This window comes from Cryobacterium sp. Sr3 (assembly GCF_004402835.1).
Lineage (GTDB): Bacteria > Actinomycetota > Actinomycetes > Actinomycetales > Microbacteriaceae > Cryobacterium > Cryobacterium sandaracinum.
Map to the genome: position 1 here is coordinate 1 of NZ_SOFA01000037.1, position 47213 is coordinate 47213.

Consider the following 47213-nt stretch of genomic DNA (forward strand, 5'->3'; position numbering starts at 1 on the left):
ACGCCTCACCCTCGTCCCGACCGAGAAGGAGGAACCCGCAACCGAACTCGGCGCCCTCAGCGCCTAGAAATCCAAGAATCACGCGGCAAACGCGTTACACCACACATTTGGACTTGACCCGGATTTGTTTCCTCTGGGGTGGCTGTCGCGTTTCTGGTTGGCCTAGTCGTCGTGCCGCGCATGGGCGCTTGGGCCTGTCTGGAGTCCTATCCAGTGCAATGCAGGATCGTGGAGATTAAGTGCAGCGGACTCGCAATTACCGGTGTCGTGCTGATAATCAGCGTCGCTTCTATCTTTCTGGCCAGCATGGCTGGCCGGCCCAAGATGCGCGCGGCAAGTATCGTTGCTGGCGTTGTCGGCTTAGCCATCGTTATGGCCTTCGGCGCAGAGTTGTCTTGGGCGGACAGCATCGAGCTGCGCTACTGACCCTGGCTGTTCAGCAACTCTTGACCCGAGCTGTATATGTGTCCCCTCTGCCGTTCCCCTCGCAGGAATTTCGTGATTTGCGGGCGCCTTGTACTCGACTACGACTTGGCCTTGACCGGTACGTTGGAGATACGGCGAAAATCGAGGATGATGGACACCCAGCCGAGGAATCTATCAGCCCGGCACCTCAGGATCCACCCTTCCAGGCACTGTTTCCCAACCTGGATCGAGTCTCACGATCCGCATTCCGAAAAGGAACGGATAGCCGTCGTCGAATCAATCGAGCGCTGCTGCTGCTGCTGCTGGTCGCAGTGGCCGGCATTACCGCAGCGCTGAACTTTGCCAGCGTCGTCCTCTGACGACTCTCCGGCCGCTGTAACAGTCCACTTCGCATCGACAGCAAAATTTGCTTGCCCCGCAAGACGTTCGGTAAACGGGCGCTGGATGCTGTTGAAGGTCTGGCGAAGCCGGCCCAGGTTTCGTCGCCCTATGTCCACGCAGCGCGGTGTCTGTATTCCGCGAACGTTCGCTGTGAGCCGCGGTTACCATGACGGTATGCAACCGAAGCAGCCACAGTCGTTTGATTCCCGCCTCATCCCATGGGAGACGGTTTACGACGACGGCACGAAGTCCGCAACACTCGTCGGCTCTCGTGAGCCAGGCTACATGTTCACCTACGCGTTCTTTATCCCCGCGGGCGTATTCGACGCCCCGCACCACCACATCGCCGACGCGCACCTGCACGTGGCCTCCGGCGAACTCATGCTCGGATACGGCACCTCTTTCATCGAGGGTGACGCGGATCGATTCCCGGCGAGGTCGTTCTTGTTTGTGCCAGCTCACGCGATCCATTTCGACGGGGCCGAAGAGGACACTGTACTGATCGGAACAGCGACCGGGCCATGGAACACGCAGTACTGGTCCTGAGAGCAACGGTTGCGACCGTTGGGCACCTGCCGCATCAAGACCCTATCGTCGCATTTAGAGACGGGCAGAGTAGACAAATGCCGGTCGATGAGGCGATCCGTGCGACCGGCGGAACGGTCTGATCACCACTGTTGAAGGATCGGCTTACGTGCGTTGGGGTGACGTTCAGCGCTGCGAAAAGGCGGCCATTTAGCGCCGCGATTCACATTCGAGACCGTCCCATTCCTGGATGCCCCACCCGAGAAAATGCTCGGTAAAGGGGGGATAAACGGTACCCGACAGAAGCATGACCTGCATGCTTATCGGCTACGCACGCGTATCCACCAACGACCAAGACCTCACCGCCCAAAAGCACGCCCTCGCCACCCTCGGCGTCTCACTCCAAAAGACGTTTACCGATCAGGGCCTTACCGGAACTAACCGGGCCTGGCCAGGTCTTCGCGAAGCGTTAGCCGCCTGCCGAGCCGGCGATACCCTCGTCGTGACCAAGCTCGGCCGGCTGGCACGGTCGCTTCGCGACGCGAAAGACATCGTTGACGATCTCACCCAACGTGAAGTGAAGCTCAGTATCGGTGGTTCCGTTCATGAGCCCACCGATCCGGTCGGCAGGCTCCTCTTCAATGTGCTCGCGATGGTCGTTGAATTCGAGGCCGATCCAGATCTACGCGCAGCTGCTGGACGAGGGCGTCTATATAGCGTCGATCTCAACGATCTACCGGATCTTGGCCGAGAACAAACAGGTCAAGGAACGCCGCCGCTTGGCCCGCCACCCGCCGTGGGCGATCCCGGAACTGGTAGCCACCGTCCCCCGGCTCGTGTTCTCGTGGGATATTACAAAGCTGCCTGGCCCGATCAAGGGCAAGTACTACGACTGCTACGTCATGATCGATATCTACTCCCGCTACATCGTCGGCGCCGTGGTCCACGCGTCTGAGTCCGCGGTCCTGGCCGCGGAAATGATGACGGAAACCTTCGGCATCCACGGCACCCCGCAGGTCGTCCACGCGGCGTTGCGACCCGGCTGGAGGAACTAATCCAGGACGAAGCCAACGACCCCCTCACCCCCGAGCAGCTGTTCCTCACTGCCGTCGACGACGCGTTGGAGTCCCGCCGCATCAATAAGGTTGACAAACTCATCCGCCAGGCCGCGTTCCCGATCTCGGGAGCGACCGTCGCCGAAGTCGACTACCGCGACGGACGCAGGATCACCCCGGTCAGAATGCGACGCTATGCCGCCCACGACTGGCGCTCCGATGTGACAAACCTGCTCATCATCTCGCCCACCGGCGGCGGAAAAACCTACCTCGCCTGCGCGCTGGCCATCGGCGCCTGCCACAGTGAGCACTCGATCCTCTACTTCCGGATGGACGACCTCACCGAAGGCCCGTCATCGCCCGCGGCGACGGCATCGCCCACCAGAAGCTGTTGAACGAGCTCTCCAACATCGACCTGCTCAACATCGACGATTCCTCACCGTCGGCATCGACAGCGACGCCGCCAGCGACCTGTTCGCGATCCTCGCGAACCGCGAACACCGGCTCCCGACAATGATCGCCTCGCAGACCGGGCCCGCGCACTGGGTTGCCGAGCTGCCCGACCGGGTCGCGGCAGACTCGATCGTGAACCGCCTCGCCAACAACGCCCGGATCATCAACCTCGGCCAGATCGACATGCGGAGGCACCGCAACGACCAAGCCCGCGCCCACGAGACCTACTGGGAATGAGACCGGAGCGGCCCGGGCACACAGCGCCCGGGCCACTACCACCTCGTCAGAACCGCGCTACCAATTACGTGGACTGGCGCTACCATCAAGCGCTACTCGCCACGTATCGATCCGTCCAAGAGATCACGATGAGAAGGTGTACGGTCATTTGCTCAGGGTCAGGCGAAAAAACTACACCCGAGAAGTCTGCCGACGTGCCGCCACGGTTTTGATAAGTATTGGCACCACAGACACGACGACGATTCCGATCAGGACGAGATCGATGTAGCGCGCCGCGAATGCGGCAACACCCGGGATATGAGCGAGGCCGAAGCCCAGAAGCACGACCCCGGTCGTCCACAGCCCGGCGCCGAGAATGTTGAACATCGTGAAGACGCGTCGGGGCATTGTGCCGATGCCTGCGGCCACGGGGGCGAAGGTCCGTACGACGGGGACGAAACGCGCGATTGTGACGGCCGCCGGACCGGAGCGGTCAAAAAAAGTTTGGGTCCGAGTGACGCTCTCGGGGCTAAACAGGCCCGAATCGCGGCGGTCGAAGATTCGTGGGCCCGATGTGCGACCGATGAGATAGCCGAGTTGATCCCCGAGCACGGCCGACGCGGCAATCGCTGGAATGACCACCCACAGCGGCTGGCCGACAACACCGCTGAAGGCGAGCACGCCCGTAAAGAAAAGCAGCGTATCGCCGGGCAGGAAAAAGCCGACGAGCAGGCCGGTTTCCATGAACACGATGGCACAGACAACAGCGAGACCCCAGACGCCGGCGCCGGCGATCACCGATTGCGGATCGAGCATTCCGGAGGTGGACAGCGCGGAAATGGTCGTACCGGTCATGGTCGCGCACCCGTGCTCATCGTTCTGTGCCTTCCTAGTAATCGTTGGCGCGGCGCGCGATCACGCGGTTGGCTCAAGCTGGGCATCCGCTTTCTTGGCGCGGAGGGTGAGTACGATCACAAGAATTAGAATTACGGAAAGGAACAACACGCTGGTGCCTGTGGTTCCGAGGCCGAGTCCGCCGTCGGCAAAGGGCTGGGAGAGCAGGTCGCCGGTCGATGCGCCCAGTGGGCGGGTCAGGATGTAGGCGATCCAGAAGGCGAGCACGGCGTTGAGTTTGAAGACGAAGTACGCCACGCTGACCACGGCGATGGCCGCGGCAAAGACGATCAGGGCCACGAAGAACCCGAGCTGGAACCCCTCGGCGACGAGGTCTCCGGCCGCTGTTCCGAGCGCGAACGTGAAGAGAACCGCGAGCCAGTAGAACATTTCGCGGCGGGTTGTGAAGATGGAGTGGATGGAGAGCGTCTTCTCCAAGCGCGCCCACACGGTGAAGGTCGCAGCCAATGCCACGGCGAAGACAAGGGTCGTGATCCACAGAGGCACACCGAGGTTGTCGGTGAGGTTGTCGGTGATGAGGGTGCCCACGACGCTGATCAATACCACCGCCAGCCAGTAGACGGCCGGAGTGTATTTGCGCAGTCGGAACTGCACAACGAGTGCGATGGAGAGCAAAACGGCCATGATGACCGACGTGATAGTCAGGCCGAGTCCGAGGTCAACGTTCAGGAAATCTGCGGCGGTCTCACCCACGGTGGTCGCGAGTACTTTGATCACCCAGAAGATGAGGGTCACCTCGGGGACCTTGTTTAGCATGCCCCGTGATCGTGAAAGGGTGTCGGGCAGTGTTGACGTCATGGTCGGGGCTCCTCTATTGGGTTGATTGACCAGTGAACCCAATGGTCTCTAAGACTTCTCTCAGAAAAGAATTCGGGGTCAACGTCATGTCGACGAGCCCTGACAATGGCGAGGGTTTAGGGCCGTCGCTTCGCGCGGGGTACTGCAAGCATGATTGCTGTGCCCTGTTCGGAACTGTTGACCACCCTTACTGATCCGCCGTAGCGCACCGCGATGTCCCGCACCAGGGAAAGGCCGATGCCAAAGCCCGTCCGGCTTTCGCCCCCGCTTGCGTTGACGGCCGCGTCGGAGTGCGCAAACCGATCAAAAATGCGCGCGGGGTTGATGCCCTGTATGCCTGGGCCGTGGTCCCGCACGGTGATTATCACCGACTTTTTGGTCACGTCTACGGCGACCGTGACAGCAGAACCTTCCGGCGCGAAGCGGAGCGCGTTATCCAGCAGGGCCACGACGCATCGGGTGACGCTCGGTGCTGGAGCGTATGCGATGGCGGGGCCTCGGGCCGTGTGCGCGATGGTGACTTTGTTTCCCACTGCGATGAGTTCCATGGATTTCACGGCAGCAGTGACCGCCGCGTTTACATCCGTGAGAATGTTCTGTTTCACCGCCGCATCGCTGATTTCCGCCGATTTGAGAAGGTCATTCACGATGTGAATGAGGTCCTTCGTGTCGCTCCGTAGTTTCGCGACTATGGGAGTGGATGCGTCGTTCTCGGTCAGGGAGCGCTGCAGGATTTGAAGGCGGGCATCGAGTACCGCCAGCGGTGTGCGCAGCTCGTGGCTTGCGTCGGCCACGAAAGCCCGCTGAATGCGCAAAGCCTCGCCCAAGGGTTGTACCGCCTGCCGAGTGACGAGCCAGCTCAGCACCCCGGCAAGAAAAATCAGCGTGATACCCAAGACTGTTGCAGCACGCAGTAGCCCCACCGCGCTGACCTGCAGATTGTCTGTGTCCGGCATCGGTTCGAACAGCTCGGCGGCCGAGATTTCGGACAGGATGTAAAGAAACACTGCGAGAAGGGCGAGGGCGACAACAGCCGTGCACACGAGTGCTAGCCGAGTCCCGACGATGCGTGAAGCGCGACGAATCGCGAGGATATCGCTGTCGATGATGGACACGTCCCGGCGGGTCACAGTTGCCCCAAACGGTAGCCCTGTCCGCGAACGGTGATCACGATGTCATTGTCAGTTTTGCGTCGGAGATAGTGGACATAGGTGTCTACCGTTCCGGCGGTGTCGGCGACGCTGAAGACGGCATCTAGGATTTGTTTTCGTGAGAACGTGCGGTTGGGGGCTTCCGCCAAAAGCTTCAGCAGTTCGTTCTCCTTAGGAGTCAGCAGGATGCGCCCGTCGTAGGGCGAATAGATCGTACGGCTGTCCGGGTAGTACTCCCATCCGCCCACCTGCACTGGTCGGCCCTCACCGGTGAACACGCGACAAATGGCGCGCAATCGGGCGAGTAGCTCGTCGAACTCAAACGGCTTCACCAGGTAGTCGTTCGCCCCGCTATCGAGCCCGTTGACTTTATCGCGGGTAGTGCCCAACGCCGTCAGGACCAGAATCGGGGTCGTGACGAGTTTGCGCCGGAGGGCCTCAACAACGGCCAGTCCGTCGAGGCCCGGCAGGCGCCGATCAATAACCATCACCTCAAACTCACACGAGAGGCCCGCGGCGAGCCCTTCCACACCGTCGGCGACCAGGGTGACGTCATAGGTCTCCGTCAGGACATCTGCAATCATTGGCCCGAGTTCGGGGTCATCTTCGATAAGCAGCAGCCGGTCGCGCACGCCGATCTTAGGGGGCATCCAATGCTCCTCTGTTGGCGGCAGCATCGCGGGTGCTGACATGCCGTTTGGACCAGTGTGACATCACCAGCGGCCCCGCGGCGTCGACCAGCGCAACAGGGGAGATCGAGTACATGACAGCCGCCACGACGTCCGACGGATATTGCACCCCAAGTACACCCGGGAGCACCACGACTGCCGCTGTCCCTACCAGGAATGGGCGCCACCAGTGCCCGGCAGCGGGGACGATGAAGCCGAGCATGAAGCAAGTGGCAAAACTGGTGTGCCCGCTAGGTGTTCTTCCTATCCCCAAAGGGTGGCGTGGATACGGAGCGGGATGGTGAGTCTTTTATTGCCAGGGAACGAGTTGCGAGCCCGAACGCCGGACCCGTACTGGGACATCGGCAGCCCCATCCCGGACCGTTGCACCGGGGTCCGGTCGAGGAGGGACGCGTCGGAGAGGATGACGCTACACAGGTGAACACTGATGTGCCGGGGGAGCCGGTCGAGCTTCGTGGTGAGGTCCACGAGTCGGTCCAGCTGCTGCGACTCGTGCACCTGCGCGGCGAGTTCGGCGAGCTCTGGTTTCTCCTCAAGGGTCCTGCGGAAGTCGCGGGCGTTGAACCGCCACATGTGCTTGGCGATCGACGCGACCTGGTCCTCGGGCACGCCGAGTGCGAACCCGGCGACTCGGACGACGACCCGCCCCGGTGACTAGCCGGTTAGACCATGCTGTCCCTGACAATGCAACAGCTTTTTCTGTGAGAACCCACATAGAGCCTGTGTGCGACGTCTGGAAGCGTAGAGTCTGTCCTAATTCTTTCTGGCCTTCCACAAGGGAAATATGTCCACCATTACGCAGAAAACAAACACCGAAACTGTGGCTGATAACAGCCGCTTAATCGTCGTGACTCGGCGTATCGTGGTCGGACTTGCCCTTGCCTGCCTTGCAGCAATCCACATCCTTGACATCCCTGGCAAGTTCGCCGAAACTCCCTACATCGCTGGGATGTATTTGGCGCTAATCGTGGCAGCTTTTGTGTTGATGGAACGCCTCTTTGCAACAGGGACTCGGCGCGACTTCCTCGCTGCCGCGGCGCTATCGACGTCCGTTATCCTCGGCTTCGTCATCAACCGCACGGTTGGGATGCCGGGTGCGATGGACGACATTGGCAACTGGCTCGAGCCGCTCGGGCTTTTGTCGCTCGTGGTCGAGACCTTCATTGTCTGGCAATCCATCGCCGCGGTCGTGGGAATGACGCGTACGTCCCGTTAGGAGCGCGCGTCAGAAACGCCTATTCGACGTTGATCCGACAAAGTCCGGGCCAACGCTGGATGTGCGCGCCGAAGCGCTGCTTTGATGATCGCCGCGGATTCGACGTCGGTCGTTCTGGCGCCGATCGAAAGTGCCGCGAGATGGGCGCTCGTCCCCGTCAAGAGCGACAAATCAAGCCGAAAGGGACTCGGCGCCGTCGCAGCACGCCTCGACGCCGTCCTCGGAGTGAACCCCACCCTCGACCTCCTCGGCGTCGTCCTGGTCGACGTAGGCGCATCCGCCCACGTCGTCCAACGAGAGGCACGCGAACACATCGCCGAGCTCTTCAACGCCGACAACAACGTCGTTTTCACCGCTACCGTCCGCCACAGTGAAGCGACGGCCCAAGCCACGCGAGAACGAGGGCTTCTGGTGCATGAACTCGACGCACAAGTCCGGAAAGGACCGATGTGGTACGAGATCCGGCGTGGTGACGCTCAAGCACAGACACTGGCACCACGCACGGCATCCTCAGTCGCCGACGACCTGCAGGCGATCACCCAAGAAGTCATGGCCAGGATCACGGCCGCAGAGAATCAGGAGGCCCTCGCATGAGTGACGACACACTCAACAGGCAGATCGGTGGCCTAACGCCGCGCGCAGGGACCCAAGACTTGAGCCGGCTCCAAGCCAGAAACTGCCCCGGACCCAAACCAAAAACTGCACAACAGGCCGAAGCCGCCAAGGTGGTCAAACCATTTCTGGAGGTGCTTCAGCTCCAATCGCGGGCCCTGATTCCTCGCGGCGGGTGCTCCAGCATCCTGCGGAATGGTGATGCTCGCTGGGGTCTGGGGTTTCACTCGCTTCCCGTTGGCGCGGTAAATGGCCATGTAGGTGCCGGGTGTGGGATAGATGAAGCGCTGGAATCCGTCCTTGTCTGGTCGGCCTTTCGGCTTCATCGCCTCCGGACTCGTCTTTCGGGCGACTTCCGACGAGGGTGAGAGCACCCCTCGCCGGCGTTCCGGAAGGATTCCACCAGCCTTCGGGCGAGTATTAGGGGGCTGGCGCACAATTCCTCGGCATGCGCTTGCACTATTGCAAGCGCTTGCAGTAGCGTAACTCGAGGGTCCAGTACCTCGTTTACCGGGTTCCGCTTCCGCGGCCCGCTCGCAATCGCCCGTTCCCAATGAAGCGCGTCGGCGTGGTCCGCTGGCGCGCGCGACAAGGAGTTTCATCGTGCGCAGATCAATCCGTCCGTTGTTTGCAGCGGTGGCCGGCCTGGCCCTCGTCCTGACCCTGAGCCTCGATGTAGGAGTGACAACGCCCCGGGCGGATGCGAGTCCGCCGGGTGCCAAGGATGTCACGGCGACGCTCTTCGAGTGGTCCTTCGCATCGGTCGCCCGGGCCTGCACGGATACCCTCGGTCCCAAGGGGTATGGATTCGTTGAGGTCTCGCCGGCCCAGGAGCATATCCAGGGCTCGCAGTGGTGGACCTCCTACCAGCCGGTCAGCTACAAGATCGCCGGGCGACTCGGCAACGAGGCCGCCTTTTCGAGCATGGTCAGCACCTGCCACACCGCCGGTGTCAAGGTCGTGGCCGACGCGGTGATCAACCATATGAGTGCGGGTTCCGGCACGGGCACGGGGGGCACTGTCTACAGCAAGTACGACTACCCGGGCTACTACCAGAACCAGGACTTCCACTCCTGCCGGACCCCGATCACCAACTACAGCGACCGCTCCAACGTACAGAACTGCGAGCTCGTCGGCCTCGCCGATCTCAACACGGCGAGCACCTACGTGCAGTCCACCATCGCGGCGTACCTCAACCACCTCAGCGCCCTCGGCGTCGACGGTTTCCGGATCGACGGCGCCAAGCACATGGCCGCGGCCGACCTCTCCGCCATCAAGGCAAAACTGACCAACTCGAGCGTCTACTGGGCGCAGGAGGTCATCGCCGGCGGGAACGAGGCGGTCCAGCCGGGCGAATACACCTCGACCGGCGATGTCGACGAATTCCGTGGGGCCTTCGACCTCAAACGCATGTTCACCAGCGACAAGATCGCCTACCTGAACACATGGGGCGAGTCCTGGGGCTACCTCGCGAGCAACAAGGCGCGGGTCTTCGTGGACAACTGGGACACCGAGCGCAACGGCTCGACCCTCAGCTACAAGGACGGCAACACTTACACGCTCGCAAACATCTTCATGCTCGCCTGGCCCTACGGCTCGCCGAACGTGTACTCGGGCTATGAATTCACCAACACGGATGCCGGCCCGCCGACTGGCGGCACGGTCAACGCCTGCTACAGCGACGGCTGGAAGTGCCAGCACGCCTGGCGGCAGATCGCGAACATGGTCGCCTTCCGCAATACCGTGACGGGCACCTCGGTGACGAACTGGTGGTCTAACGGCAACAACGCGATCGCCTTCGGTCGGGGGAGTGGGGGCTTCGTCGTGATCAACCACGAGGGTGGCGCGATCAGCCAGACGTTCAAGACCTCCCTGCCCGCAGGAAGCTACTGCGACGTCCAGCACGGCGACCCCGGCGCGGGCGGCTCCTGCTCGGGCCCAAGCTACTTCGTCGCCGCTGACGGAACCTTCACCGCGACCGTGGGCGCCGGCGACTCGATCGCCCTGCACGCCGGAGCCCGCACGTAAGGGGATAGCCGACGCCATAACTAGGGCTTCCGCGGCCTCGATGACTGGCCAACACCGACGTGCATTCCGTCTCCACGTGGCGATCGCGATGTGCGTTGAGGGCCGCCCCGACCAGTTCGTCGCGATCGTACGCGCCAAACACGCGAAAGCGCCGGTTCCAGAGGTCTCGAGTGGCATCGACATCCAACAGCTCGTGCGGGGTGGCTGGCGTGAATGGGTACTCGGTGTTGTTTGTCTTTTCCAGCTCATACAGATCGGCCGAGGAGGTCACAGTCAATTAGGAAATGCTGAGTCCGGCAGCCTGAACTCGCGAGAGCGCCAGGCGGAAGTTCGACAGATTTGGCGGATCCGCCAGTTCAAGCCGGGCACTCCAAGATCGGCCGCCGACAGTGAACCCTCGTGCCTCCAAGCCCTCTCACTGTGGATCAACGTCTCGCAACACCAACGATCACCGCAACGACGAGTGCCGAAGGTGCCACGTGGAAGGAAGGCGTCGTGGCTCTGGCGGCTCGTTTGCGTACTCCAGCGGGTGGGAGTAGCTCGTCGTGTGCTGCTGTCTCCCCAGCGGCCCTGTCGCTGCGACCTCCCGACCGCACCGCTGGCAGCATCTGGCGAGGCGTACGCCGTGCAGGCGGGGGTCTCGGCGTCCGGTCAGGACGTGAGCACCGTCCAGTCAAGCGCGGGCGTAGCGCAGCGCAAGTTGGCGCAGGGTGGCTTCGATGCCGGCGGCGTTCTTCCGAGGAAAGCCGAGCAACTCGAAGACTTTGCCCTGCATGGCTGGGACGGTGCTGTAGTCGAACGTCTCAGTGACGCGCGTCGACGTGGGCGTGAGTGGTGTGAGTTCCCAGCGCCACCGGTGGCCCGCTGGGTGACGCCATTCCAGAAGCCGACCGTCCTCGAAGCGCGTCACCGTGCTGGTGATGCGATACGGGATGCCGAACTGCTTCATCGCTACCGAGAATTGTGCGCCCTGGCTGAGCCGCTCCGGACCCGACACCGTTCCGCGGACGGTGCCCGAGCCGTCCAGCTCACCGTGACGGTGCGGATCAGCCACCAACGCGAAGACGTCGTCGGCCGAAGCCGGCACCTCGACAGTGCGCGCGACTTGGCGCGGTCCTTGCTCAACCTGTTCGACCGTCATGCTCGCTAGCCTAGGTCGTTCCCAACCGCCACTCCCCCGAAACTTCAGGACCTCGGTGACTTGGCGCCGAATCTGCGTCCGTCGAGGTCCGGCCTGCGGACAGCCCGCAGCTCAGTGTCGCCGAGATTGGGAACAATGGTCTTGATGACGAATTTAGATTTAGCGCCAGATGTTCGCCTTGCATTCTCACCTCTGACTCCTGACGATCTCGAATCAGTTTTTGGCGTCTTCAGCGATCCCGACACGTGGCGGCACTTGCCCGTGGGTCGTCACAACACTCGAGAGCAGTCCAGAAGGATCGTCGACGACGCCATCAAGAGCCGGCGAGAACATGGCATTGGTCAATGGGCGGTTCGTGTGGGCGACCGGGGATCGGATGATGCGCTGAGAGCTGGCACGTTCGTCGGTACGGGTGGAGTGAACATGACTCCAGCGCCCGTCTGGAACCTCGGGTACCGTCTCTCCCCGGCGACGTGGGGGCGAGGTTTCGCGACGGAAATCGCCATTGCTGCGGTCGTTGCCGTCCGAGCACAAAGTGACTCGGTTGCGATCACGGAATTTGTCAAGGTGAGTGAGGCCAGCGTGAGTTTAGGCGGCTAGTTTCGGCTCTTCTTCCTGAGCGGCGGGTTTGTTGATCCAGGCCGCGTCGGAGGTGGCGAGGATCTTCGGCTCGCAGCTGGTGCTGAAGCGCTCGGGTTCCCGCCTCGTAGGCGGCGAGGTGGTCAAGTTTCTGCTTCGGCGTGAACGACCGCCGGGGCGTGGGGCCGCCCGCGCGCGGGTCGGGACTGCTGTTGTTCAAGGAACTATCGTCGCGCACGGCGATCAACGATGGGCTGGACATAGTGGGACTTCCTGATCGCCCTACGTCAAACGGCGGACTTGCCCTGAGCTACTGGCCTCAACTCACCCTGATACCTAGGGAGATCCCGTCAATCTGGTGCTGGCATTGTAGCGGTTGCTAAGCTCACGAAATGACGTCCGGACTGGAAGATCAGAATGTTCCCGCCCCCGATCGTGGGCCCGGGGGGATGCGAAGCTTCCGTTCGGAGCTTGACAGCACGCACTACACCGCGGTCGACGAACACTGGGCAGGCGGTCTCCCAGCCCAGTACGGTGTCGCTCCGCGGGTGCGCATTGGTAAGAGCAAGTGGTTCAACCTGTTGTGGTTGATTCCGATCGGCTTGGTGCTCCTGGTCATCGGCATCGCGGTAGCGAAGGGGATACGCGAGCTCCCTGCCGTGCAGGATTTCATTCAGCAGTATCCTGGCGAGTCTGAGCTTCCGGAGAACGCGCCGGTGGGTTTCCCTGCATGGCTGGGCTGGCAGCATTTCCTGAATGCTTTTCTGATGATCTTCATCATCCGCTCCGGCGTCACAATCATCGCCGATCACCCGCGTTTGTACTGGTCCAGACACTCCACACCGGGTAAAGACTGGCTGCGTATGCAGAAGCCGGTGCCGAGTGATCCGCTGTATACGGCGAAGCAGGATTCGATCACCTTGCCGGACGGCGTCGGCTTGCCAGGGCGTCGTCACTCCATCGGGCTCGCCCGCTGGTGGCACCTCGGCGTTGACACGTTGTGGTTACTCAACGGAATCGTGTTCTACGTTCTGATCTTCGTCACCGGCCAGTGGATGCGCTTGGTCCCCATGAGTTGGGACGTCATCCCGCATTCCATTTCGGTCGCAATCCAATATCTGTCGCTGGACTGGCCCACGGAAAACGGCTGGGTCAACTACAACGGACTGCAACTGATCGCCTACTTCATCACCGTGTTCATCGCCGCTCCGGCCGCTCTAATCACCGGGCTCGGGATGTCACCGGCGTTGTCGACCAAATTCCGGACCATCAGTTCGGTCTTCAGTATCCAGGTCGCACGATCACTCCATTTCTTTGTGCTCGCCTGGTTCGTCATGTTCATCATCATCCACGTGACCCTCGTGCTGACCACCGGCGCCCTCCGCAACCTCAACCACATGTACGCGTCACGGGACGACAGCTCCTGGGTCGGATTTTTGATCTTCGCCGCCTCGATGGTGGTCATCATCGTCGGCTGGGTGGCGGCGACACCGTTTACGTACCGGCATCCGCGTGTGGTGCAGAAGGTGGGGTATGCGCTGATCGGTCCCGCGCAGCGGTTGTTCGAGCACATCGATTCGAAGCCGGGTCAGTACACGGAGAAAGATATCTCTCCCTATTTCTGGCATAACGGTAAGTCCCCGGAATCGGAGGAGTACAAGAAGCTCCAAGCTGGCACCTTCACGGATTACAAGCTGCAAATCGGTGGGCTCGTTGATAATCCGGTGGAGTTGGACCTTGAGCAATTACGGGCGCTGTCACACCACGAGCAAATCACGCAGCACTTTTGCATTCAGGGCTGGTCGGGTGTCGCGAAGTGGGGCGGCGTCTCAATGCAGACCATTCTTGACATCGCGAAGCCGAAGCCGGAAGCGAAGTGGGTGATTTTTTACTCCTTTGCGGTCGGTCCTGATGGTGGGATTTACTACGACGCTCAACCGATCGAGCAGATGAGTTACAAGCTGACCATGCTGGCCTATGACATGAATGATGAAACGCTGTCGTTCGGTCACGGTGCTCCGCTGCGGTTACGCAACGAGGTGCAGCTCGGCTTCAAGCTGGTCAAGTGGATTAAGGGCATCGAATTCGTCGAAGACTTCTCCGAGGTCGGCGGTGGTCTGGGTGGGTACAACAACGACCATGAGTTCTTCGGCTATCGGCAATCCATCTGACATCCCACGCACTGACCGACAGGTTGGAACAACTTACGATCGGAAGTCGGCTAGCCACAGGTCGGGGCCGAAGACTTCGTATTGGATGTCTTTTGCGGGTATGCCGCGGGCGATTAGCGCGCTGCGGACGGATTGCATGAAGACCACGGCCCGCACAGGTAGTATTCGGCGTCCGTGGGCAGTTCGATGGTGCTGACGTCCGTGAATCCGGCGAGTTCGCCGTCGATAGTCTGCGTGGATTTCGTGGGTTCCACATACCAGGTGATCAGGGATGCGTCGGGAAATTTGCCAAGTCTGCCCTGATTTGGTTACGCAAGGCAAAGGTGTTTGCTGAGTTGCCAGCGTGGAGAAAAGCCACCTTTCGTTGGCTGCCGGTCATCACAAGGTGGGAGAGCATGCCCGCCATGGGCGTGACGCCGATTCCAGCGCTGGCGAGAACCACCGGCCGGCCGGTGAACTCCGGGACCACATCGCCGAACCGAGCACTCAGCACCACCTCATCACCGATTTGGAGGCTGCTGTGTAGCAGGTTGGACACCTCCTCCTCGGGGGTCTTCAGACCATGAACCCGCTTGACGGAGAACTGCCGGTGCAGATCGTCGTCAGCGCGGGTGAGGCTGGTGCGCCGCATCGCAGCGGCACTGGGCCGGGCGCCGTCAACGATCAGCCGGGAAGTGGCCAGAAACCAGGTCGCCGGCCGCTACGTGCCCTCGCTCGCGCAGGAGCAGACCTGGGCACGGGCTCGGCGGCCAAGAGCCCGGAAGCTGGACGGATTAGCGTTACGGGAACAAGTCGCCACGATGCTCACCGATCGGTTCAGCCCGGAACAGGTTGCGGGTCGACTGAAAGTCAAGCATCCGGAGAATCTGGAGATGCAGGTGTCACACGAGACGATCTACCGGGCCCTCTACGTGCAGGGCCGCGGATCGTTGCGCTTGGAAGTTGCCACCGCGTTGCGGTCGGGGCGTGTCACACGGCGCCCGCAGCGGCCGGAGGGTCCGCGGCCGCAGAGGTTCCGGGAGATGGTGATGATCTCTGACCGGCCGCCGGAGATCGAGGACCGCGCCGTTCCCGGGCATTGGGAGGGCGACCTGATCATCGGCTCGACCTCGTCGAAGTCCGCGATCGGAACCCTTCTCGAACGGACTACGGGATACGTGATGCTGCTGCATTTGCCCGGGGATCACACCGCTCGCACCGTGGCCGACGCGATGATTGTGGCAATGAATACCCTCGTGGAACAGCTGCGCCGTTCGACCACCTGGGATCAGGGAGCAGAGATGTCTCGACACCAGGAAATCACGATGGCGACCGGGATGCCGATCTGCTTTTGCGCTCCGCACTCGCCCTGGCAGCGTGGCAGCAACGAGAACACCAACGGGCTCTTGCGCGAGTACTTTCCAAAAGGCACAGANGCCCGCAGAGGTCCTCGCCACGCTAACCTCGAACCCAACCAATCAAACCGGTGTTGCAGACACCACTTGAATCCGCCCGATATGAGGCGCCTAGGTTAAGTGACACACTAGATCGCGCAGGAGTGGTTCACTCCTAAGTGAAAATATCCAGCGATCAGAGCGACCTTGGATGCGAACCGCTTCAAGACCGCCCGCTTAGTGTTCCGGCCTCATATCCTGCGGTGCATGGGATCTCCGTAACGCTCGGTCGTCTCGTTGTTGCACTGGTGTCCACTTGCACGGATCACGTGGAGGGTTACATCTGGTCCGGCCTGTGCCAGCACCTGGGCACGTCGACGGGCCCGCCGAGGTCGAGCTGGCCGTGGAGCAAGACGCCGGGGATTCCGGCGAGGCGGTCATCATTACGCAGCAGTTGGTCTTCCTCGAGCCGGGCCCGGTGCGTGAAGTAGTGCGTCACGATGCGGGCGAGCTGTAGCTGGAATGTGGGTCGGTGAAGCGAGGGCTGGGTGCCGAGCCGGGTTCGAGCGAGACGGCGGCGTCTCCCCAGTCGCACCAGCGCTGCGCTGCGTATCACTGTGGCGTCGTCGCTGTGGTTGAGTAGGCGGTTGTAGGCGGCGACGCGGTCACCGTCGCGCTCGGAGGCGGGGACTCCCTCGTGGAAGCGCTGTCATTTCTCGGGCAGGTAGCGGCCGGTCTCGTGGCGGAGCCAGCGCACGCCGCTGCGCTGGGTCATGGTGACGGAGGCCAGGACTAGGGTGCGCACGTGCTGCGGGTAGCACTCGGCATAGGTGAGGGCCAGTGTGCAGCCCCAGGATCCGCCCCAGAGTCACAGCTCGGAACGGTGGAGAACCGAGGGTGGCTTGTGGCCTATTCAAATACCCGACGCTAAGTGTTTGTGGCGTTCGGCAGCGATCGTTCGCACGACATGCCCAGAAGTGGAGGAGCGCGTGTCACTTACCGTGTAAGCACCAAGGTAATGAATGCGACTCTGAGCGATACGTCATCCCGAGGCACCCATCGAGTCCACCTCGCCAAATCGATCTCGGTCGTGCTTGCGGCACTGACCTAGGGTGGACGCATGGACGCTGACATCAACTTCTACTTCGACCCGGTCTGCCCCTTCGCCTGGATGACGAGCAAGTGGGTGCGGCAGGTGCAGGAGCAACGCAACTACACCGTGGACTGGCGGTTCATCTCGTTACGCCTGATCAATGCCCAGGCCGACTACGACACGCACTTCCCTCCCGAGTACGAAGCTGGACACACCGCCGGACTCAGGCTCCTGCGGGTAGCCGCCCGCGCGCGAGCGGAGCACGGCCGCGAGGCGATGGCGCCGCTATACGCCGCCTTCGGGACCCACATCTTCGACACCGCCCCCGGCCCGGACAACCATCGGACCGAGGGTGAGGTGCGTGAGCTCCGCGGGACGCGTGAGTTTGCGGAGCCGATCCTCGCCGAGGCGGGCCTACCGCCCGAGCTGGCGGAAGCTCTCGACGACGAGTCATGGGACATCGAGATCCAGCAGGAGACGGACGAGGCACTCTCGCTGACGGGAAAAGACGTGGGCACGCCCATCATCCACTTCGAGCCGCCCGCCGGTGCGGCCTTCTTCGGGCCGGTGATCAGCCGGCTGCCACACGAGGACTCGGCGGTCGAGTTGTGGGACCACGTGGTCGGGCTGGCCCGCTTCCCGGGTTTTGCCGAACTCAAGCGCAGCCTGCGCGAGCAGCCACAGCTGGCCGCGTTCGGAGTCGACGCGGACACGGTCGGAAAGCAAGAAGACTGGCACGGCGGCAGCCGGCGGCAGCAGAAATGACCCCCTCCATTAGGGTAAATGCATGAATGAGACGAGCACCCTCAGCCACCAGGAGTCCATCATCGTCGAGGCGTCGGCCGCGTTTCTCTATGACCTACTCTCCGACATCACCCGCACCGGAGAGTGGAGCCCGGTCTGTACGTCATGCTGGTGGGATGACGAGGCCGAGGCCGGTCGGGTCGGTGCCTGGTTCACCGGGCACAACGAGCTCCCACACCGGACCTGGCAGACCCGGTCCGAGGTGGTGACGGCAGAGCACGGACGTGAGTTCGCCTGGGTGGTGGGCGGCAGCTTCGTGCGCTGGGGCTTCAGCTTCACCGCCGCGGAGACCGGGACGATGCTCACCGAGTCCTGGGAGTTCCTGCCGGACGGGATCGCCATGTTCGAGGAGAAGTTCGGCGAAAAGGCGCACGCTCAGATCACCGACCGCACCCAGCAGGCCCTCGGTGGCATACCGAAAACCCTCGCAGCGATCAAGCGGATCGCCGAGGTCTCCATCGACGTAGGGGCGAAAGCCCAGTCTTGACCGGGCCGCTCTCGGAGCGCATCGTGTCGTTGTAGAGCTGCCAATGACCGCGACCGGATCGCTTGGCGTGGAACAGGTCGGAATCGGTGTCGCGCACCAGGCTGGCTATTGTCGAGTGTTCCGTAAACAATGCGATGCCAATCGATACCGTGGGCAGAGTGTGGCGCCCATGGATGCTCAGTTCGGTGCCGACAGCAGCGGCGATGCGCGCGGTCAGGTACTGGTGTGGCTCGGCCGTCCCCATGCGGTCTTGCCTTCAACGCTCACGTTTCGTCCCTGGCAATCCTGCAACTCGGGACAGGAGCAGATGCCCCACCGGGCGGGCCGGCCCAGCGCACACTTCCGCTAGTCATTCGTGCTTCGATCCGTCACGGAGGATCGGTAGGTACTTCCACAAATCCCGCTGCGCCAGGTGGGCGCGTGCCCTGAGGCACGTCGTCCTGCGGTCATCCGCCGATGAGGGTTCGAAGGAGCGGCAGTCTTTGCGGGAATTGGAATCAGTGGCCGCATAGGTGACAGATTCGGTTCTTTTGTGTGAATGGCAGCGCTAGATGGCGGTGAATTCGCATCGCTTCATGGCATGGGTGAACGTTGCGCGCTACTGGTGAGCGTGGGTGATGACGTGGCAGACACCGCCCGCTTCGCAATCGCCTGGGTCGAGATGCTGGCTCGCGTCGATGATGTGTTGCAGCTCTGTTTCAAGGAGTACGAGTTCTTGTTGGCGGCGGTGCACATCCGCAAGTCTTTTCAAGAGGAGGTTGGAGACGTGTTCGCACGGCACCTCGCCAGCTTTTCTAACAGTGATGATGCCGCCAATTTCGGCCAATGTCAGACCAGCCGTCTGGGCAGACCGAATGAACCGCAGGCGCGATAGGGCCGCTTCGTTGTAGTGGCGGTAACCGTTCCCCCCACGTTCGGCGTGATCCAACAGGCTGCGCCGCTCATAAAACCGGATCGTCTGTGCGGTTACGCCGCTCGCGATGGCCAGGTCTCTAATCTGCATATTCCCATTTCACCACTTGACCTTGCACTGCGGTGCAACGTTTACGGTGAAGGCATGGATATTACGTTGCAGTACTTCGATGGGTGCCCGAACTGGAAAATCGCTGCTGAGCGGCTGGCGTTGATCGCGGCTGCATGCCCCGGCATCGTTGTGACCCGGCGGTTGGTCGAGAATGTGGAAGACGCAGAGACAATCGGTTTTCGGGGATCTCCGAGCATGCTGATGGACGGAACAGACCTTTTTCCCGACCTATCGGCGTCGGTCGGGCTGGCCTGCCGCATCTACAAGACCCCCACGGGACTAGCCGGCGCCCCAACACTGGAGCAACTGCGCGATGCGATCACTACAGCATGAGCGGCATAAGTAAGGAATACGACCTGTTCGTGATCGGTGCCGAAATGGCCGGCACCACAGCAGCCAACAGGTGCGCTGCACAGGGATGGCGCGACACTAACCTTCAGCGGGCGGCTTTCGCCATGCTGCACTTGCCGATGGCGCACCTTCCGGGTGGGACTTATCGCTCGCCGCTGGCGGATCGTGACTCGGCCCATTCCGGCTGGTCCGCTCCCCACTGGCTGCCGATCCACCTGTAGCGATTCGGACCGCCGCTAATGCTGATCGCGGGTGCGGCACAGGTGACGGTCCCTTCTAACGTTTCCGCGTTCACGGTTTGGATCTCATATGGGCCGGCTTCGGTCTGCGGGGAATGAGGCTGGGCGAGTAGCTCGTGAGCGACCCGGGCCAGTGAAATGTCGACGGTCCACCCGTGCCCGTCGAGGTGGCGACGTCGAAGTGCTGACATGATCCCGGCGGCAAGTAGGTACCCGGCGGAGTGATCCAGTGCTTGGGCCGGCAAAGCTCCTGGCCTGCCGGTGCCGTCTGCGTGAATCTGGGCGATGCCGCTGGCTGCTTGGACGATGCTGTCGAATCCTCGGCGCTCGGCCCAAGGTCCGCTTTGCCCCCACGCGCTCACCCGGCCGATAACGAGCCCTGGATGGCGGTTGTGGAGTTCGACCGGCGAGAGGCCGAATTGGTTGAGGCTGTTCGGTCTGTATCCCGAGACAACAACGTCGGCTTCCGTCAGTAGCTGTTCGAGGCGGTCTCGATCCGGTTTGTAGCCGAGATCAAGGAGCGCGGAACGCTTCCCTTGCCCGGTGTCGAGGTACTGCCAGGGGAGTTCCGGCATGCCAGGATTGTCGATGCGAAGGACATCTGCCCCGAAGAACGCGAGGCTGCGAGTGGCCACCGGCCCGGCTATGACGCGGGTCAAGTCGAGCACCCGAACGCCCTCCAGGGGCGCGTGTCTGTCGGCCGACCCCAGGCTATGGAGGCCCGAGTCTCCTGCCTGCTGCACCAGGCTGATGAAGGGAGCTGCTTTCAGGGATTGGGCTTGAGGATGTCCTCTCCAACTGCTCGGGCTGCGAACCGCGCTGATCACCGCACCAGAATCTGATGCTTCATCCTCCAGATCGAGGGCGCTGCGGCGCGAAATTGCGCGAGCGACAGCCTCGGTGGTGGCGGAGCCATCCAATCTCAGTAGTGAGCGCAAAGCCGCTTCGTGATGGGGATAGTTGGCGTGAGTGCGAACCCAACCGTCGCTCGAGGCGAAGAATCCGGACAGGGGCGCCCACGCTGGCGCGGGGTCCCCGTTCCACCGAAATAGTTGGTCACTCCGGAAGGCGCCGGCGACCAGTTGCGGCGCAGAGCCCACCCGCGGAACTTCATCCGCCTTCGGATCCCGCACTTCCGAACGGACAAGGTGCAGTAACGAGGCCATCAGCTTGGTCGCCGCGATGCTGTCCGCGGCAAGATCCCCGACAGGCAAAGGCGACGAAAGCGGCACCGGCCCGGACAAACGAACACGATCGGCTAGCTCCGGAAGTTCCGCGGAATCGGAGAGAAACGTGCTGAGGAAGGTGCCCATCGGTTGCCTCCCACGCCCTCGACCGTGCACACGTGGGCGTGAAACCAGGCGACCATCGGTGATTCCCATTTTATCCCCATGTCACGGAGTGCAATTGATGTCATGAGGGGCCGAGCAATCACGGGACGGAATCAAAACGGGGGGAGAGCCGGCGATAGGCCAGCCAAGGAACCCCTTCCGCAAAGGGAAATGAAGGTCGAGGTCTATCGAACCTGGCGTGTGAGTCGAAGGCCGAATGGGTGTGGCCCGGCTAAATACCAAACGAGCGCGCCGAGTAGAGGCGCGAATACGACGGCGATCATCCAGAGGACTTTCTCCACCTCGGACTGGTCGCGGGTTCGCGCAAGGCGGTTTACGCGGTCACTCGTTCCGGCCGGCCTGCTCCACGGGCAAGGTACGTTTGATGGGCGGAGTCAATTAGTTGCTAGTTTGATTCGCACCTGAGAAAGAGACCCCATTTATGCGCTCTCGCGCCCATACAACATCCTGGCTGCGCGCCGCAGCTGCCATTATCGCCACCGTCGCTCTGGTTACGGGGTGCAGTGCCACCGCCCAGAACACCGCGGCCGACTCCACTACCCTGACCTACGCCATCAACGGTGGCACGCTCAGCGGCGGCAAGATGGACATTCACTCATCGGCCTTCCAAGCCACCGCCCTCGTGATGCGCAATTCCTTCGATTCGCTCGTCTATCAGAAGGCCGACGGCTCCTTCGTGCCGTGGCTCGCCACGTCGTGGCAGATCTCCGACGACGGCCTGCAGTACACCTTCGACCTGCGCGATGACGTCACCTTCCACGATGGCGAGCCTTTCAACGCCGAGGCCGTCAAGGCCAACTTCGAGCACGTGGTCGCTCCCGAAACGGCGTCAGCGGATGCCGCCAGCCTCATCGGGTACGCCGAAACCGGTGGCTTCTACGCGGGCACCGAGGTCGTTGACGAGTACACCGTGCGGGTCGACTTCAGCCAGCCCTACGCCCCGTTCTTGCAGGCCGTGAGCACCGCCAAGCTCGGCTTCTACTCGCCCGCGGCGCTGCGTGAGAACGCAGCCCAGCTGCCCGCCGGCGGCCCCGGCATCTCGGTGGGCACCGGCCCGTACGTGTTGAGCGAGTACACGCCAGACCAGAGCATCGTCTTCACCGCGAACGAAAACTATAACTGGGCACCGGATGGCAGCACCCACCGGGGCGCGCCGGCCATCGACACGCTCGAGTTCCGCATCCTGCCCGAATCGTCGGTTCGCACCGGCGCACTCACGAGCGGTGAAGCACAGATCGCCAGCGACATCACCCCGAACGCCGTGGGACAGATCGGTGACGAGTTCACTATCGAAAACGTGACCATGCCGGGCCTGCCGTACACCCTGTTCCTCAACGAGGCGCACGGCGTCTTCGCCGACGAGAATGTGCGCCGCGCCTTTGCCCTCGGAGTCGACATCGGTCCGGCCGTGGAGAGCATCTACCAGGGGCAGGCGGAACGCGCGTGGAGTATCCTTTCCCCGGCCACCCCGAACTCCTACGATCCGAGCCTCGAAGACAGCTGGGCCTTCGACCCCGATCAGGCTAATGCCCTGCTCAACGCGGCCGGCTGGACCGAGCGCGACTCCGAGGGCTACCGCATGAAAGACGGAGCCCGACTCAGCGCGCAGTGGCTCGCCTATAACCCTGTCTCCGATGCCAACGCGAGCTTCGGAGACGTCGTGCAGTCGGACCTGCGCGAAATCGGCTTTGAAATTGTGCGCGACAACCGTGAAATCGCCCAGTACTACGAAGCATTCGACCAGCGTAATTACGACCTATCAGACTGGAGTTTTCCCAGTGTCGACGCCGACGTGTTGCGCGCCCACCTGCACAGCGGCGGCTACAAGAACGGCTCATCCACCGCCGATCCGGTCGTTGACACGCTTCTCGACAACGCCATCGCCACAAGCGACCCGGCCGAACGCGAGTCCCGCTACCAGCAGCTACAGCAGTGGAACGCTACCCACGTCGCCATGGTTCCGATCACCGTGCCCACCGCGATCACCGCATACAGCAAGACCATCGAGAACCTGAGCTTCGACCTGTACGGGCAGCCGCTCTTTTACGAGGCGTCCCTCACGACCGCTCCGTGATCGAACGCCACGGGCACGCACGCGGCGCTGCCCGACCGGGCGCTCGCCTGCTCGGTCGGCTCGGCGGCATGGTGCTCGTGGTGTGGGGCGCCGCCACGCTGGGATTCTTCGCATTGCGGCTGATCCCGGGCGACCCGGTGAACGTGCTCATCGGGCTCGGCAACGTCTCGACACAGGTACGCGACCAGATCCGCGAAGACTGGGGCCTCGCCGACCCGCTTCTCGTGCAATACCTCGGCTACCTCGGCCGCCTCGTGCAGGGCGACCTCGGAACGTCGTACCGCAGGCAGCAACCCGTCGCCGACGTGATCGGCCAGCAACTCGTGCCCACCGTGCAGCTGATGGCCCTCGCCGTTGTGTTCGCGCTCCTGCTCGCGCTCGGGTCGGCATTGCTCGGGCGCGGCCGGCGCACAGCACCGCTGGCCGGCCTGCTCGAACTCGTTGCCGTGTCGTCGCCCACGTTTTGGATCGGTCTCGTGCTGATTAGCGTCTTCGGCTTCGGGCTTGGCTGGTTTCCGGTCGTCTCCACGGTGGGGTTCGGCGCTCTCCTCCTGCCAGCAGCGACCCTCGCCATCCCGGTGGCCGGCATCATCAGCCAGGTGCTGCGGCAGGGCCTCGATGACGCAGCAGCGCTGCCCTTCGTCGACACCGTGCGTGCCCGTGGTGCCAGCCACACCCGGCTCGTCGTGCGCCACACCCTGCGCCACGCCGCCGCCAGCAGCATCACGCTCACTGGGTATATGGTCGGCTCGCTGCTCGGCGGGTCGGTGCTGGTCGAGACCGTCTTTGCCCGCCCAGGGCTTGGCCGCGTAGCCCTCAACGCCATCGTTGACCGGGACGTACCCGTGGTGCTCGGCATTATCGTGCTCGCCGCGGTGGCCTTCTCCGTGATCAACCTGCTCGTCGACCTTGTCGCCGACCGCATCGACCCGCGCCTGGAGACTAAGCAGGCCTACGCATGAGCGTCCTCGTCGCCGTCCGGTCACGTCGAGTCAAGCGGATGCCCGCCCCGGCACTCTGGGCCGCCGCCGGGTTCCTCGTGCTCCTCGTGGTGTCGGCCCTTCTGCCCGGGGTGTTCACCGCCGCTGACCCCCTGCGCACCGACATCGGTGAGGCGCTGCTGGCGCCCGGCCCCGGGCATCCGTTTGGAACGGACCAGACTGGCCGCGACGTGTTCGCACGGGTGATCTACGGTTCGCGGTACTCGCTCGCCATTGGCTTCGGTGCCACGCTGATCGCTCTGGTCGTGGGGCTCGTGATCGGCTCATTCGCTGGGCTTATGCGCAGCCTCGGCGACGGTGTGCTGAGCCGCGCCATCGAGATCGTGATGGCCTTCCCGGAGTTTCTGCTGGCCCTGATCGTGATCGCAATCATCGGCCCGGGGGAGGCGAGCCTGCTCGTGGCCGTGGCCCTCGCGGTGATCCCCTCATACGCGCGCGTCGCCCGGGTGCAAACCCTCGTGGTCAAGCGCGCCGGCTACGTGGAGGCCGCGCGCACGCTTGGTGTGTCGCCCGCGGTGACCGTGCTGCGCCACGTGCTACCCAACACCCTCGGCCCGCTGCTGGTCATGGCCACCATGGGAGTCGGCACCGCTATCACTGCCGCAGCCGGCCTGAGCTTCCTCGGCCTCGGGCCGAAGCCGCCAACGCCGGAGTGGGGACTCATCCTCTCGGAAGGCCGCAATTTTCTCGCCAGCGCCTGGTGGATCGCCGTGTTCCCCGGGCTCGTGATCACCGCCACCGTGGTGTCGACAAGCATTCTAGGCCGACACCTGCAGGCCCGAAGCGCGCGGCGGCAGCGATGAGCGTCATCACGGTGCGCAACCTGCGCGTGGTTCTGCCGGGCTCGGCGACCGCCGTGGTCGACGGCGTCTCGTTCAGCATTGCCGCCGGGCAATGCCTCGGCATAGTGGGGGAGTCCGGTGCCGGTAAGACGGTGACCGGCCGCAGCCTGATCGGACTCACCCCGGAGGGCGCACGGGTCACCGCCGAGGAACTGACCGTGGCCGGAGTTGACGCTCGAGACCTGACCGAGCCGGCTTGGCGACGCCTGCGCGGTGCCCGCGTTGGCCTCGTGAGCCAGGACGCCCTCGTCTCCCTTGACCCGCTGCGCCGGGTGGGCGCCGAGGTGGCCGAACCCCTCGAGGTGCACGAACCCACACTCGGCCGCGCCGACCGTGCCGGCCGGGTGCTGCAGCTGCTCGATCAGGTGGCCATGCCAGAGCCCGCCATGCGCGTGCGTCACTACCCGCACGAACTTTCCGGTGGCCTGCGCCAGCGCGCACTCATCGCCTCGGCCCTCGCGGCTTCGCCGGCCGTGCTGATCGCTGACGAACCCACTACGGCCCTCGACGTGACCGTTCAGGCCCAGATTGTGATCCTGCTGCGCCAGCTGAAGGAGTCGGGCCTCGCGCTGCTGCTGATCAGCCACGACCTTACGATTATCCGCCAGCTCGCCGACGACATCGCCGTGATGAAAGACGGGCGGTTCGTCGAGTTGCAGCCTGCGGCCGACCTGTTCGCCGCGCCGCAGCATCCGTATACTCGCGAGCTTCTGGCGGCGGCGTCGCAGAGCCGACCGCCGGCCCCGCCGAACACCGGCCCCGTGGTGCTCGCCGCGCGGGACCTCGCCAAGACCTACGGCCAGGCGGCCGCGCAGCTACACGCTGTGAACGGGGTCTCGTTCGAGCTGCGTGCCGGCCACACCGTGGGCATCGTGGGCGAGTCGGGGTCGGGCAAGAGCACGGTGGCACGGATGCTGCTGGGCACGGAAACCCCGGACCGCGGCGATGTTCTGTTGCACGGTGAGCCCTGGAGCCGAGTGCCGGAATCGACGCGGCGGGCCCGACGCGGCGGCATCCAGATCATCCACCAGGACTCCCTGAGTGCCTTCGACCCGCGGGCGACAGTACTGCAGATCCTGTCGGAGGCAATCGCTCTGGATGGCACCCGGCTCGGGCGGCGTCGACGGCGCGAACGCCGGGCGCGGGCGATCGAGCTACTCGAGCTGGTGGCACTGAACGATTCCCTGCTGGGGCGGCGGGCGCACCAGCTCTCCGGCGGGCAGCGCCAGCGCGTGGCGATCGCCAGGGCGCTGGCCCGGCAGCCGAGTATCTTGGTCTGCGACGAGCCGGTGTCGGCGCTGGACGCGTCTATTCAGGCCCAGGTGCTCAAGCTGCTGGCATCCTTGCAGGAGACGACGGGGCTGGCGATGGTGTTCATCTCGCACGACCTCGCAGTGGTACGCGCGCTCAGCCACGACATCCTCGTGATGAAGGATGGCGTTGTCGTGGAGCAGGGACCGGCTGCGGCGCTATTTCTTGCGCCGCAGCATCCGTTCACCCGGGAACTGCTCGCCGCGCACGCCACGGCTTAGTCGGATCAGCCAACGGCCGGGTCGAATCCATGAACACCAAGATCCGACTCATCACCCGCATCGCTTTCGGCTTCACATCCCCGACGCCCTGATCGCCCTCACCATGCTCAGCCTCGGCGGCCATAAACCGGTACTCCCGAGCAGGGTTTAACCCACGGTTACGACAGGACAGCCTTCACGACGACCAGTTAATTGGGATCATCCTCCGCCTCGGACATCGTCGGGAGATAGACGAATCCCGATAAGTGAACGCCCATCGGCGCACACGAAAGGAACAACATGACGGCTCTGGCCGCGCTGAGCTATGCGAGGACCTTTGAGTCCTTCGTTCGGTTGCACCGCCAGCAGAGCGTCTGGAGATTTTCGGGCGTGCTGAGACCGCCTTTGGACACCGGCATGATGTGGTCGACCTCGAGCAAAAGGTGCGGCTCGGCAGCCACCGAGACGCTGCATTGCAAGCAGACGTAGCGGTCGCGCTGCTTGATCTCGCCTCGGAGTCGCACCGTCATCAGCGTGCGCTGCCCAGCGGCCGACTTCGTCCAGCGGATCTTCTGGACGAGCGTCGCGGACAGTGCATCAAGGGTGGGAGTGTCGAGTGCGATGGTCGATGCCTGACCGCTGTTGCCTCCTGCGGAGGTGTACTGGAATTTGTAAACCGGGTACGGCACCTCGATGGGCGACAGGTGGGCACCGATCTGGTTCCAGAACTCGTCGGTGTGACGCTTGAGGATGAACTTCGGCGGATTGATTCTCGCGGTGATCTCTGCCTCGCGACCCTTGACGTTGGAGACCGCCTCCTCCAGCCGCGAGATGTCCTCGGCGACACGCTGAACGTCAGCCAGGGTCTCCTGGTCGGCCTTGATGGAGAAGTACTTCATGACGTACTTGATCGGCTCGACGCTGGCATTGCGGACGACCTGGAGAGATGTGTTGTGCACTTGCGGCGCGTAGTCGGAGACGTTGCGGTCGCGCCGATTGTTCCACGCCGAGTTGTTCTCAAATGTGGCCAGGTGCGCATACTGACCCGCTGAGGACGCTCCCAGCTCAAATGAGCCCTGTGAGCGGATCTCGGCCACGTAGTTCACGACCTCGTTGTGCTCGGCGACAACGACGGCGATCTCGGATCGCAATGTTTGGAACTGGTCGGAACTGAAATAGCGATCCTTGCGGACCTTCCAGATGATCGGGCTGGCGATCAGAACCAGTGCAAGCGCGGCCAAGGCGGCAACTCCGCTTCCGGTGGTTCCGCCAAGGACGAGGGGCGCCGCAATGAGCAGCATGATTTAAAGCGGTTTGGGCATGATGCCATCTTTCCGTGATGTGACGTAGACAAGCTCATTCTGGCGGGCACTTCTGACACAAATGTCTCTTATCCAGCAAAAACGGGTCAACACTTCCAGTGGAAGCGAGGCAGAGGGCAGAGGAAACTCATGCGGGCTGGCGGCTGCGGATTAAATGACGATGCACGGCCAGGGATGCTCGAACGGCCGCTTTTCGGCGCTGCGAATTGTCCTGCTCGTGCGATGGAGTGATGAGTGACGAGTGGGTGCGCGCGGTTATGTTCGGAGCGGCGGGTCGAGTTCTGCGCCGTCTGCGGCGCCGGGTAGCACCTTGAGTGGCCAGTTGGCCTTGTAGTTGGAGTGGACATCGCGGTCCCGACGTCGAGTCGTTGAACATACCGGCCCCATGCCCGTTTGGGCAGTCGGGTTGCCTTGCGTTGCCTGCGTGGCACGGTCCGCAAGGAACTTAGACCAACCACTAATGCGTTGCCACTCGCGTTCACGGAGTTCTCCCGCCCGTGAACAGATACGCAATCATGGGTACGCTCGAGCCCGGTGCTACCGGCAGCATCGACTGGGACGACTACGGCAGCTTCCCGATCGAAATCACCGAGGTGGTGCCCGACGGCTCGTTCGGCTTCCGTTGGTCGGGAATCCCCGCAGAAGAGCTCGACGAGTACTCGACGCACGTGCGCTTTACCATCGCCGATGCTGGTAACGGGACGGATGTCACGGTGATCGAATCGGGCTTCGACACACTCCCCGGCGGCACCCGCTACCGTCGCGAACGTTTTGAGCAGAACCGAGAGGGCTGGGACGTCGTACTCGACGAGCTCGCGATTTTACTCGAGGGTGTCACCCAGTAGTTCACGATTACGGGGGAGTCGCTCGACGAGTTGGCCACGTTGCTCGGCCGGTAGAGGATTATTTGACAGAGCGCAGAGGATGTTCGCGAAAGTACCAAAAAATTGCCCACTGATTCAGTGGCCTGTGAGTTATAGGAACAGCACGCCACAGGGTCGTGCTCAGAACTGGTTGATTCTGGTCTTAGAACAAGTCTTAAAACGAATGGCCTCCGAGATTTCGGAGGCCATTCGTCGTTACCGGGGTGGATTGTCCTCGTGGGGAGGCGTTTCCTGACGAGGATCCCCTGGAGGCAACGAGGGCCCCGGTCAAGTCACGTGAACGCCGACTGAAGCAACCTGCTTCGGCGTCGACTTGGTTCAGGCGCGCGCTACCGTGCGTGAGTGCGGGCGAAGGCGGATGCCGCGGCGACCTGCTCCGGCCCCGGCCGCACCCCGGTGTAGCGCTCGAACTGCTCCGCTGCCTGCAGAGCGATGACCTCGGCCCCCGTGATCACGGTCTTACCTGCCGCGCGCGCGGCCAGGATGAGCGGAGTCTCCGCGGGCAACGCCACCACGTCGAACACGCAGGTCGCGTCGGCGATCACCTCGGCGGAATAGGACAGGTCGTTCGCCTCGGCACCGCCGGTCATGCCGATCGGGGTGACGTTCACGAGCAGAGGTGCGGTGAGACCGGTCGGCTCGGCCGCCCAGCGGTAGCCGAGCTCGGTGGCGAGAGTCCGGCCTCGGGCCTCGTTCCGGGCGATCAAGGTGCCATGCTCGAACCCGGAATCGCGGAAGGCCGCGGCGACGGCCTTCGCCATTCCGCCGCTGCCGCGGAGCAGGAACGGAGTGGTCGGGTCGAGGGCGCGCGCGCGGATCAGATCGGCGGCGGCGATGTAATCCGTGTTCGAGGCCCGCAGGCAACCGTTGTCGTTGACGATCGTATTGATCGACGCGATGGCGCTCGCCGAGTCATCCAACTCGTCGACCAGGGCGATGACATCTTCCTTGAAGGGCATCGACACGGAGCAGCCACGGATGCCCAACGCACGCACGCCGCCGATCGCGGCGGCAAGATTCGTCGTGGTGAACGCCTTGTAGATGAAATCGAGCCCCAGCTCGGCGTACAGGTAATTGTGGAAACGCGTGCCGAAATTGCTGGGCCGGGCGGCCAGGGAGATGCACAGGCGGGTGTCTTTGTTGAGCAGGGGCTGCAGTGTCATGCGGTCAAGTTTAGGAGCGGAATCGCCAGCGGATGCCCGGGCGGAAGGAGCGGGACCCAGTCAGCCGGCGGTGGACTCCCGCACGATCAGCTCCGGTTGGAACTCGATCTGCTCGTGCACGAAATCGTCGCCGCCGGCGGCTTCGCGCAGCAGCAGGTCGACGGCCGTGTGGCCGATCAGGGCGCTCGGCTGGTGGATCGAGGAGAGCGGCACGATGGCTGCCGCCGCGAAAGCGATGTCGTCGTAGCCGATGAGCGCCACGTCTTCGGGGACCCGCACATCGCCCAGCATGCTCAGGGCCTGCAGCACGCCGATGGCGAGCAGGTCGTTCGCCGCGAACACGGCGTCCGGCCGGTCGACCGGGTCGCGGGCGCGCAACTGCTCGCCCACGAAACGCCCCTGCAGCACCGAGAGGGACTCCGTGCTGATCACCTCGAGCGACACGTTCGGATGCTCCCGCACGGCCTGCCGCGCGCCCTCCAGCCGGTCGGCAACCTGACGGATGCTCTGCAGCCCACCCACGAACGCGATCCGGGTGCGCCCAATCGAGGCCAGGTGCTCCGCGGCGAGGTGCCCGCCGGCCACGTCGTCGACGGCCATGGAGGAGAAGCTGTGGACGGCCGTCTGCCGGTCGACGGGAACGGTGGGGGTGCCGCGGGCGCGCAGCCGCATGAGCCGGTCCCCGACCTCGCCGAGCGGGGAGATCAAGACGCCGTGCACACGCTGCTCTTCGAACAGGTCGAGGTAGGCACTCTCTCGGTCGATGTTCTCGTCGCTGTTGCCGAGGAGCAGGGTGAGACCCTCTTCGGCGGCCCGGTCCTCGGCGCCGCACGCGACATCCGTGAAGAACGGGTTGGCGACGTCGAGCACGACGAGCCCGATGCTGCGGCTGCGGCCGGCCCGCAGTCGCCGGGCAGCGTCGTTGCGCACGAAGCCGAGGGCGGAGATTGCCGTCTGCACCCGCTCCACGGTTGCCGGGGAAACCTTGCCCGGCCGGTTGAGCACATTGGAGACGGTGCCGACCGACACCCCGGCGCGAGCCGCGACTTCGCGCACACTCACCGTTGCCATCGTCACCCTTTCGCCTTGCGCTTTGCTGCCTCTAGGTGACGTGTAGAGCACCGCGCCGCAGATTGAAACGACTCAATACACGAGACCCATTCGAAGTCTCGGTTGAATCTCTTTTGGGGGATTGCACTTTTTCTGCTGTTGACGGGTGCCCCAACCAATCCTTATATTCGCTGAATACACGTTCTCTGAAACGATTCACCCTTGTCGGTGCCGTTGAGCCATTCGGACCGGTCGTCGCCCTCGCAGACGGGAACATCGAAATCCTCCCCGGTGAGATCCATGCCCTGGTCGGCGAGAATGGGTCCGGCAAGTCCACCCTCGCGAAAATCCTGGCCGGGCTCTACCGCCTCGACGCCGGCGAGTTCCAGGTCGACGGGCAGCCGGTGTCGTTCCGCACCGTGGCCGACAGCAAGGCCCCGGGCATCTCCGCGATCTGTCAGGAACCCACCCTGTTCCCCGACCTCACAGTGGCCGAGAACATCTTCATTGGGCGCCAGCCGAAAGGCCGGCTGGGCCTGATCAGCCGGGCCGCCCTGAGCACGGCCGCCGCGACCTGTTCGACCAGCTCGGCGTGCGCATCGATCCCAACCGAGCGGCCGAGGGACTGTCAATCGCCGACCAGCGGGTCATCGAGATCGCCAAGGCCATCTCCCAGGGCGCCGCGGTGCTCGTCATGGATGAGCCGACCGCCGCGCTGTCGGACATCGAGGTGGAGCGCCTGTTCCAGGTTGCCCGCAACCTGCGGGCCCAGGGCGCGAGCATCCTCTTCATCTCGCACCACTTCGACGAGGTGTTCGCCCTCTGCGACCGCATCACCGTGATGCGGGAGGTCGCCCCGGTGGGCGACACCGTGCTTTCCGTGAAGGGGCTCGGCCGCGCCGGCCTCTTCGCAGACGTGACCTTCGCCGTGGACGACCCCCGTTTTCTGGCACCCGGCGACATGCCGGCGCGCATCCGTTCCTACTGCGCCGAGCACGGCTTGCCGGTGCCGGGCACCCCGGTCGAACTCATGCGCAGCATCGTCGAGAGCCTGGCGGCTGCCTATGCCGAGACCCTCCGGGTCGTGAGCGAGCTGTCGGGAAGGAGCATCCGCGCGGTGCATATCGTCGGCGGTTGGTCGCAGAACGACCTTCTCTGCCAGCTCACCGCGAACCGAACGGGGCTGACCGTGCTGGCCGGCCCCGTCGAGGCCACCGCGATCGAAAACGTGCTCGTGCAGGCCCGTGCCCAAGGTCTTGTGACCGGAAGCCTCGACAGCCTGCGCGCCCTGGTCGCCCAGGCCTCCGCCCCACGGCGCTACCGGCCCACGGCCTGACGTGCGCCGGTGCTACCTGCCTCGGGGCAGAGCCGCCCCGACTGGCTGCCGTGCGCCCCCAACCAATTCGACGGAGATTCTGCCAAAATCCGGCCATTCCCACCGAGAACGGGCGGTCTAGAGCAAAATCTCCGTCGAATTCGTTCGGCGTCGGACTGGACTGTCGCCCTCGGTCCGCGGTCGAGAAGGGGCCAGGGTGGATGGCGCACAGGGGCGCCTACGTCCCGGTGGGGTCCGGGCGGTGATGCGTGATCAGGATCGGGTCGATCGCGCGAGGCGGCCGCTCAGGCCCAGAGGCCGATGCTGAGCTGGAGGCGCGCGTGGCTGCCGAGCACCGCCTGCCCCATCGGGACGATGGGAACCGGCAGCTGCCATTGCCCGTCGCTGGACTTGCCCGGTGCCCAGTCGAGCTGGTTGGGCAGCTCTGCTTGTTCGGCGATTCGAACGGCGAGGGTGCTGTTCCACTCCCAGATCACGCTTCTGGCCGCGCCCTTGTCGTTCACCTCGACGTCGACGATGAGCGTGTCCTGCCAGTCCGCGATCTGCTCGAGGTGTCCCCCGAAACCGAGGATGCCGCCCGTCTCCTTGAGTGAGATGATCTTGAGGTCGAGGGCGTAGCGGCACTTACGCACGTTCTTCGGCTGCAGGAAGATTGTCATCGACGGGACCGGTGACAGGGGCCCGGCGATGCCCTTCTCCGTGGCGTTCAGATCGATCGGGCAATAATGATCGGCCGTCTGCTCATGAATAAGCGCAGGCACGCCACGGATGGCCAGCCTCGCCTCGCCCTGCCAGATGCGGTCGTTGCGATCGAGCTCCACCCCGTGCGGGGCGACCTCCACCCTCAACCCGCCGAACAGGAAGCGGGAAAGGTTCTGGTACGTTTCCTCGGAGTTGACCAAGCCGTATCGACCCGAGTGGAAGCGATGGATGTAGGCCCGCGCGCCCCCGTAAACGTAAGCGTTGCGGATCGCGACGAGACCATCGCTCTGCACGCCCATGACCGCGGATGACAGCCCGGCGGCCACGGAATAATCGCGTGAATTCGTGCCGACGATGCTGAGGATGCGGGAGGGAGGGAAGGAGCCCACCATGCGCCGGGGGTCCCACCGGCCCGTTTTCGGGTCGGTTTCCCGGGCAGGGTCGTGGGTGGCCGACAGCATGTACTCCTGCATGTGCCGGGGGAGAAGCTATCGCTGCCCAGCGGCCCGAACCGGTCCATGAGCCAGCCCCCGATCGGCCCGCCGAGCTCGGGGGAGATTCCTCCATGCGGGGTCCCGATCGTGCAGAGTTTCGACACCGCTTCGGCGGGGTCGGCCAGTTCGCGCTGCAGGACGGTGCGGCAGATCAGCCCGCCCATGGAGTGGGCCACGAGGTAGACGGGTGGTCCGCCGCGAGTCTTGGCATGCACCAGATCGATGAAATCGACGAGACCCCGGGCCGCGCGGCCGATGTCGTACGATTGCGGCTTGACCCCGAATGTGCCCACGCGGCGTCGTGGAACTGGTGGATCCAAACGGAGTCCGGTTCCAGCGTTCCGGGATAGGCATTGATCAGGACGTTCTGCTGTCTGCAAAGCCTCGCACATAAATGACGGGGTAGCGCTCGCTCATCGCGTCTTCATTCGCGCGTCACGTGTCACGACAGGAAGTCTTGGTGGCACGATTGGAGGCGTTCGACAAGCGGATGACGGTCCTGAACCGATTTCCGCGCTTACCCCACGCCGAAACCCGTCGATAAAGAGTTGAGAGGTGCAAGACGATGGACACAGAGCCGCGCGAGACCGCAAACACAACCATTAGCCTACTCCTGCGCCACGTGCGTGAGCGCGGTGGGGAGGGAGCCGTCATCGAGGTGCTCGCCCGGGCGGGCGTACAGCAGGATGCAAAGACTCTCCAGAACACGTCCGCGTGGGTCAGCTACGCCACCCGAATCCGGCTGTTCGAGGCCGCAACCGCAGTGCTCGGTGACCCGAACACCATGTTCACCGTGGGCACCGGTGCGGTCCGCGGTGACGTCCAGCCCGTGCTGGTGCAGCTCCTGAGTGTGTTCGCCTCACCTGGAGCAATTTTTCGCCAGCTGCCGCGCATGGTGCCGAAGTTCACCACAACGTCGACGATGGATGCAGTCCGGGTCGGACAGACCAGCGCGACCGTGCGCTACCGCCTCCACGACGGCTATCGTCCGTCCCGACTCGACTGCCAATACGCCCAAGGACTGTTTTCGTCCGTGCCGGCCATTTTCGGACTCGCCCTTGCCCACATCAGCCACCCGCAGTGCCAATCGGACGGCTACCCGGCGTGCGAATACGTGCTGACCTGGTCAACGCGGGTGCGTTGGTGGTCCTGGCGCACGCGGAGTCGCTGGGTCGACGCATCCCTCGGCGTACTGCGCGACAAGGTGCGGGAGGTGCAACTGGCCGCGGCTGACCTCGTTAGCAGCGACGATGTCGACGAGGTGCTCGCCCGAATCGTCGATCGCGCCGCCTCCGCCGTGCTCGCGCCGTCGTACCTCCTCATCGTCGAACCTGCCGGGGGCGGCGCGCCGTTGGTCCGCCACCGAGGGCTTGGCGACGAACGTGGCGCCGATCTCGTGGCACGGATGCTGCGCGGCGAGCAACTGGGCGAGCGCGCGCTGGTCGTCGACATCGCCTCCAATCGCAGGGTCCACGGGCATCTGGCCGCCGTGTTCACGGAGGGACACACCGCGATGCTAGGAGATCGGGCCCTGCTCGAGGCCTACGCCGGACACGCGGCCGCGGCCCTGGACCTGTTCACGGCTCTCGAGGAATCCCGCCGGGAGGGAGTTCGCACGACCGCACTGCTCAACCTCGCCCACCAACTGGCGATCAGCGACAGCGTCGAGGCGATCGCGGAAGTCATCGCGTCGGCACTGGCGGCGATCGTCGGCAGTGACGCGGCATCCGTTCTCCTCTGGAACGCCGACCTTGGTGAGCTTCGCCCTGCCTCAGCCGTCGGTTTCGAGCCTGCCGATCGCGAATTCTTCATGCGTACGACGCTGACTGTGGAGCAGACGCCGGAGCTTCTCGGCGTTCTCAGACGGCAGGAACGCGTTCTGATCACGGCTGACGACGCCAGCCCGGCCCTGGCGGAGCTGCTCCGTGCCATCGGTTCACACAACGTGGTCGCCGTTCCCCTTCTCGCCGGGGATATGTTGATGGGCGTCGCAACGGCCTGCTGGGTTGCCCCCGTCGCGGCCGAGGTCCTGGCGGAGGCCATCACCCTGATCGAAGGTGTCAGCCACCAGGGAGAAACGGCCATGCAAAGGGCCCGGCTGCTCGAGACCGTGAGGCACCAATCCCAGCACGATGCCTTGACAGGCTTGCCCAACCGAGCGCTGTTCGCGCTGCTGCTCGACACCGCCCTGGCAGAGTGCCAGCCTCACAGCCGAACGGCGGTGCTGTTCTGCGACCTCGACAACTTCAAACGCGTCAATGACCGGCTGGGCCATCGCGCCGGGGACGAGCTGCTGCGGCAGGTCGCGGCTCGCCTGCGCGCCGAGGTTCGAACCAATGACACTATCGGCCGCCTCGGCGGCGACGAGTTCGCGGTGCTTGTCACCGATCTCGACGGCGAAGATTCGGCCATCGAGCTGGCCCACCGAGTAGTCGGCTGCCTGAATCCCCCTTTCCACCTGGCCGGCCAGCACGTGCGCATCTCCGCCAGTGTGGGTGTTGCCTCGCACAGTGGACAGGGGGGTCGCGGCGAGCAGCTCCTCGACGCGGCCGACGCCGGGATGTACGACGCAAAGAGAACGGGACGGAATCAGATCGCCGTCGCCCGCACCGAGGTGCCGGGCAGTGCATCATCGAACCCGGAATCACCGGGGGACACCGACACGTCACTGCTGGTCGAGCTGGCCCGTGCCGTCGAGGCGAACGAGATGAGGCTCTACTACCAACCTGTCGTGGACATCTCCCGTTTCGGCGAGGAGACGGTGGTGGGTGCGGAAGCCCTCATCCGCTGGGCGCACCCGCGACTGGGCGTTTTGGCCCCGGGCGCCTTCTTGCCGCTGGCGCAGGAACGCGGCCTCATCACCGAGATGGATCTGTGGGTGATCGCGACCGCGTGCCGGGACGTGGTCGAGTGGCCGCAGTTAGGCGCTCGGCCTCTAGGCGTCGCGGTCAACCTCGACGCCGCCACCCTTCTGGACTGCCGACTCGTGTCGACGGTTCGCACGGCTCTCAACCGCAACGACCTCGCACCGGAGCGACTGACCCTCGAGGTGGTGGAGAGCAGGTCACTGGTCGACCTCCCCGGCATCGTCGAGCGCCTCGTGGAACTGCGCCGCCTGGGCATCCGCATTTCCCTTGACGATTTCGGCACCGGCTTCTCGACCCTGGCCTGGCTCAACACCCTTCCCGTCGACCAGATCAAGATCGACCGCAGCTTCATTCAGGACCTTCCCAACGCCTCCTCCGTCTCCCTCGTGCAGGGAATCCTGGCGCTGGCGTCGAAGCTCGACGTGGAGGTGATCGCCGAGGGGGTGGAGACCACGGAACAGCTCGACAGTCTCCGCACCAGCGGCGCCGTGCTTGCCCAGGGCTACCTGTTGGGCCGCCCGAGCGCGACCTGGGACCCGATGGCTGGAAGCGCGGTTGCGGCGGCCCGACGCGGGGCATAGCGCACGAGTCCGGGCGTGCTCGCCCCAGATCGCGGCCTGGCCGCCGTCGGCCGGCAGGACGGCCAACTGGTTTATCCGTTCGGGGACACATCGCTCGCGATGACCCGGGCACCCTCGCTGGCGAAACGGATGGCCGGGGCCCGGCCGAGCCCGGACCCCGCACCGGTCACGATGGCCGTCTGGCCCTGCAAACGGTACGGGGCGAATGCGGGAGCCATGGAATCCGAACGAGCTGGCGCTGATCGCCTTGCGGCTCTTCCGGAAGCGCGAATTCGATGCCTGCAGCGGGGCGGACGTCGCATCCGCCGCCAGGGCCAGCCGGCGCACCCTGTTGCGTCACGTCACGTCACGTCACGTCACGTCACGTCACGTCACGTCACGTCACGTCACGTCTAGGTCCGATGGCGGCACACGCCTTGTCGGCGGCGGCTGATGCGGCCCCGTTCTGGTGGGTCGAATTCAGCGTTGGAGAACAGCAGGCGCTCGTCGGCCAGGTGATCGATCGGATCGGCCGTGCTCTGGGCGACTGAATGCAGTTGGCAGGCTCAGGCCAGCATGCTGCGCAGCATCCACGCCGTCTTCTCGTGCACGTCGAGGCGACGCACGAGCAGATCGGTGGAGACCTGGTCGGGCGCACCCTCGGCGAGGGGCAGCACCTCCCGGATGGTGCGGGCCGTGGCCTCATGGGCGGCGACCAGACGACGGAGCATCTCCGGGGCATCCGGCAGGTCGGTGTCCTCGCGCACGACGGCGAGCTCGGTGAACTCACGGTAGGTGCCCGGCGCCGGGGTGCCCAGTGCACGGATGCGCTCGGCGATGTCGTCGACGGCCAGGGCCAGCTCGGTGTACTCGTCCATGAACATGGTGTGCAGAGAGTGGAACATGGGGCCAACGACGTTCCAGTGGTAGCTGTGAGTCTTGAGGTACAGGGTGTACGAGTCCGCCAGCACCCGGGACAGGCCGTGAACGATCTTCTCGAGCTGCTGATCCGGGATACCGATGTCGATTATCTGACTCACTGGTGACTCCTTAGGTCGTGTGGGTATTCACGCTACACACCCGGGGTGTGACGCCGCCGTGAGGACCGGTGGCCAACCGGAGTGACCGCGAACCCGGTCAGTCGATCCGGGCCACGGTGACCGCGATCTCGGTCACGACCGGGTTACCGTTCTGGTCGAGCTGATCTGTGATCGCATCGTGCACGCGGCGGCTCACGTCGGGGGCCTCGAAGGGTGCGGCGACGCCGATCTTGACCGCGATCTTCAGGCCGCCCTCCCTCTCGGAGACGGAGACGGAGACGGAGCTGGTCGACCGCGGCTTGCCGGTCACGGCTTCGACGGTGGTTGCGATCACCGAGGCGACCACGGTTGCCACGAGCGGGGCTGCCGAATACAGCGCATCCACGCCGGGGACTGCCAGCACCGCCCCCTCGAGTTGAGCGGTCAGCTGGGCCGGCGTCCCGGGGTCGGGCGGCGGCGCTCCAGGTGCAAGGGCGTCACTCATCGCTGCTCGCTTTCGCTTTCGCCGGCGGGGGTACGGGTTGGTACAGGTCGCGGATGGTGATGTCGACGGCCTCGACGGCGAGTTCCGTGTGCTGGCTAAGTGCGGTGTAAAGAGCCTCCCGGAGCTGCTCGGCGAGCGGTGGAATGTTCTTGCCCTCCAGAACCGTGGCATCCACGCGCACGGTGACGGGTGCGCCGGGCTCGCTGACCTCGCCGTCGAGGCGGCACCGGCCGACGATGATGTTCGGCACGCCGTCACCGGCGGCACGCAGAATGCCGCGCACCGCACCTTCGGTCACGCTCAGGCGAGCGGTGGGGGAGGGGTGGCTGATCGGGATGTCCCGGCCCGCGCGCGCCTCCAGATTGATGTGCTGCAGAATCGAGTTGACCCAGCTGTCCTCGCGCTCGGATTCGCGCTCCACGTCTTTCCGGAGCAGGGCGCGCTGCGTGCGCCGGAGCCGCTGCATGCCGCGCAGGGCGATCTCGCACTCGGGGAAGCCGTCGATGCTCGGGTCTGCGGGGGTGCGGTCCCGGTCGAGGTAGTCGCTCAGTTCTTCGAAGGTGTGGCCCGCGAGCTCATCGGAGGGGTTCATCATCGCCATTCCTCCATCTCTTGGAGCAGAGTCTTCCGAGCTCGGGCGAGAAGCCCACGAACCGTTGAAACGGGAAGTTCCAGTTCCTCCGCGATCTCGCCGTAGCTGCATTCCGCGAGTTCTCGCAGCATCCAGCAACGGCGCTGGTCCTCCGGCAGATCGCCGAGGACACGCGTCAGAGCTTCGGTTTGAGACTCCACCTCCGCCAGTCTATGGGGGGAGTGGCTCTCCGGTGCCGGGGCGTCGGTGAGATCGACGTTGAGGTGCGGACGCCGGGCACGTAGCCGGTCGACGCTTTTCCGGCTCACGATCCGCATCAACCAGCTTCTGACGGCGGCGCCGTTGTCGAGGGTGGGCAGCTGCTGCCAGGCGGTGATGAAGGACTCCTGAACGACGTCGTCCATCTCGTCATTTGATCCCAGGACCCGGCTGGCATACACCCGCATCAGCGGGCCGTAGCGACGCACGAGCGCCTCGAACGCCCGAATGTCCCCGTCGGCGGCGCGGTCGGCCAGGGTCTGGTCGGTGAATGACTCAAACGGAGATGCGAGCGGTGCCCGGATTGGGGTCGTTGGCATCATTTCTCCACCCTCTCACCCGCCGTGTCCAAAAATTACTTGACAAATCCGTGTGACAAATATGCCACAACACACGTCGTATTACTGACAGCCTTTGTCAGCCGCAGAACGGAAGGATTCCCGATGTTCCACTCACCCGCCGTCGACGACAGCATATCCGCCGGTGCCGTCATGCCCACGTTCGATTCGTTGCTCGTCGGTCCGGCCGATGATGATGATGACGCCGGGGACTCGACGGCTGCGACCGCATACGTCTGGGGCACGCGCGCCTGGCTGCCACCGACGCAACACCACTGGAAAGGGAAGACACTATGAGTGCATCCGACAAGATCGAAAACGCCGCCCAGGACCTCAAGGGCAAGGCCACTGAGGCCGTGGGCAAGGTCACCAAGGATGATTCCAAGGTTGCCGACGGCAAGGCGGAGCAGTCTTCGGCGAGTGTGAAGAAGGCCGGCGAAAACGTCAAGGACGCTTTCAAGCACTAAGTTCTTCACGCATGGAGCGTCAGATCCAGTCGTTGCGCTTGAACAGCACGTAGAGAAGTGCCGAGAGCCCCACGATCAGCGCGGCCGAGCTGTAATAGCCCAACGGCTGGGCGAAGCCGGGGTAGGGCACGTTCTGCCCGTAGAAGCCCGTGATGGCTGTGGGCACGGCGATGATGGCTGCGTAACCAGTCACCTTCTTCGTGATCACGTTGAGCCGGTTGCCTTGAATCGCCAGATTCGCCTCAAGGATGGCGGTGGCCTGGTCACGCAGGCTCTCCGTCCATTCCATGACGCGAAGCACATGGTCGTATACGTCCTGGAAATAGGGACCCATTTCGTCCCGCAGCAGGTGCAGATCGCGCCGCAGCAGCGTGTTCACGACCTCGCGCATAGGAAGGATGACCCGGCGTATCGTCACGAGACTCTTGCGCAGTTCGAAGGAGGCCCGCTGCACCGCTTCCTGCTTGGTACCAGGCAGGAAGAGTTGGTCCTCGAGTTCTTCGACTTGTTCGTCCAGCGCTTCAACGGCGTCGAAATAGCCGTCGACGAGGTGGTCGAGCAGCCCGTGCAGGAGGAAGGCCACTCCGTTCCGGGCCAGATCGGAGGCCGAATCCCAGCGGGCCACGACGGCCTCCAGGTCGAAGCCTTCAGTGTGCACGGTCACCAAGGCCCGGTCGGTGATGAACACCGCGATCTCGTGCGTGGTGACCTGAGCGGTCGCCACGCCGAATTCGGCCGAGTACGCGGACAGGAACAGGTGGTCGGGGTAGCGGTCGAGCTTGGGCCTCTGCCGCAGCGTCAGGGCGTCTTCGACCGCCAGCTCGTGCAGGCCCAGTTCGCCCGCGAGGCTGACGAGATCCTCTTCGCCGGGATCGGCGAGGTCCACCCAGACGACGGCGCCGGACAGGGCGAGGTGCTCAGACACCTCGGCGAGCGGGAAATCCTCGTCGACGAGAGAGCCGTCGCGGTAGCAGCGGGTACGGGGTGTGGGCACACTCCAGTCAAGCCCGATCTCGACCGATCGAATAGGTCAGCGCGCGGGGGGCTCCCAGGCGGCGACGGATGTGACGGTGTCGAGCACTTGCGTGCGTCCGGCATCCGTCAGCTCGATGCGGAGGCTCGGTGAGTCGAGCGTCATGGCCACGGTGAGTCGCGCGACGGCGTCCGTCCCGGTCCAGAGGAGTTCGAGTCGGTCGTCGCCGATGGCCGTCCAGGAGAAGTCGCCGTCGAAGGCCGGGTGCGTGCTGCGGATGCGGGTCAGGCCGAGCTGGGCCCGGGTCACGTCGGTCGCGAGGGCACGTTCGACCTCCTCCGCCGTGTAAACGTGGCGGTTGACGTCGCGGCCATTGCCGGTGCGCTCGAAGAGTTCGGTGTCGTCGAGGCCGCCGAGCAGTCCCACGTAGTACACCTGCGGTCGGCCGGGCAGGAAGTGCTGCACGGCGCGGGCCAGAAGATAGGGCACTTCCTCGCCGCCGAGGACGCTGTAGAACGTCGCGTTGATCTGGTGCGGCAGCGTGAACCACTCGGGCACGACGGATGCGATGGAGGAGTGGCCGTGTGTGGCACGCTCCGCCCGCGCGAAGATGTCGATCATCTCGGCCTGGGTCAGCAGGCCCGGCTTGTCGCCGATCGGGCCCGCGTCGATGACGCCGATACCGTCGTGAGTGTCGAGCACGGTGATGGCGTTCGCGGGGCGGATCTTGAGCCAGTCCGCGAGGCGGTCAACGGTTCCGGTGCCGAGCGAATGTAGAAGCAGAGGCGCCAGCGCGAAGTCGTAGACGCGGTCGACCAGCGGGGCGATCGCGAGCTGCTGGCTGTAGTGCGCGTGCACCTCGACCAGCACCTCGAGGCTCTCCTCGTGGGCCATGGCCACGACCGTGCGGGCGAACTCGAGAGTCTGCTCGGTCATGAAGCTGTCGGTTCCGGGGGTCTTCACGGCGTAGCCGACGGCGTCGAGCCGCACCGTTGTGACGCCGCCGGCGGCCAGCGTCTGCAACACCCGACGCAGATAGGCGAGGGCTGCGGGGTGGTGCACGTCCAGGTCGACCTGGGTGGGCATGAAGGTCGTCCAGACGAGGTGACGGCTGCCGTCGGCGCCCTGGTAGGCGGTGAAGGGGAGTCCGGGTCGCGGCCGGTAGAACGCCGTGATGTCCTTCTCGGTGCCGCCGTTCGGGAACACGGTGTCGAAGGTGAGGAACATGCCCTCGGAGGTGGAGGCGGTGCCACGGGCCAGCCAGTCGATGAACTCGACCGACGAGGAGGAGACGTGGTTGACGATGAGGTCCGCGGTGAGCCCGCGCGTGCCGGCGAGGCTGCGCATGTCGTCCCAGGTGCCCAGTCGGGCATCGACCGCGGCGTGGTCGATCGGGTCGAAGCCGGCATCCGCGCCGTCGAAGGGAACGTAGAACGGCAGCACGTGCACGCTGCCGAAGGCCCTCAGCGGGCCGTCGAGCAGCGTCTGCAGATTGTGGATGGTGCCGCCCAGGCGGTCGGCGTAGACGAGCAGCTCGATTGTGGTCATGTTCAACTCCGGTTCGACTCGGCGCGGCAGCGAACAGCACCGATTCAGAAGTTACGGCACCCGGTGGGCCAGGGCAATTCCGGCTGTCCTTCAGGCTGTCCTTCCGGCGGCTCCCCCTCGGTGGTCGAGCGTGCGAGACCCTGGAGACCCAACCCGGCCAGGGACCCCGTGACGTTGGTCGAACCGGTCGAGCCCAGGGCCCAGTACCCCCTTACTCGTCGTCCCGGGTTGCGTTCTTCCGTTCGATGGTGGCCGTCATGCGGGTGCGAGTGCGGGTGCGGGTGTCGGTGCGGCTGTCGGTGTCGGTGTCGGTGTCGGTGTCGATGTGGGTGTGGGTGTGGGTGTGGGTGCGGGATTTGGTCGTGTTTCGCCCTGTGTGGGGCCCGGTTTCGAGCCGGGGTGGTGCCATGGTCTGTGCGGCTCCGCGCAGCATGCGGATGGCCCGTCGCTCCGCGCGGGTAAAGCACGCTCCGGTGCGCCCCGGGCGATGATGCGTCCGCCATCGTTGATCACGGCCTTCTGTTGGCCGCCGTTGCTGATCAGATCTCTGACGGCGAGTGCGTCGGGCGTGGACCGGTCGGCGACCTCGGCCGCTGCCGCCACCCGAACCGCGTCCACCCGTCTCCCGTGGACCCCGACCGCCGCGGTCACCTGCAGCAGGTCGTCGTCGTCGAAGCCGCGCACCGCCGAACACCGCCGAACACCGCCGAACACCGCAGAGACTCCCCACGCCCCACCGCGAGGGTCTGCCACTCAGCGACCGCGCGGGCCGCCGCGGACGGGCCGGGCACGGCAACCGCTTCGAAGCTTTCCCAGAGGTTGATCACAAACAAAAGGTTACCAAAATTAGAACAAAAAAACGAGGGTCTTTCCTATTGTGGATAAGTGCTGTTCGAAATCTATGTTCAATTTGACCGGTACGCTTCGATGAGCGAATCCGGACGGCTGTGGGCGATGATGGATCGCGAATTGGGGGTTTCGGGGCGGTTGTTCCTGGTGCCGACGTGGACGAGCAGTGGACCGCTACGCGGGATCACCGTGCGTGCCGAACGCAGTGTGCCCGAACGTCCTGCTCCGAGTCCGAGGCCGTGCGGCAACGCCGCTGAACGAATTCGACGGAGATTTGCGCCAAAATGGCCCTAGACACTGCTGAACAGCTGTTTTTCAGGAAAATCTCCGTCGAATTGGTTCGACAGCTGACCCGGCGCTCCGCCTGTGCCGACAGGCATCCCCGGGGTGTAGTCAGCTCTGGCCCCTCCGGGAGCTACGCGACCGATCGATCAGGACCCTCTCGTGTGGTGCCGCGGAGCGTCCTGGTCGGCAAGATTCGTCCAGTGCTTCTCTGAGCCGCACTCGTCGCACAGGAACCAGATCTCTTCATCCGCCAGGGTGTCGGTTGCCACGGCTCGGGTTCGCATGAGTCCGGCGCACGCGGCCTGCTGGCACTGGGGATTGAAGTCCATGTATGGAGCGCTCTCTCTCGGCGCGGCAGTTTGCCGTCTGTGTTGACCGTGCCGGTGACGTTACTCCGATTCGGCGTGTGCGACCAGAGCTGAGGTGGCGGAGCCACTTTTGCGGGTGCTATGCGCCGAGGCGTCGTGCCTTGAAGCCGAACACCATCGCCTCAATGCTTGGAGCGAGCAGCACAAGAACGGCTCGGGAGGCCGGCCAATGCTGTTGCCCCCAGCGGGACCGGCTCCTCGCCGCCGCGCTCGTATCCCGGCAGCTCAGCAGGGCATCACCCAGGAGTGCGGCGTCGACAAGAAACACCGGCAGGAAGGCCACGGAAATCCAGAAGGCCGTGAGGGCGCGGCGCCCCGCGCGGCGCCTGCTCTGCCTGGGTGCCGGCCTGCAGCGGCCATGGTCACTCCTTCGCCGCCGTCAGCTTGCCCGTCCGTGCCGCACCGGGCAAGCGGGGGTGGCCTGTCAGGGCATCCGTTCGTGCGCATTCCATGATAATTTCACCTGACCATGTCAGACCTGCCTGCCGAATCCTCCCGGGCTGCCGAGCCGCTCGGGCCGCAGAGACCTCTCTCGCGGGTCGAGGTTGCCGACATCGCGGTTCGCCTGTTCCAGGAGCACGGCTATGAGGCCACGAGCACCGTGGACATCGCCGAGGCGGCCGGGGTCTCGCGCAGCACCTTCTTCCGGCAGTTCCGGTCCAAGGACGACGTGATCTTCGCCGACCACGACGAGCTGGTCGCCCGTATCGACGAGCACTTCGCTGCGACGCATTCGGATCCCTGGCTGGCCGTGTGTGAGGCCGCCGCCATGGTCTTCGAGCGGTTCCGCGAGCGACTGGAGATCGTGCGCATCCGGGACCGGGTCCTGCGAGAGACCCCCGTGCTGCGGGACCGGGAGACCATTATGGCGATCCGGTATGAACGGATGTTCGCCAGCTACCTGCGCAGCACCGTGCCGGGTGTGCCGCCCCTGACTGCCATCCGCTTCGCGGCCGCTGTGACGGCCACCCACAACTTCGTGCTGCGGCGCTTGATCCGGGCGACGGACAACGTCGGCCCGTATTCGCTGGCCGCCGAACTCACCGAGGTGCGACGGCTTTTCCACCTGGATGCCGCGGAGCCAGGTCCCGAGGCGCGACCCGCGAGCGACGTGGTCGTCGCCGTCTTCCCGGCCGCCACGGATCCCACCGAACTGGCTCGCGCCATCGAGGAGCGGCTGCGCGCCCAGACGCGCTCCCGCTGAGACTCAGTATCACTTGACCTGAGACTGAGTGTCAGATAGAACTTGTACCTGGGTATTTTCTGACCGGCGCACGAGGGCATTCATTCCCTGGTGCCGGACGACATCAGCCGATCAGGCCTGCCCGACTTCGCTGTCCTCCACGAAAGGGAAACCGTGCCCGACTACGACGTATCCACGCCCCTCGACACCGACTACTACGGCGTATTCGCCGACGTGCCTCAAACTGACCGGGCCTTCTGGGACCGCGCCCGCAGTTTTGCCACCGAGTCGCTGGACGAGTTGACGACTGCGTGGGACAAAGCCGAGTACCCGCTGCACCTTGCCCGTAGACTCGGCGAGCTCGACCTTCTCACCGACGGTGTCGTCGGCCCCGGACTGAGTCCCATGTCGCCGCTCGCGGCCGGGCTCGTCAACATGGAGATCTCCCGCGGCGATGGCTCGATGGGTACCGTGGTCGCCGTGCAGGGCGGGCTGGCCCTGCGCAGTATCGCCCTGCGCAGTATCGCCCTGTTCGGCAGCCCGGAGCAGCAGGAACGCTGGCTGGTGCCGCTGGCCCGCGCCGAGAAACTCGGCGCCTTCGCCCTGACCGAACCGGACCACGGCTCCGACTCGGTCGGCCTGGAGACCACCGCACAGCGCGACGGCGACGAATGGGTGCTCAACGGCGAGAAGAAGTGGATCGGAAACGGCTCGGTCGGCGACGTGACGGTGGTCTGGGCTCGCGACGACGACGGCAATGTGCGCGGCTTCCTGGTGGAACAGGACACCCCCGGGTATCACGGAGAGACGATCACCGGGAAGGGGTCCCTGCGCGCCATCCACCAGGCTCGGATCACCCTCACGGATGTGCGGATCCCGCTGGACGCCGTGCTGCCGGGCACCCACACGTTCAAGGACGCCTCCACGGTGCTCTTCGCGACCCGGCTCGGAGTGGCCTGGTCGGCCCTCGGCCACGCCACGGCGGTGTTCGAGGCGGCTCTGAACTACTCGACCCAGCGCATCCAGTTCGGTAAGCCGCTCGCCGGTTTCCAGCTCGTGCAGGAGCGCCTGACCATGATGCTGTCCCGGCTCACGTCGATGCAGCTGCACTGCTTGCGTCTGGCTGAGCTCGACGGCGCCGGAACGCTGCGCCCGATCCAGGCGTCGCTGGCGAAGTATCACAACACCAGGGCGGCGCGGGAGATTGCGTCGATGGCCCGTGACATGCTCGGTGGCAACGGCATCCTGCTCGAAAACCACGTCATCCAGCACCTCGCCGACATCGAGTCGCTGCACACCTACGAGGGCACCGAAAGCGTGCAGTCGCTCCTGATCGGGCGGGACCTCACCGGGATCAGCGCCTTCCGCTGACCCGATTGCTCGGCTCAGGACTCGGTCGACCTGTGGTCGACGGATGTCGCCGCTCGCGGGCCGGGCGGGTTTCGGTCAGGTGGATGAAATGACCAGTACTCGACATTGTGGAGACATTCGGCGTCTGCCAACGTACGCTATGACGCAATCACTCAGCCCGGCCGCACCAGAACGTGCCAGAGAACACGGGCAGCACTGCGCGCAACCGTCGTGGGAAACTCGGCCTGTGCGCCTGAACCAGGAACGCAGATCGATGACCGACAAACACCTCACCGACGATCAGCTGTTGCTCGAAACGGATTACACCAGCTACGCCAGCTCGTGCCGCGACCCGCACATCACCCCGACGAACGACCTCGTGGAATGCCGACGGCAGAGCGGCCATGACGACACGCACGCCACCAGGTCCGGCCTGCGCGCCATCCGCTGGGCAGTGCCGGAGCCACACGCGGCCTAGCTGTTGTTCCCACTGACGTTGTGAGCACGGTTGATGGGTGATTTGCCGCCGATGCCGGTATGGGGTCTGTGGTGATTGTAGCTATGGATCCAGTCTTGGTAGGTGGCTGCTCGGG

46 protein-coding genes and 8 pseudogenes are annotated in these 47213 nt (G+C 64.3%); 30 read left to right on the forward strand and 24 right to left on the reverse strand.

Annotated features, from left to right (window positions below; all coding sequences use genetic code 11):
• Positions 1 to 138 precede the first annotated feature (138 nt).
• The 6 genes and pseudogenes from E3N94_RS11285 to E3N94_RS17510 all read left to right on the forward strand — a co-directional run bounded on the left by E3N94_RS11285 (position 139) and on the right by E3N94_RS17510 (position 3077).
• Positions 139 to 426 (forward strand): hypothetical protein, encoded by a 288-nt coding sequence (locus tag E3N94_RS11285; RefSeq protein WP_166790099.1) that lies wholly within the window; start codon positions 139 to 141, stop codon positions 424 to 426.
• Positions 427 to 981: 555 nt separating this feature from the next.
• Complete coding sequence (locus tag E3N94_RS11290) at positions 982 to 1353, forward strand: cupin domain-containing protein (protein ID WP_134570254.1); 372 nt, start codon at positions 982 to 984, stop codon at positions 1351 to 1353.
• A gap of 286 nt (positions 1354 to 1639) precedes the next feature.
• Positions 1640 to 2008 (forward strand): annotated as a pseudogene (locus E3N94_RS11295) (recombinase family protein); the annotation flags it as partial.
• Positions 1953 to 2360 (forward strand): annotated as a pseudogene (locus E3N94_RS16595) (IS3 family transposase); the annotation flags it as partial. The pseudogenes E3N94_RS11295 and E3N94_RS16595, both read left to right, overlap by 56 nt.
• A gap of 26 nt (positions 2361 to 2386) precedes the next feature.
• Positions 2387 to 2782, forward strand: a complete 396-nt coding sequence (locus E3N94_RS17505) for an ATP-binding protein (RefSeq protein WP_277870682.1) — start codon at positions 2387 to 2389, stop codon at positions 2780 to 2782.
• A complete protein-coding gene (locus tag E3N94_RS17510; protein ID WP_277870681.1) occupies positions 2691 to 3077 on the forward strand; it encodes an ATP-binding protein in 387 nt (128 codons plus the stop codon). The genes E3N94_RS17505 and E3N94_RS17510 overlap by 92 nt, the downstream gene beginning before the upstream one ends.
• A gap of 171 nt (positions 3078 to 3248) precedes the next feature.
• Here the strand turns inward: E3N94_RS17510 and E3N94_RS11305 are convergent, their stop codons facing one another.
• The 5 genes and pseudogenes from E3N94_RS11305 to E3N94_RS11325 all read right to left on the reverse strand — a co-directional run.
• Positions 3249 to 3911: a VTT domain-containing protein gene (locus E3N94_RS11305; RefSeq protein ID WP_134570255.1), complete on the reverse strand. Its 663-nt coding sequence runs from the start codon at positions 3909 to 3911 to the stop codon at positions 3249 to 3251.
• A gap of 60 nt (positions 3912 to 3971) precedes the next feature.
• On the reverse strand, positions 3972 to 4769 hold the full coding sequence (locus E3N94_RS11310) for a hypothetical protein (RefSeq protein WP_134570256.1): 798 nt from the start codon (positions 4767 to 4769) through the stop codon (positions 3972 to 3974).
• A 116-nt stretch (positions 4770 to 4885) separates the two neighbouring features.
• Complete coding sequence (locus tag E3N94_RS11315) at positions 4886 to 5884, reverse strand: HAMP domain-containing sensor histidine kinase (RefSeq protein ID WP_134570257.1); 999 nt, start codon at positions 5882 to 5884, stop codon at positions 4886 to 4888.
• Positions 5885 to 5895: 11 nt separating this feature from the next.
• Positions 5896 to 6570 (reverse strand): response regulator transcription factor, encoded by a 675-nt coding sequence (locus tag E3N94_RS11320; RefSeq protein WP_134570258.1) that lies wholly within the window; start codon positions 6568 to 6570, stop codon positions 5896 to 5898.
• Between the two features lie 369 nt (positions 6571 to 6939).
• Positions 6940 to 7245: pseudogene (locus E3N94_RS11325) on the reverse strand (hypothetical protein); the annotation flags it as partial.
• Between the two features lie 148 nt (positions 7246 to 7393).
• Between E3N94_RS11325 and E3N94_RS11330 the strand changes: the two are divergent.
• The 3 genes from E3N94_RS11330 to E3N94_RS11340 all read left to right on the forward strand — a co-directional run bounded on the left by E3N94_RS11330 (position 7394) and on the right by E3N94_RS11340 (position 10465).
• The gene (locus E3N94_RS11330; RefSeq protein WP_134570260.1) at positions 7394 to 7825 is read left to right on the forward strand and encodes a hypothetical protein; all 432 of its coding nucleotides are present in this window, start codon (positions 7394 to 7396) and stop codon (positions 7823 to 7825) included.
• A gap of 84 nt (positions 7826 to 7909) precedes the next feature.
• Positions 7910 to 8419: a hypothetical protein gene (locus E3N94_RS11335; RefSeq protein ID WP_174776132.1), complete on the forward strand. Its 510-nt coding sequence runs from the start codon at positions 7910 to 7912 to the stop codon at positions 8417 to 8419.
• A 621-nt stretch (positions 8420 to 9040) separates the two neighbouring features.
• Positions 9041 to 10465 carry an alpha-amylase family protein gene (locus tag E3N94_RS11340; protein WP_241986154.1) on the forward strand — a complete coding sequence of 475 codons (1425 nt, stop codon included), beginning with the start codon at positions 9041 to 9043 and terminating at the stop codon, positions 10463 to 10465.
• 673 nt (positions 10466 to 11138) lie between these two features.
• Here the strand turns inward: E3N94_RS11340 and E3N94_RS11345 are convergent.
• Positions 11139 to 11606 carry an SRPBCC family protein gene (locus E3N94_RS11345; RefSeq protein ID WP_134570261.1) on the reverse strand — a complete coding sequence of 156 codons (468 nt, stop codon included), beginning with the start codon at positions 11604 to 11606 and terminating at the stop codon, positions 11139 to 11141.
• Positions 11607 to 11750: 144 nt separating this feature from the next.
• Between E3N94_RS11345 and E3N94_RS11350 the strand changes: the two genes are divergently transcribed.
• Both E3N94_RS11350 and E3N94_RS11355 read left to right on the forward strand, forming a co-directional pair.
• Positions 11751 to 12206, forward strand: coding sequence for a GNAT family N-acetyltransferase (locus E3N94_RS11350; RefSeq protein ID WP_166790100.1), 456 nt, complete (start codon positions 11751 to 11753; stop codon positions 12204 to 12206).
• Positions 12207 to 12577: 371 nt separating this feature from the next.
• Positions 12578 to 14356 carry a molybdopterin-dependent oxidoreductase gene (locus E3N94_RS11355; RefSeq protein WP_198416286.1) on the forward strand — a complete coding sequence of 593 codons (1779 nt, stop codon included), beginning with the start codon at positions 12578 to 12580 and terminating at the stop codon, positions 14354 to 14356.
• A 265-nt stretch (positions 14357 to 14621) separates the two neighbouring features.
• Here E3N94_RS11355 and E3N94_RS11365 read toward each other — a convergent pair whose 3' ends face one another.
• Entirely contained in the window at positions 14622 to 14987 is a 366-nt protein-coding gene (locus tag E3N94_RS11365) for a hypothetical protein (protein ID WP_166790101.1), read from the reverse strand.
• Positions 14988 to 14997: 10 nt separating this feature from the next.
• On the opposite strand from E3N94_RS11365, the pseudogene E3N94_RS11370 reads away from it, so the two are divergent.
• Together E3N94_RS11370 and E3N94_RS16600 are read left to right on the forward strand one after the other, a co-directional pair.
• Positions 14998 to 15768: pseudogene (locus E3N94_RS11370) on the forward strand (IS30 family transposase); the annotation flags it as partial.
• 316 nt (positions 15769 to 16084) lie between these two features.
• Positions 16085 to 16246: a hypothetical protein gene (locus tag E3N94_RS16600; protein ID WP_166790103.1), complete on the forward strand. Its 162-nt coding sequence runs from the start codon at positions 16085 to 16087 to the stop codon at positions 16244 to 16246.
• 192 nt (positions 16247 to 16438) lie between these two features.
• Here the strand turns inward: E3N94_RS16600 and E3N94_RS17515 are convergent.
• Positions 16439 to 16585 (reverse strand): annotated as a pseudogene (locus E3N94_RS17515) (prolyl aminopeptidase); the annotation flags it as partial.
• Between the two features lie 264 nt (positions 16586 to 16849).
• On the opposite strand from E3N94_RS17515, the gene E3N94_RS11380 reads away from it, so the two are divergent.
• The gene (locus tag E3N94_RS11380) at positions 16850 to 17587 is read left to right on the forward strand and encodes a hypothetical protein (protein ID WP_134570265.1); all 738 of its coding nucleotides are present in this window, start codon (positions 16850 to 16852) and stop codon (positions 17585 to 17587) included.
• A 22-nt stretch (positions 17588 to 17609) separates the two neighbouring features.
• Positions 17610 to 18113 carry an SRPBCC family protein gene (locus E3N94_RS11385; RefSeq protein WP_104102295.1) on the forward strand — a complete coding sequence of 168 codons (504 nt, stop codon included), beginning with the start codon at positions 17610 to 17612 and terminating at the stop codon, positions 18111 to 18113.
• A gap of 598 nt (positions 18114 to 18711) precedes the next feature.
• Here the strand turns inward: E3N94_RS11385 and E3N94_RS11395 are convergent.
• Entirely contained in the window at positions 18712 to 19116 is a 405-nt protein-coding gene (locus tag E3N94_RS11395; protein ID WP_134570267.1) for a heavy metal-responsive transcriptional regulator, read from the reverse strand.
• Between E3N94_RS11395 and E3N94_RS17605 the strand changes: the two genes are divergently transcribed.
• Positions 19003 to 19470, forward strand: coding sequence for a hypothetical protein (locus E3N94_RS17605; RefSeq protein WP_347232701.1), 468 nt, complete (start codon positions 19003 to 19005; stop codon positions 19468 to 19470). The two genes, E3N94_RS11395 and E3N94_RS17605, sit on opposite strands and share 114 nt — an antisense overlap.
• A 160-nt stretch (positions 19471 to 19630) precedes the next feature.
• Here E3N94_RS17605 and E3N94_RS11410 read toward each other — a convergent pair whose 3' ends face one another.
• Positions 19631 to 21040: a CoA transferase gene (locus tag E3N94_RS11410; protein ID WP_104102287.1), complete on the reverse strand. Its 1410-nt coding sequence runs from the start codon at positions 21038 to 21040 to the stop codon at positions 19631 to 19633.
• 460 nt (positions 21041 to 21500) lie between these two features.
• On the opposite strand from E3N94_RS11410, the gene E3N94_RS11420 reads away from it, so the two are divergent.
• The 5 genes and pseudogenes from E3N94_RS11420 to E3N94_RS11440 form a co-directional block, all read left to right on the forward strand.
• The gene (locus E3N94_RS11420) at positions 21501 to 23153 is read left to right on the forward strand and encodes an ABC transporter substrate-binding protein (RefSeq protein ID WP_134570270.1); all 1653 of its coding nucleotides are present in this window, start codon (positions 21501 to 21503) and stop codon (positions 23151 to 23153) included.
• Positions 23150 to 24115 carry an ABC transporter permease gene (locus E3N94_RS11425; protein WP_241987118.1) on the forward strand — a complete coding sequence of 322 codons (966 nt, stop codon included), beginning with the start codon at positions 23150 to 23152 and terminating at the stop codon, positions 24113 to 24115. Before E3N94_RS11420 ends, E3N94_RS11425 begins: the two co-directional genes overlap by 4 nt.
• A complete protein-coding gene (locus E3N94_RS11430) occupies positions 24112 to 24957 on the forward strand; it encodes an ABC transporter permease (protein ID WP_233191474.1) in 846 nt (281 codons plus the stop codon). Before E3N94_RS11425 ends, E3N94_RS11430 begins: the two co-directional genes overlap by 4 nt.
• Positions 24954 to 26528 carry an ABC transporter ATP-binding protein gene (locus E3N94_RS11435; RefSeq protein WP_134570271.1) on the forward strand — a complete coding sequence of 525 codons (1575 nt, stop codon included), beginning with the start codon at positions 24954 to 24956 and terminating at the stop codon, positions 26526 to 26528. The genes E3N94_RS11430 and E3N94_RS11435 overlap by 4 nt, the downstream gene beginning before the upstream one ends.
• Positions 26519 to 26679 (forward strand): annotated as a pseudogene (locus E3N94_RS11440) (transposase); the annotation flags it as partial. The gene E3N94_RS11435 and the pseudogene E3N94_RS11440, both read left to right, overlap by 10 nt.
• A 151-nt stretch (positions 26680 to 26830) precedes the next feature.
• On the opposite strand, the gene E3N94_RS11445 reads toward E3N94_RS11440, so the two are convergent.
• Complete coding sequence (locus E3N94_RS11445; RefSeq protein WP_134570272.1) at positions 26831 to 27808, reverse strand: HNH endonuclease; 978 nt, start codon at positions 27806 to 27808, stop codon at positions 26831 to 26833.
• A gap of 518 nt (positions 27809 to 28326) precedes the next feature.
• Between E3N94_RS11445 and E3N94_RS11450 the strand changes: the two genes are divergently transcribed.
• Positions 28327 to 28674, forward strand: a complete 348-nt coding sequence (locus tag E3N94_RS11450; RefSeq protein ID WP_134570273.1) for an SRPBCC domain-containing protein — start codon at positions 28327 to 28329, stop codon at positions 28672 to 28674.
• A gap of 368 nt (positions 28675 to 29042) precedes the next feature.
• On the opposite strand, the gene E3N94_RS11455 is transcribed toward E3N94_RS11450, so the two are convergent.
• Together E3N94_RS11455 and E3N94_RS11460 are read right to left on the reverse strand one after the other, a co-directional pair.
• Positions 29043 to 29876 carry a shikimate 5-dehydrogenase gene (locus E3N94_RS11455; RefSeq protein WP_104102272.1) on the reverse strand — a complete coding sequence of 278 codons (834 nt, stop codon included), beginning with the start codon at positions 29874 to 29876 and terminating at the stop codon, positions 29043 to 29045.
• Positions 29877 to 29936: 60 nt separating this feature from the next.
• Positions 29937 to 30947 (reverse strand): LacI family DNA-binding transcriptional regulator, encoded by a 1011-nt coding sequence (locus E3N94_RS11460; RefSeq protein ID WP_134570280.1) that lies wholly within the window; start codon positions 30945 to 30947, stop codon positions 29937 to 29939.
• 170 nt (positions 30948 to 31117) lie between these two features.
• On the opposite strand from E3N94_RS11460, the pseudogene E3N94_RS11465 reads away from it, so the two are divergent.
• Positions 31118 to 32262, forward strand: a pseudogene (locus E3N94_RS11465) (ATP-binding cassette domain-containing protein).
• A gap of 284 nt (positions 32263 to 32546) precedes the next feature.
• On the opposite strand, the gene E3N94_RS17255 reads toward E3N94_RS11465, so the two are convergent.
• Positions 32547 to 33437: a hypothetical protein gene (locus E3N94_RS17255; protein WP_134570274.1), complete on the reverse strand. Its 891-nt coding sequence runs from the start codon at positions 33435 to 33437 to the stop codon at positions 32547 to 32549.
• Between the two features lie 586 nt (positions 33438 to 34023).
• Here E3N94_RS17255 and E3N94_RS11475 point away from each other — a divergent pair.
• Complete coding sequence (locus tag E3N94_RS11475; RefSeq protein WP_134420345.1) at positions 34024 to 36906, forward strand: sensor domain-containing phosphodiesterase; 2883 nt, start codon at positions 34024 to 34026, stop codon at positions 36904 to 36906.
• Positions 36907 to 36989: 83 nt separating this feature from the next.
• Here the strand turns inward: E3N94_RS11475 and E3N94_RS11480 are convergent.
• Positions 36990 to 37124: pseudogene (locus E3N94_RS11480) on the reverse strand (SDR family NAD(P)-dependent oxidoreductase); the annotation flags it as partial.
• Between the two features lie 183 nt (positions 37125 to 37307).
• On the opposite strand from E3N94_RS11480, the gene E3N94_RS17520 reads away from it, so the two are divergent.
• Complete coding sequence (locus E3N94_RS17520) at positions 37308 to 37436, forward strand: hypothetical protein (RefSeq protein WP_255453057.1); 129 nt, start codon at positions 37308 to 37310, stop codon at positions 37434 to 37436.
• Between the two features lie 15 nt (positions 37437 to 37451).
• Here E3N94_RS17520 and E3N94_RS11485 read toward each other — a convergent pair whose 3' ends face one another.
• From E3N94_RS11485 to E3N94_RS11500, 4 genes are all read right to left on the reverse strand, one after another.
• A complete protein-coding gene (locus tag E3N94_RS11485; protein WP_104102258.1) occupies positions 37452 to 37925 on the reverse strand; it encodes a Dps family protein in 474 nt (157 codons plus the stop codon).
• Positions 37926 to 38022: 97 nt separating this feature from the next.
• Entirely contained in the window at positions 38023 to 38409 is a 387-nt protein-coding gene (locus E3N94_RS11490; RefSeq protein ID WP_134570275.1) for a hypothetical protein, read from the reverse strand.
• On the reverse strand, positions 38402 to 39004 hold the full coding sequence (locus E3N94_RS11495; protein WP_104102691.1) for an Asp23/Gls24 family envelope stress response protein: 603 nt from the start codon (positions 39002 to 39004) through the stop codon (positions 38402 to 38404). Before E3N94_RS11495 ends, E3N94_RS11490 begins: the two co-directional genes overlap by 8 nt.
• Positions 39001 to 39579, reverse strand: coding sequence for an RNA polymerase sigma factor (locus E3N94_RS11500; RefSeq protein WP_104102253.1), 579 nt, complete (start codon positions 39577 to 39579; stop codon positions 39001 to 39003). Before E3N94_RS11500 ends, E3N94_RS11495 begins: the two co-directional genes overlap by 4 nt.
• A gap of 123 nt (positions 39580 to 39702) precedes the next feature.
• Between E3N94_RS11500 and E3N94_RS11505 the strand changes: the two genes are divergently transcribed.
• Positions 39703 to 39894 (forward strand): hypothetical protein, encoded by a 192-nt coding sequence (locus E3N94_RS11505; RefSeq protein WP_134343431.1) that lies wholly within the window; start codon positions 39703 to 39705, stop codon positions 39892 to 39894.
• Positions 39891 to 40064, forward strand: coding sequence for a CsbD family protein (locus E3N94_RS11510; protein ID WP_104102246.1), 174 nt, complete (start codon positions 39891 to 39893; stop codon positions 40062 to 40064). The genes E3N94_RS11505 and E3N94_RS11510 overlap by 4 nt, the downstream gene beginning before the upstream one ends.
• A 19-nt stretch (positions 40065 to 40083) precedes the next feature.
• On the opposite strand, the gene E3N94_RS11515 is transcribed toward E3N94_RS11510, so the two are convergent.
• The 4 genes from E3N94_RS11515 to E3N94_RS11530 all read right to left on the reverse strand — a co-directional run bounded on the left by E3N94_RS11515 (position 40084) and on the right by E3N94_RS11530 (position 44370).
• On the reverse strand, positions 40084 to 41058 hold the full coding sequence (locus E3N94_RS11515; protein WP_134343430.1) for a magnesium transporter CorA family protein: 975 nt from the start codon (positions 41056 to 41058) through the stop codon (positions 40084 to 40086).
• 36 nt (positions 41059 to 41094) lie between these two features.
• Complete coding sequence (gtfA, locus tag E3N94_RS11520; RefSeq protein ID WP_134415656.1) at positions 41095 to 42585, reverse strand: sucrose phosphorylase; 1491 nt, start codon at positions 42583 to 42585, stop codon at positions 41095 to 41097.
• Positions 42586 to 42796: 211 nt separating this feature from the next.
• The gene (locus E3N94_RS16755) at positions 42797 to 42994 is read right to left on the reverse strand and encodes a hypothetical protein (RefSeq protein WP_174776131.1); all 198 of its coding nucleotides are present in this window, start codon (positions 42992 to 42994) and stop codon (positions 42797 to 42799) included.
• A 1172-nt stretch (positions 42995 to 44166) separates the two neighbouring features.
• Positions 44167 to 44370, reverse strand: coding sequence for a hypothetical protein (locus tag E3N94_RS11530; RefSeq protein WP_134373238.1), 204 nt, complete (start codon positions 44368 to 44370; stop codon positions 44167 to 44169).
• A gap of 186 nt (positions 44371 to 44556) precedes the next feature.
• Between E3N94_RS11530 and E3N94_RS11535 the strand changes: the two genes are divergently transcribed.
• From E3N94_RS11535 to E3N94_RS11545, 3 genes are all read left to right on the forward strand, one after another.
• The gene (locus E3N94_RS11535; protein ID WP_134570277.1) at positions 44557 to 45291 is read left to right on the forward strand and encodes a TetR/AcrR family transcriptional regulator; all 735 of its coding nucleotides are present in this window, start codon (positions 44557 to 44559) and stop codon (positions 45289 to 45291) included.
• Positions 45292 to 45444: 153 nt separating this feature from the next.
• The gene (locus tag E3N94_RS11540) at positions 45445 to 46641 is read left to right on the forward strand and encodes an acyl-CoA dehydrogenase family protein (protein ID WP_166790106.1); all 1197 of its coding nucleotides are present in this window, start codon (positions 45445 to 45447) and stop codon (positions 46639 to 46641) included.
• Between the two features lie 253 nt (positions 46642 to 46894).
• A complete protein-coding gene (locus tag E3N94_RS11545) occupies positions 46895 to 47098 on the forward strand; it encodes a hypothetical protein (protein WP_104171714.1) in 204 nt (67 codons plus the stop codon).
• Here the strand turns inward: E3N94_RS11545 and E3N94_RS11550 are convergent.
• Positions 47095 to 47213 (reverse strand): integrase core domain-containing protein (locus E3N94_RS11550; protein WP_166790036.1); only part of this gene is annotated, 119 nt, incomplete at its 5' end. The genes E3N94_RS11545 and E3N94_RS11550 overlap by 4 nt on opposite strands.

Bases quoted from the DNA above. Each gene is read 5' to 3' on its own strand.
- E3N94_RS11320 (WP_134570258.1), bottom strand. From the start codon at position 6,570: ATGCCCCCTAAGATCGGCGTGCGCGACCGGCTGCTGCTTATCGAAGAT.
- E3N94_RS11535 (WP_134570277.1), top strand. From the start codon at position 44,557: ATGTCAGACCTGCCTGCCGAATCCTCCCGGGCTGCCGAGCCGCTCGGG.
- E3N94_RS11500 (WP_104102253.1), bottom strand. From the start codon at position 39,579: ATGCCAACGACCCCAATCCGGGCACCGCTCGCATCTCCGTTTGAGTCA.
- E3N94_RS17255 (WP_134570274.1), bottom strand. From the start codon at position 33,437: ATGCAGGAGTACATGCTGTCGGCCACCCACGACCCTGCCCGGGAAACC.
- E3N94_RS11435 (WP_134570271.1), top strand. From the start codon at position 24,954: ATGAGCGTCATCACGGTGCGCAACCTGCGCGTGGTTCTGCCGGGCTCG.
- E3N94_RS11430 (WP_233191474.1), top strand. From the start codon at position 24,112: ATGAGCGTCCTCGTCGCCGTCCGGTCACGTCGAGTCAAGCGGATGCCC.
- E3N94_RS11505 (WP_134343431.1), top strand. From the start codon at position 39,703: ATGTTCCACTCACCCGCCGTCGACGACAGCATATCCGCCGGTGCCGTC.
- E3N94_RS11455 (WP_104102272.1), bottom strand. From the start codon at position 29,876: ATGACACTGCAGCCCCTGCTCAACAAAGACACCCGCCTGTGCATCTCC.
- E3N94_RS11420 (WP_134570270.1), top strand. From the start codon at position 21,501: ATGCGCTCTCGCGCCCATACAACATCCTGGCTGCGCGCCGCAGCTGCC.
- E3N94_RS11510 (WP_104102246.1), top strand. From the start codon at position 39,891: ATGAGTGCATCCGACAAGATCGAAAACGCCGCCCAGGACCTCAAGGGC.
- E3N94_RS17520 (WP_255453057.1), top strand. From the start codon at position 37,308: ATGGCGGCACACGCCTTGTCGGCGGCGGCTGATGCGGCCCCGTTCTGG.
- E3N94_RS11380 (WP_134570265.1), top strand. From the start codon at position 16,850: ATGGACGCTGACATCAACTTCTACTTCGACCCGGTCTGCCCCTTCGCC.
- E3N94_RS11545 (WP_104171714.1), top strand. From the start codon at position 46,895: ATGACCGACAAACACCTCACCGACGATCAGCTGTTGCTCGAAACGGAT.
- E3N94_RS11490 (WP_134570275.1), bottom strand. From the start codon at position 38,409: ATGAGTGACGCCCTTGCACCTGGAGCGCCGCCGCCCGACCCCGGGACG.
- E3N94_RS11345 (WP_134570261.1), bottom strand. From the start codon at position 11,606: ATGACGGTCGAACAGGTTGAGCAAGGACCGCGCCAAGTCGCGCGCACT.
- E3N94_RS11365 (WP_166790101.1), bottom strand. From the start codon at position 14,987: ATGCGGCGCACCAGCCTCACCCGCGCTGACGACGATCTGCACCGGCAG.
- E3N94_RS11385 (WP_104102295.1), top strand. From the start codon at position 17,610: ATGAATGAGACGAGCACCCTCAGCCACCAGGAGTCCATCATCGTCGAG.
- E3N94_RS11305 (WP_134570255.1), bottom strand. From the start codon at position 3,911: ATGACCGGTACGACCATTTCCGCGCTGTCCACCTCCGGAATGCTCGAT.
- gtfA (WP_134415656.1), bottom strand. From the start codon at position 42,585: ATGACCACAATCGAGCTGCTCGTCTACGCCGACCGCCTGGGCGGCACC.
- E3N94_RS11355 (WP_198416286.1), top strand. From the start codon at position 12,578: ATGACGTCCGGACTGGAAGATCAGAATGTTCCCGCCCCCGATCGTGGG.
- E3N94_RS16755 (WP_174776131.1), bottom strand. From the start codon at position 42,994: ATGGCACCACCCCGGCTCGAAACCGGGCCCCACACAGGGCGAAACACG.
- E3N94_RS11475 (WP_134420345.1), top strand. From the start codon at position 34,024: ATGGACACAGAGCCGCGCGAGACCGCAAACACAACCATTAGCCTACTC.
- E3N94_RS11460 (WP_134570280.1), bottom strand. From the start codon at position 30,947: ATGGCAACGGTGAGTGTGCGCGAAGTCGCGGCTCGCGCCGGGGTGTCG.
- E3N94_RS11350 (WP_166790100.1), top strand. From the start codon at position 11,751: ATGACGAATTTAGATTTAGCGCCAGATGTTCGCCTTGCATTCTCACCT.
- E3N94_RS11495 (WP_104102691.1), bottom strand. From the start codon at position 39,004: ATGATGAACCCCTCCGATGAGCTCGCGGGCCACACCTTCGAAGAACTG.
- E3N94_RS11335 (WP_174776132.1), top strand. From the start codon at position 7,910: ATGATCGCCGCGGATTCGACGTCGGTCGTTCTGGCGCCGATCGAAAGT.
- E3N94_RS11310 (WP_134570256.1), bottom strand. From the start codon at position 4,769: ATGACGTCAACACTGCCCGACACCCTTTCACGATCACGGGGCATGCTA.
- E3N94_RS11445 (WP_134570272.1), bottom strand. From the start codon at position 27,808: ATGCTGCTCATTGCGGCGCCCCTCGTCCTTGGCGGAACCACCGGAAGC.
- E3N94_RS11330 (WP_134570260.1), top strand. From the start codon at position 7,394: ATGTCCACCATTACGCAGAAAACAAACACCGAAACTGTGGCTGATAAC.
- E3N94_RS11395 (WP_134570267.1), bottom strand. From the start codon at position 19,116: ATGCAGATTAGAGACCTGGCCATCGCGAGCGGCGTAACCGCACAGACG.
- E3N94_RS11410 (WP_104102287.1), bottom strand. From the start codon at position 21,040: ATGGGCACCTTCCTCAGCACGTTTCTCTCCGATTCCGCGGAACTTCCG.
- E3N94_RS11290 (WP_134570254.1), top strand. From the start codon at position 982: ATGCAACCGAAGCAGCCACAGTCGTTTGATTCCCGCCTCATCCCATGG.